General features: G+C 67.0%; 48 protein-coding genes. 13 read left to right on the forward strand and 35 right to left on the reverse strand.

Annotation, left to right across the window (positions count from 1 at the left end; genetic code table 11):
* The 4 genes from NS365_RS19120 to NS365_RS19135 form a co-directional block, all read right to left on the reverse strand.
* The coding region (locus NS365_RS19120) for an efflux RND transporter permease subunit (RefSeq protein ID WP_058601901.1) at positions 1-2,256 on the reverse strand (2,256 nt) is incomplete at its 3' end.
* On the reverse strand, positions 2,253-3,446 hold the full coding sequence (locus NS365_RS19125) for an efflux RND transporter periplasmic adaptor subunit (RefSeq protein ID WP_058601902.1): 1,194 nt from the start codon (positions 3,444-3,446) through the stop codon (positions 2,253-2,255). The genes NS365_RS19120 and NS365_RS19125, both read right to left, overlap by 4 nt.
* A gap of 50 nt (positions 3,447-3,496) precedes the next feature.
* The gene (locus NS365_RS19130) at positions 3,497-4,120 is read right to left on the reverse strand and encodes a TetR/AcrR family transcriptional regulator (RefSeq protein WP_058601903.1); all 624 of its coding nucleotides are present in this window, start codon (positions 4,118-4,120) and stop codon (positions 3,497-3,499) included.
* A 111-nt stretch (positions 4,121-4,231) separates the two neighbouring features.
* Complete coding sequence (locus NS365_RS19135; protein WP_058601904.1) at positions 4,232-4,495, reverse strand: hypothetical protein; 264 nt, start codon at positions 4,493-4,495, stop codon at positions 4,232-4,234.
* A 376-nt stretch (positions 4,496-4,871) separates the two neighbouring features.
* Here NS365_RS19135 and ffh point away from each other — a divergent pair, with 376 nt between their 5' ends.
* The 6 genes from ffh (at position 4,872) to trmD (ending at position 10,400) form a co-directional block, all read left to right on the forward strand.
* Entirely contained in the window at positions 4,872-6,437 is a 1,566-nt protein-coding gene (gene ffh / locus NS365_RS19140; RefSeq protein ID WP_058601905.1) for a signal recognition particle protein, read from the forward strand.
* Positions 6,438-6,537: 100 nt separating this feature from the next.
* On the forward strand, positions 6,538-6,921 hold the full coding sequence (rpsP, locus tag NS365_RS19145; protein WP_058601906.1) for a 30S ribosomal protein S16: 384 nt from the start codon (positions 6,538-6,540) through the stop codon (positions 6,919-6,921).
* Between the two features lie 205 nt (positions 6,922-7,126).
* A complete protein-coding gene (locus NS365_RS19150) occupies positions 7,127-8,563 on the forward strand; it encodes a sensor domain-containing diguanylate cyclase (protein WP_244498502.1) in 1,437 nt (478 codons plus the stop codon).
* 147 nt (positions 8,564-8,710) lie between these two features.
* Positions 8,711-9,298 (forward strand): ribosome maturation factor RimM, encoded by a 588-nt coding sequence (gene rimM / locus NS365_RS19155; protein ID WP_058601959.1) that lies wholly within the window; start codon positions 8,711-8,713, stop codon positions 9,296-9,298.
* A 92-nt stretch (positions 9,299-9,390) separates the two neighbouring features.
* Positions 9,391-9,693, forward strand: coding sequence for a putative quinol monooxygenase (locus tag NS365_RS19160; protein WP_058601908.1), 303 nt, complete (start codon positions 9,391-9,393; stop codon positions 9,691-9,693).
* A gap of 5 nt (positions 9,694-9,698) precedes the next feature.
* The gene (gene trmD / locus NS365_RS19165) at positions 9,699-10,400 is read left to right on the forward strand and encodes a tRNA (guanosine(37)-N1)-methyltransferase TrmD (RefSeq protein WP_058601909.1); all 702 of its coding nucleotides are present in this window, start codon (positions 9,699-9,701) and stop codon (positions 10,398-10,400) included.
* Positions 10,401-10,536: 136 nt separating this feature from the next.
* Here trmD and NS365_RS19170 read toward each other — a convergent pair whose 3' ends face one another.
* Positions 10,537-10,854 carry a hypothetical protein gene (locus NS365_RS19170; RefSeq protein ID WP_153003855.1) on the reverse strand — a complete coding sequence of 106 codons (318 nt, stop codon included), beginning with the start codon at positions 10,852-10,854 and terminating at the stop codon, positions 10,537-10,539.
* 283 nt (positions 10,855-11,137) lie between these two features.
* Between NS365_RS19170 and NS365_RS19175 the strand changes: the two genes are divergently transcribed.
* Positions 11,138-11,986 carry a DUF6030 family protein gene (locus NS365_RS19175; RefSeq protein WP_058601911.1) on the forward strand — a complete coding sequence of 283 codons (849 nt, stop codon included), beginning with the start codon at positions 11,138-11,140 and terminating at the stop codon, positions 11,984-11,986.
* An 8-nt stretch (positions 11,987-11,994) separates the two neighbouring features.
* Here the strand turns inward: NS365_RS19175 and galE are convergent, their stop codons facing one another.
* From galE to NS365_RS19190, 3 genes are all read right to left on the reverse strand, one after another.
* Positions 11,995-12,984: a UDP-glucose 4-epimerase GalE gene (galE, locus tag NS365_RS19180; protein ID WP_058601912.1), complete on the reverse strand. Its 990-nt coding sequence runs from the start codon at positions 12,982-12,984 to the stop codon at positions 11,995-11,997.
* Between the two features lie 185 nt (positions 12,985-13,169).
* Complete coding sequence (locus NS365_RS19185; protein ID WP_058601913.1) at positions 13,170-14,537, reverse strand: HlyD family type I secretion periplasmic adaptor subunit; 1,368 nt, start codon at positions 14,535-14,537, stop codon at positions 13,170-13,172.
* The gene (locus NS365_RS19190) at positions 14,534-16,315 is read right to left on the reverse strand and encodes a type I secretion system permease/ATPase (RefSeq protein ID WP_058601914.1); all 1,782 of its coding nucleotides are present in this window, start codon (positions 16,313-16,315) and stop codon (positions 14,534-14,536) included. Before NS365_RS19190 ends, NS365_RS19185 begins: the two co-directional genes overlap by 4 nt.
* Positions 16,316-16,623: 308 nt before the next feature.
* Between NS365_RS19190 and NS365_RS19195 the strand changes: the two genes are divergently transcribed.
* The gene (locus NS365_RS19195; protein WP_058601915.1) at positions 16,624-18,042 is read left to right on the forward strand and encodes a mannose-1-phosphate guanylyltransferase/mannose-6-phosphate isomerase; all 1,419 of its coding nucleotides are present in this window, start codon (positions 16,624-16,626) and stop codon (positions 18,040-18,042) included.
* Positions 18,043-18,111: 69 nt separating this feature from the next.
* Here NS365_RS19195 and NS365_RS19200 read toward each other — a convergent pair whose 3' ends face one another.
* From NS365_RS19200 to NS365_RS19255, 12 genes are all read right to left on the reverse strand, one after another.
* Positions 18,112-19,518, reverse strand: coding sequence for a phosphomannomutase (locus NS365_RS19200; protein ID WP_058601916.1), 1,407 nt, complete (start codon positions 19,516-19,518; stop codon positions 18,112-18,114).
* 103 nt (positions 19,519-19,621) lie between these two features.
* The gene (locus NS365_RS19205; protein ID WP_058601917.1) at positions 19,622-19,840 is read right to left on the reverse strand and encodes a hypothetical protein; all 219 of its coding nucleotides are present in this window, start codon (positions 19,838-19,840) and stop codon (positions 19,622-19,624) included.
* A 101-nt stretch (positions 19,841-19,941) separates the two neighbouring features.
* On the reverse strand, positions 19,942-21,138 hold the full coding sequence (locus NS365_RS19210; RefSeq protein WP_082684724.1) for an OpgC family protein: 1,197 nt from the start codon (positions 21,136-21,138) through the stop codon (positions 19,942-19,944).
* Between the two features lie 430 nt (positions 21,139-21,568).
* Positions 21,569-23,491, reverse strand: coding sequence for a glucans biosynthesis glucosyltransferase MdoH (gene mdoH / locus NS365_RS19215; protein WP_343286845.1), 1,923 nt, complete (start codon positions 23,489-23,491; stop codon positions 21,569-21,571).
* 65 nt (positions 23,492-23,556) lie between these two features.
* The gene (locus tag NS365_RS19220) at positions 23,557-23,874 is read right to left on the reverse strand and encodes a hypothetical protein (protein WP_193753487.1); all 318 of its coding nucleotides are present in this window, start codon (positions 23,872-23,874) and stop codon (positions 23,557-23,559) included.
* Positions 23,871-25,517: a glucan biosynthesis protein gene (locus NS365_RS19225; protein WP_244496435.1), complete on the reverse strand. Its 1,647-nt coding sequence runs from the start codon at positions 25,515-25,517 to the stop codon at positions 23,871-23,873. The genes NS365_RS19220 and NS365_RS19225 overlap by 4 nt, the downstream gene beginning before the upstream one ends.
* 262 nt (positions 25,518-25,779) lie before the next feature.
* A complete protein-coding gene (locus NS365_RS19230) occupies positions 25,780-26,289 on the reverse strand; it encodes a MarR family winged helix-turn-helix transcriptional regulator (protein WP_244496434.1) in 510 nt (169 codons plus the stop codon).
* A 190-nt stretch (positions 26,290-26,479) separates the two neighbouring features.
* The gene (locus NS365_RS19235; protein ID WP_058601920.1) at positions 26,480-27,064 is read right to left on the reverse strand and encodes an anthranilate synthase component II; all 585 of its coding nucleotides are present in this window, start codon (positions 27,062-27,064) and stop codon (positions 26,480-26,482) included.
* Positions 27,061-28,476, reverse strand: coding sequence for an aminodeoxychorismate synthase component I (pabB, locus tag NS365_RS19240; protein ID WP_058601921.1), 1,416 nt, complete (start codon positions 28,474-28,476; stop codon positions 27,061-27,063). Before pabB ends, NS365_RS19235 begins: the two co-directional genes overlap by 4 nt.
* 120 nt (positions 28,477-28,596) lie before the next feature.
* The gene (locus tag NS365_RS19245; RefSeq protein WP_058601922.1) at positions 28,597-29,241 is read right to left on the reverse strand and encodes a LutC/YkgG family protein; all 645 of its coding nucleotides are present in this window, start codon (positions 29,239-29,241) and stop codon (positions 28,597-28,599) included.
* The gene (locus NS365_RS19250) at positions 29,238-30,680 is read right to left on the reverse strand and encodes a LutB/LldF family L-lactate oxidation iron-sulfur protein (RefSeq protein ID WP_058601923.1); all 1,443 of its coding nucleotides are present in this window, start codon (positions 30,678-30,680) and stop codon (positions 29,238-29,240) included. Before NS365_RS19250 ends, NS365_RS19245 begins: the two co-directional genes overlap by 4 nt.
* Positions 30,677-31,468: a (Fe-S)-binding protein gene (locus NS365_RS19255; RefSeq protein WP_058601924.1), complete on the reverse strand. Its 792-nt coding sequence runs from the start codon at positions 31,466-31,468 to the stop codon at positions 30,677-30,679. The genes NS365_RS19250 and NS365_RS19255 overlap by 4 nt, the downstream gene beginning before the upstream one ends.
* Positions 31,469-31,626: 158 nt before the next feature.
* On the opposite strand from NS365_RS19255, the gene NS365_RS19260 reads away from it, so the two are divergent.
* Positions 31,627-31,893, forward strand: a complete 267-nt coding sequence (locus NS365_RS19260) for a hypothetical protein (RefSeq protein WP_058601925.1) — start codon at positions 31,627-31,629, stop codon at positions 31,891-31,893.
* Between the two features lie 64 nt (positions 31,894-31,957).
* On the opposite strand, the gene cobS is transcribed toward NS365_RS19260, so the two are convergent.
* On the reverse strand, positions 31,958-32,731 hold the full coding sequence (cobS, locus tag NS365_RS19265) for an adenosylcobinamide-GDP ribazoletransferase (protein ID WP_058601926.1): 774 nt from the start codon (positions 32,729-32,731) through the stop codon (positions 31,958-31,960).
* Between the two features lie 500 nt (positions 32,732-33,231).
* Between cobS and cobT the strand changes: the two genes are divergently transcribed.
* Positions 33,232-34,248, forward strand: coding sequence for a nicotinate-nucleotide--dimethylbenzimidazole phosphoribosyltransferase (cobT, locus tag NS365_RS19270; protein WP_058601927.1), 1,017 nt, complete (start codon positions 33,232-33,234; stop codon positions 34,246-34,248).
* A gap of 394 nt (positions 34,249-34,642) precedes the next feature.
* Here cobT and NS365_RS19275 read toward each other — a convergent pair whose 3' ends face one another.
* From NS365_RS19275 to NS365_RS25070, 9 genes are all read right to left on the reverse strand, one after another.
* Positions 34,643-36,160: a sulfatase-like hydrolase/transferase gene (locus NS365_RS19275; RefSeq protein ID WP_058601928.1), complete on the reverse strand. Its 1,518-nt coding sequence runs from the start codon at positions 36,158-36,160 to the stop codon at positions 34,643-34,645.
* Entirely contained in the window at positions 36,144-37,181 is a 1,038-nt protein-coding gene (locus NS365_RS19280) for an ABC transporter ATP-binding protein (RefSeq protein WP_058601929.1), read from the reverse strand. Before NS365_RS19280 ends, NS365_RS19275 begins: the two co-directional genes overlap by 17 nt.
* On the reverse strand, positions 37,178-38,074 hold the full coding sequence (locus NS365_RS19285) for an ABC transporter permease (RefSeq protein WP_058601930.1): 897 nt from the start codon (positions 38,072-38,074) through the stop codon (positions 37,178-37,180). The genes NS365_RS19280 and NS365_RS19285 overlap by 4 nt, the downstream gene beginning before the upstream one ends.
* Complete coding sequence (locus tag NS365_RS24600) at positions 38,062-38,964, reverse strand: hypothetical protein (RefSeq protein WP_058601931.1); 903 nt, start codon at positions 38,962-38,964, stop codon at positions 38,062-38,064. The genes NS365_RS19285 and NS365_RS24600 overlap by 13 nt, the downstream gene beginning before the upstream one ends.
* A 5-nt stretch (positions 38,965-38,969) precedes the next feature.
* Positions 38,970-40,103, reverse strand: coding sequence for an extracellular solute-binding protein (locus NS365_RS19295; protein WP_058601932.1), 1,134 nt, complete (start codon positions 40,101-40,103; stop codon positions 38,970-38,972).
* Between the two features lie 63 nt (positions 40,104-40,166).
* Complete coding sequence (phnX, locus tag NS365_RS19300) at positions 40,167-40,970, reverse strand: phosphonoacetaldehyde hydrolase (RefSeq protein WP_058601933.1); 804 nt, start codon at positions 40,968-40,970, stop codon at positions 40,167-40,169.
* Complete coding sequence (locus tag NS365_RS19305; RefSeq protein WP_058601934.1) at positions 40,967-42,130, reverse strand: TIGR03364 family FAD-dependent oxidoreductase; 1,164 nt, start codon at positions 42,128-42,130, stop codon at positions 40,967-40,969. Before NS365_RS19305 ends, phnX begins: the two co-directional genes overlap by 4 nt.
* Before the next feature lie 136 nt (positions 42,131-42,266).
* On the reverse strand, positions 42,267-43,160 hold the full coding sequence (locus tag NS365_RS19310) for a LysR family transcriptional regulator (RefSeq protein WP_058601935.1): 894 nt from the start codon (positions 43,158-43,160) through the stop codon (positions 42,267-42,269).
* 198 nt (positions 43,161-43,358) lie between these two features.
* Positions 43,359-43,580, reverse strand: a complete 222-nt coding sequence (locus tag NS365_RS25070; protein WP_244498505.1) for a hypothetical protein — start codon at positions 43,578-43,580, stop codon at positions 43,359-43,361.
* Here NS365_RS25070 and NS365_RS19315 point away from each other — a divergent pair.
* Positions 43,482-44,069 carry an HAD family hydrolase gene (locus tag NS365_RS19315; RefSeq protein WP_244498504.1) on the forward strand — a complete coding sequence of 196 codons (588 nt, stop codon included), beginning with the start codon at positions 43,482-43,484 and terminating at the stop codon, positions 44,067-44,069. The genes NS365_RS25070 and NS365_RS19315 overlap by 99 nt on opposite strands.
* A 107-nt stretch (positions 44,070-44,176) precedes the next feature.
* Entirely contained in the window at positions 44,177-45,796 is a 1,620-nt protein-coding gene (locus tag NS365_RS19320; protein WP_430515433.1) for an inorganic phosphate transporter, read from the forward strand.
* Positions 45,797-46,039: 243 nt separating this feature from the next.
* On the opposite strand, the gene NS365_RS19325 is transcribed toward NS365_RS19320, so the two are convergent.
* The 3 genes from NS365_RS19325 to NS365_RS19335 form a co-directional block, all read right to left on the reverse strand.
* Positions 46,040-48,859, reverse strand: a complete 2,820-nt coding sequence (locus tag NS365_RS19325) for a family 16 glycosylhydrolase (protein WP_058601938.1) — start codon at positions 48,857-48,859, stop codon at positions 46,040-46,042.
* Between the two features lie 198 nt (positions 48,860-49,057).
* The gene (locus NS365_RS19330) at positions 49,058-51,067 is read right to left on the reverse strand and encodes an acyltransferase family protein (RefSeq protein WP_058601939.1); all 2,010 of its coding nucleotides are present in this window, start codon (positions 51,065-51,067) and stop codon (positions 49,058-49,060) included.
* A gap of 203 nt (positions 51,068-51,270) precedes the next feature.
* Positions 51,271-52,083 carry a metallophosphoesterase family protein gene (locus NS365_RS19335; protein WP_058601940.1) on the reverse strand — a complete coding sequence of 271 codons (813 nt, stop codon included), beginning with the start codon at positions 52,081-52,083 and terminating at the stop codon, positions 51,271-51,273.
* A 373-nt stretch (positions 52,084-52,456) separates the two neighbouring features.
* Between NS365_RS19335 and NS365_RS19340 the strand changes: the two genes are divergently transcribed.
* Positions 52,457-53,923, forward strand: a complete 1,467-nt coding sequence (locus NS365_RS19340) for an O-antigen ligase family protein (RefSeq protein ID WP_058601941.1) — start codon at positions 52,457-52,459, stop codon at positions 53,921-53,923.
* Here the strand turns inward: NS365_RS19340 and NS365_RS19345 are convergent.
* Together NS365_RS19345 and NS365_RS19350 are read right to left on the reverse strand one after the other, a co-directional pair.
* On the reverse strand, positions 53,896-54,798 hold the full coding sequence (locus NS365_RS19345; protein ID WP_058601942.1) for a hypothetical protein: 903 nt from the start codon (positions 54,796-54,798) through the stop codon (positions 53,896-53,898). The two genes, NS365_RS19340 and NS365_RS19345, sit on opposite strands and share 28 nt — an antisense overlap.
* Before the next feature lie 10 nt (positions 54,799-54,808).
* The gene (locus NS365_RS19350; RefSeq protein ID WP_082684723.1) at positions 54,809-57,112 is read right to left on the reverse strand and encodes a polysaccharide biosynthesis tyrosine autokinase; all 2,304 of its coding nucleotides are present in this window, start codon (positions 57,110-57,112) and stop codon (positions 54,809-54,811) included.
* Positions 57,113-57,139 lie beyond the last annotated feature (27 nt).

The raw sequence follows: 57,139 nt of genomic DNA on the forward strand, positions 1-57,139 counted from the left end.
TCGCGCGGCCGCCTCGCTCACCGCCGCGCCGTCGCTGCCGAGCAGGCCGACGGAGAGTTCGCGCTCGCCCCGGTCGTTGACGAAGAAGGAGCGCAGGTCCGGGATCGCCGCGAGCTTGGCGGCGATGACGGGCTCGAGCTGGGCCTGGCTGCGGTGGCGGTCGAACTTGCGCACGAGATTGACCGTGAGCGCGGCGCGGCGCACCTCCAGCGTGCCGGTGGGTGATGAGCCGCCGATGGCGAGCACGGAGCGCACCTCGGGCAGTTCGCGGATGCTGGCCGCCGCCAGGTCCACCGCGCGGCGGGTCGAGTCCAGCGTCGTGCCCGGCGGCAGCTCGACGGAGACCACGATGCGCGAGGCGTCTTCCTTGGGGATGAAGCCGGTCGGCAGATGTTTCGTGGCGTCCATCGACAGGAAGAAGAGCCCGATGCCGACCGCGAGCGTCAGCCAGCGCCAGCGCACGGTGAAGCCCAGAAAGCCCGTATAGGCCCGCATCAGCGGCCCGTCGCGCTGCTCGGCGGGATGCGGGCGGTTGAGGAAGGCGAGGAGCACGGCGGCCACCGCCGCGCCAATGGCGATGCGCAGCGACAGCGCGCCGGCCTGATCCCAGGTGACGGCGGGGGCATGGAGCTTCAGCCAGTCCACCGCCGCGTTGCCGCCGGCTGTTTCCGGCAGGGCGGCCAGCGCGAAGAGCGCGCCGATGGCGAGACCCGCCAACGGGGCGATGCGCAGGACATAGCGGCGCAGGAGCGGGGCGAAGCCCGGTCCTTCATGTGTTTGCGGGCGGAAGAAATAGGCCGCCAGCATGGGCGTGATGAGGCGCGCGACGAGCAGCGAGAAGAACACCGCCACCGCGACCGTCAGGCCGAACTGCTTGAAATACTGGCCGGCGACGCCGCCCATGAAGGAGACTGGCGCGAACACGGCCATGATGGTGAGCGTGATGGCGATGACGGCGAGGCCGATCTCGTCCGCCGCTTCCATCGCCGCCTGATAGGGCGGCTTGCCCATGCCCATGTGGCGTTCGATGTTTTCGATCTCGACGATCGCATCGTCCACCAGAATGCCGGTCACGAGCGTGATGGCCAGAAGGCTGACGAGGTTCAGCGAGAACCCCATCATGCTCATGGCCCAGAAGGTCGGGATCGCGGCGAGCGGCAGGGTGATGGCGGCCACCAAGGTCGCGCGCCAGTCTCGCAGAAAGAGCAGCACGACCACGACGGCGAGGAACGCGCCCTCGGCGAGCGTTTCCATCGCCGATTCGAAATTGCCGTAGGTATAGGTCACGCTGTCGTCGATGCGCGTGAAGCGCACGTCGGGATGCGCCTTGGCAAGCTCCGCGATGCGCTCGGCGGCGAGACCCGCGACGGTCGTGTCGCTCGCGCCCTTGGAGCGGTAGATCGAGAAGGCGACGACGGGCTGGCCGTCGAGCCGGGCAAACGAGCGCGGCTCCTGCACCGTGTCGGTGACGGTGCCCAGCTCCGACAGGCGCACCTGACGCCCGCCCGACAGCGCGATGCGCGTATCGGCCAAGGCGCGGACGGTGCCGGCGGAGGAGAGGGTGCGGATCGCCTGTTCCTGGCCGCCGAACTGGCCCCGGCCGCCCGACATATCCACATTGGTGGCGCGCAGCTGCGCGTTCACCTCGGCCGCCGTGATGCCGAGCGCGCCGAGCCGGTCCGGGTCGAGCCGCACTTGGATCTCGCGCTTGACGCCGCCCATGCGATCGACCTTGCCGACGCCCTTGATGCCCTGAAGCGCGCGGATCACCGTGTCGTCCACGAACCAGGAGAGCTGCTCGGGCGTCATGCCCGGCGAGGTCGCGGCATAGGTGACGATCGACTGGTTCTCGACCTCGATACGCTGGACGATCGGCTCCTCGATCGTGCGGGGAAGATTGCCCCGGATCTTGGCGAGCGCGTCCTTCACGTCGTTGAGGGCGCGGTCGGTGTTGACCTCCAGCCGGAACTCGGCCGCCGTCACGGACTGGCCGTCCGTCACGGTGGAGGTGATGTGCTTGATGCCGGAAACGCCGGCGACGGCGTCCTCGACGAGCTTGGTCACCTGCGTTTCCAGCTCGGCGGGTGCGGCGCCCGACTGGGTGACGGTGACGGAGATCACCGGCACGTCGATATTGGGAAAGCGCGTGATCGGCAGATTCATGAAGCTGACGATGCCGATGGCCACCAGCACCACGAAGAGAAGGATGGGCGGAACCGGATTGCGGATCGCCCAGGCCGAGATGTTCCAGTTCATCGCTTGGCCTCCGCCGTTTCGAGCGTCTCGGCCGGCACGGGCGTGACCTTGTCGCCATCGCGCACGAAGGTGCCGGCGACCGCGACGACGCTCTCGCCCGCCTGGAGGCCGGAGCGGATTTCCACCGCGCTGCCGGTGGAAACGCCCGTGGTGACGGTGCGCGTCGCCACGACGCCGTTCGACACGACCTGCACGAAATCGCCCGTCGGCCCGGTGTTGACGGCGGTGCGCGGCACGGTGACGCCGGTGCTGCGATCGGTCTCGATCACGGCGCGAGCAAACGCCCCGACGCGCAGGGTGGCCTCCTTGGGCAGGGCGATACGCACGCGCCCGAGGCGCGAGGCCTGCTCGACGCGCGGCGAGACCAGGCGCACTTCGCCATGGGTCTTGATGCCGCCCGCCGCCGTCACTTGAGCCGGCTCACCCTTGCGAATCGTGCCGAGCGCGGTTTCAGACACGTCGGCGTCGAGTTCCACCAGCCCGTCGCGCGCGATCTCGAACAGGCCGCCGCCGGCCGCCGAGACGATCTGCCCGAGCTGGGCGACACGGCGCAGGACGAGCCCGTCCGTCGGCGCGCGGATTTCAGCCTTGGAGCGGCGAAGCTCCAGCTCGGCGCGTTCGGCGCGCGTGGCGGCGAGGTCCGCTTCCGAGAGGGCCACGTTCTGGCGTGCGGAGGCAAGGCGGGCCGCAGCCGTCGCGGCGGCCGAGACGCGCGTGTCCAAGACGTCCTGGCCGACAATGCCCTTGTCGTTCAGCGCCCTCGTGCGCTTCAGCGAGGCGTCCGCCTCCACCGAGGCCGGCTCGGCTTCGGTGATCGCGGCCTTGGCCTGCTGTATCGCGGCTTCGGCACGCGCGACCTGCGAGGCGGAGCGCGCCAGATTGACGTCGATCATGTCGGTTTCGAGCCGGGCCAGAACCTGACCGGCCTTCACTTCGTCGCCCTCGTCCACCAGAAGCTCGCGAACGCGCAGGCCATCGACATCCGCGCCGACCGTCACGGTCTCGCGCGGGGTCAGCGTGCCGGTGACGGTGACGCTCGCCACCAGTTCGCGCGGCTCGGCCGTCAGCACCGAGATGTTGGGCGGCGGGGGCGCGGCGACTGGTGCGGCCGGTTCGGCGGCCCATGTGGGAGCGGTCAGGCCGCTCAGCGCGACCGAAGCGGCAAGGGAGAGGGCCAGGCACCGAAGCATGGGAACACTCCGAAAGAAGCGAGGGAGGGGAGAGAGAGGAGCGCGCGCGATCATGCGGGGTCGGCCCCCAGAAGGCTGGCGATCATACGGTGAAGGTAGGGGCGCAGCGTTTCGGCTGGGCGCTCGGGCTCAAGGCGAAGCCGCATGACGAGGCCGTCGCCCATACCCATGAGAAAGGTCAGCGCGAGGTCGAGATCGAGATCGGCGGCGATCTCGCCACGCGAGCGCGCCTCCTCCAGAACCACCTGAAACCGTTGGCGCACTTCGGCCTCGATCGCCTGGAAGCGCTCGCCGACAGCCGTGTTGCGCAGCGATTCCGAGCAGATCTCCACCATCAGATTGCCGGTCTCCGGGTCGCGGGCCTGCGCGAGATAGGTCAGCGCGACATCGGTGATGCGGCGGGCGATCGGGCCGGGCGCGGCGAGTTGGGCGAGGCAGGCGCTCGCGGCCAGCCGCTCCTCCTCGGCGATCGCCTCGATGATCGCGTCCTTGGAGGGATAATAGCGATAGAGCGCGCCCGGGCTCATCTTCGCTTCGGCGCAGATTTCGCTCATCGACGCGCGATGAAAGCCCGAGCGCGAGAAGCAAAGCCGCGCGGCGCGAAGGATGTGGTCCTTGCGCGAGAGGGGCGCGCTCGCCGCCTCCGGCAATTCGGCAGTATCGGTGAAGGTCATGGAATCAGCAGAATGAGAGCGAACGATCGTTCTCATATCATTCGCAACTTATCAGGTCCAGATACGATCAACTTTCCGTTGGCTTGAAACTGATGTCGGGCTGGCGAAGGTTCAGGGGTCGAGCGGCCGCATCTGGTCGAGAATGTCGCGCGCGGCGTCGTTGCGTGCGAGCAGCAGTTCGATAGAGGAACGCTGGAACATCGTGACCGCCATCAGCAGTCGCAATTCGGGCTGATGCGGACTGGAGAGAATCATCGGCGCGGGCTGGAGCGGCGGGTCCCGGTCGTCGACGTCGGTTTCCGCGCGCACGTCTTCGCCGGAAAGCCGATGGGGCTCTCCCTGCGAGCGGACGTTGGGGAAGCGCAGAATGTTCATGGTTCCAGCGGGCGTCGGAATGGTCTGACCGAAGAGTAACTTCGGACGTTTAAGAAAGTGGCGACAGGAATGCGTAGGACGTGGAATGCAGCGTGTCTTCGCGCCAAAACTCTGAGAAAGCGTGAAGAGGGACCGGTTTTGCACCGGATGAGGCCGTGGCTCTTGACTTTCGAGCCCCGAGCAGCCTTAAAGACCCAAACCTTGCGACCGTTCCGACCGCAATCCGCCGACCATGTCCCTCGTTTGCCGAGCCGCATGGAGGTCCCCATCCGCCAGCGAGATTCGCCCGCGGATGCGATCCGCTTTGGCGCTGCGGCTTGGAAGGGGCGCTTCCGGTTCCCATTCTTCCGCTGGTCGGAAGAACAAGGACGATGCGATGTTTGAATCCCTCCAGGACCGCCTCGGGTCCATCCTGAACGGCCTCACCGGCCGCGGCGCGCTGTCGGACTCCGACGTGTCGGCCGCGCTGCGCGAGGTTCGTCGGGCGCTTCTGGAAGCGGACGTGTCGCTGGAAGTGGTGCGCTCCTTCACCGACCGCGTGCGTTCCAAGGCCGTGGGCGCCGAGATCGTCAAGTCGATCAAGCCCGGCCAGATGGTGGTCAAGCTCGTTCATGACGAGCTGGTCGCGACGCTCGGCTCCGATCAGGTGGCGATCGATCTGAACGCGCCTTCGCCGGTCACGATCATGATGGTCGGCCTGCAGGGCTCGGGCAAGACCACCACCACGGGCAAGATCGCCAAGCGCCTGACGGAGCGCCAGAAGAAGCGCGTCCTCATGGCCTCGCTCGACACGCGCCGCCCGGCTGCGCAGGAGCAGCTGCGCATTCTGGGCGAGCAGACGGGCGTCGCCACCCTGCCGATCATCGCGGGCCAGGACCCTGTCGAGATCGCGGCCCGCGCCGCGCAGGCCGCCCGCCTCGGCGGTTACGACGTTCTCATCCTCGACACCGCCGGCCGCACGCATATCGACGAGCCGCTGATGGTGGAAATGGCCGAGATCAAGGCCAAGTCCGCCCCGCATGAAATCCTGCTCGTCGCCGATTCGCTGACCGGTCAGGACGCGGTGAATCTGGCTCGCTCCTTCGACGAACGCGTCGGCATCTCGGGCATCGTCCTGACCCGCGTCGATGGCGACGGGCGCGGCGGCGCCGCGCTCTCCATGCGCGCCGTTACCGGCAAGCCGATCAAGCTGATCGGCACGGGCGAGAAGATGGACGCGCTGGAGGATTTCCATCCCGCGCGCATCGCCGACCGCATCCTTGGCATGGGCGACATCGTTTCGCTGGTCGAGCGGGCCGCCGAAAACATCGACGCGGAAAAAGCCGCGGCGATGGCCAAGAAGATGCAGTCCGGCAAGTTCGATCTGAACGATCTGGCCGACCAGATCGGCCAGATGCAGAAGCTCGGCGGCATGGGCGGCGTCATGGGCATGATGCCCGGCATGGCCAAGATGAAGGACCAGATCTCGGCCGCCGGTCTCGACGACAAGTTGCTCAAGCGCCAGCTCGCGATCATCTCGTCCATGACGAAGTGGGAGCGCGAGAACCCGGACCTGCTCAAGCACTCGCGCAAGAAGCGCATCGCGGCGGGCTCGGGCACGGATTCGGCCGACATCAACAAGCTTCTCAAGATGCACCGTCAGATGGCGGACATGATGAAGGCGATGGGCGGCAAGGGCGGCAAGGGCGCCGGCATCATGGGCAAGCTCATGGGCGGCCTCGGCTCCAAGATGGGTCTTCCGCCCGGTCTCGGCGGCGGTATGCCGGACCTCTCCAAGATGGACCCCAAGAAGCTCGAAGAGATGGCCAAGTCCCTTCAGAAGGGTGGCCTCGGGGGAATGGGCGGCTTGCCCGGCGGCCTGCCTCCCGGCCTTGGCGGCGGTGGGCTTCCCGGCCTGCCTGGCCTTCCCAAGCTTCCCGGTCTTCCGGGCAAGAAACGATAGAGGCCGGCGCGCCGGCTTCTCCTTCGCAACACCAACTTAACTGTCAGACACCACGGCGCGGCCTCAAAAGGCGCCGGGATCAAGAACAAAGGACAAACCCATGCCTCTCAAGATGCGCCTCGCCCGTGCCGGCTCCAAGAAGCGCCCCTACTACCACATCGTCGTCGCCGACGCCCGTTCGCCGCGCGACGGCCGCTTCGTTGAGGCGGTCGGCGCTTGGAACCCGATGCTGCCGAAGGACGCCGAGCGCGTCACCCTTCAGGAAGACCGCATCAAGCATTGGCTCGGTGAAGGCGCTCAGCCGACCGACCGTGTGCTGCGCTTCCTCGACAAGGCCGGCATCGTGAACCGTCCGTCGCGCGAGAACCTCAAGAAGGGCCTGCCGGGCAAGAAGGCCCAGGAGCGCGAAGCCGAGCGCAAGCAGCGCGAGGAAGACGCCCGCGCCGCCGCCGAGCAGGCCGCTGCCGAAGCTTCGGCCGAGTAAGGTTTCGGAGCGGTCACTTGACCGATCTCTTAACATCTCGACTGTAAAAGTAAGGCGCGCTGGCTTTCCAGCGCGCCTTTTTCGTGGGGCAGCGAGTCGGCTTGGCCATGGCCGGGAGCGGCGCGCATCGGACTTTCGGCGAACACCCTTCGCCCGAAGTATGTCTTTGCCGTTCGATCCGCGCTTCGTTGGGAGACTGATGCCGATGGACCTGTTCGCCCTTGCCCCGATCCCTCTCTGGCTGGAGGACTGGAGCGGCATCCGCCGGCTCGTGGACCAATGGCGGGCGGAAGGGATGGACGATCCCCGCGCTTTTCTCTCAGCCGATCTCACCCGGGTTCGCGCCTCGGCCCAAGCGATCCGCATCATCGACGTGAACCCCGCGACCCTGCGCCTGTTCGAAGCGCGCGACACGGCCGAACTCGTCAACCGGCTGGGCGAAGTGTTCCAGGGCGCGATGCTGGAAAACCATCTGGAGGAGATCGTTCAGATCGCCGGCGGCTCGCCCGAGTTCACCAGTTCCGCCGTGAACCATACGTTGAGCGGCCGCCCGCTCGACATCCAGCTCAAGGGCCGCATCCTGCCCGGCCACGAAGACACTTGGGACCGGGTTCTGGTCGCGACCGAAGACGTGAGCGAGCGCGAGGGCGCGCGGCGGCAACTCGCCGAAAGCGAGGTCTATGCCACGGCGCTTTTCGAGAACTCGCCGGTTTCGCTCTGGGTGGAAGATTTCTCGGCCATCCGTGAACTTCTGGAAGACGTGCGCGCGACCGGCGTGTCCGACTTTCGCACCTTTCTCGAAGTGCATCCCGATTTCGTCACGCGCTGCGCCAGCGAAATCCGCGTTCTTTCGGTCAACCGGCAGACGCTCCAGCTCTTCCGCGCGCCCGATCTCGACACGCTCCTGTCGCGCCTGGGCGACGTGTTCCGCGACCGGATGCTGCATCCCTTTCAGGAGCAGCTCATCGATCTCTGGAACGGCAAGCTCTTCCAGAGCCGCGAGGTCGTGAACTACTCGCTGGAGGGCGAGGAGATGCATTTCGTCCTTCAGTTCGACGTCCTGCCGGGGCATGAGAGGGATTGGTCGCTCGTTCAGATCGCGCTGACCGACATCACCGCGCGCAAGAAGGCGGAGGCCTATCTCGAATATCTCGGCAAGCACGATGTTCTGACCAAGCTCTACAACCGCTCCTTCTTCAACGACGAGATGAACCGCATCGAACGCCGGCGCACGGAAACGGTGAGCGTGCTGGTGGCCGATCTCAACGGGCTGAAGGCGCTGAACGACCAACTCGGCCATGCCGCCGGCGACACGCTTCTGCGCCGGGCAGGAGAGGTCTTTACAGAGGCCGTAAGCCGTCCCTGGACCGCCGCGCGCATCGGCGGGGACGAGTTCGCCGTGCTGATGCCGGGCGCGGGAGCCGCCGAGGCGGAGATGCTGATGGCTTCGATCGAGGAACTCTGCGAGGTCAACAACCAGTTCTATCCCGGCGAAGCCCTGTCGCTGTCCATGGGCATTGCGACCATGCGGGCGGGCGAGCGGCTGGAGGAGGTGGCGCGCCGGGCCGATCTTCTGATGTATCAGGTGAAGCGGCGCTTCTATGAACGGACCCATCAGGATCGGCGTGGGGCGATGTCCTGACGGGTTTTCGGCCGGACGATTCGCGGCCCGTGGTTGACGAAGCTCGCGCGCGCGGTCAAACGATCTCTGGAGTTTTTTGAACTGGCCAGTTCCAATGCCCTCGGGCAGGCTGGCCGCTCTTCCGTTCCTTCGCGAGTTCGCTGCCCCGTGTCCGATCCCCAAGCGCCGTCCGATCCCGTTCTTCTCGGCACCGTGGGAGGCGCGCATGGCATCAAGGGCGAAGTGCGCGTCAAATCCTTCACGCAGGACCCCGAGGATCTGGGCGCCTATGGCCCGCTCTTCGACAGCACCGGACGCCGGTTCACCGTCCAGTCGGCGCGCGTGCAGAAGAACGTCGTGGTGGTTCGCTTTGCCGAGGTGAAGGACCGCAACGCCGCCGAGCGGTTGAACGGTACCGACCTCTTCGTGGATCGCAGCGCCTTGCCGGACGAAGAGGATGACGAGTTCTATCAGGCCGATCTCGTCGGCCTCGTCGCGCGCACGACGGACGGAACCGTGATCGGCGAAGTCGTTGCCTTCCACGATTTCGGTGCAGGCGACATTCTGGAAATCGCTCCCGACGGCGGCGCCAGCGTGATGATCCCCTTCACCGAGACGGCCGTGCCGGAGGTCGATCTCGATCTCGGCTTCATCCTGGTCGAGCCCGTCGCCGCCGGCTTGTCGGGCGCCGTCGAGGCGCGCGAGGGCGAAGGCGACGAGGATGGCGAGACCGAGGACAAGCCCACCGAGGCGTAAGCCCGGCCGCACGGCGCATCCCCTCGCGCGTTGCCATCCCCCGCGTCGCGCATTATCGCTGACCCGCCCAGGAGGGCGAGGGAGGATTCATCATGATCATCGTGTCCGGTACGCTGAAAACCACGGATCAGGCGCTCGACGCGCTCATCGAACCCATGCGCCGCCTGATCGAGGCGACGCGCCAGGAGGCCGGCTGCAAGGTCTATGCCTTCGCGCGGGATGTCTCGGAGCCCGGTCTCGTGCGCATCTACGAGGAATGGGACAGCCGCGAAACACTGACCGCCCATACCAAGGCCGCTCACGTCGGCGCATGGCATGAAGCGCTGGACGCAGCCGGCGGTGCCGCCGTGACACTTCAGATCGTCAACGTCGCCTCCGTCGAAGCGTTCGGCTGAGCGTCATGGTCTTTCGTGCGTCCATCCTCACGCTTTACCCCGAGATGTTTCCCGGGCCGCTCGGCACGTCGCTCGCCGGCCGTGCCTTGCAGCGTGGGGACTGGACGCTGGAGACGACCTTCATCCGCGAATTCGGTGAGGGGCGGCATCGTCTGGTGGACGATACGCCCGCCGGCGGTTCGCCCGGCATGGTGCTGCGGGCCGATGTTCTGGCCCGCGCCATCGATGCGGCGAGCCCCGAGGACGATCCGCGCCCTAGGCTCCTGATGAGCCCGCGCGGCCGGCCGCTGACGCAGGGCTTCGTGCGCGACCTCGCTGGAGGGGAGGGGGCCGTAATCGTCTGCGGACGGTTCGAAGGCGTGGACGAGCGCGTGATCGAAGGGCGTGGCCTGATCGAAGTCTCGATCGGCGATTATATTCTCTCGGGCGGCGAGATGGCGGCGCTCGTGCTGCTCGACGCCGTGGTGCGCCTTCTGCCCGGCGTCATGGGCAACAGTTCCTCCGGCGAAACCGAAAGCTTCGAGAACGGGCTGCTGGAGCATCCCCATTATACGCGCCCGGCCCTATGGGAGGGGCGGACCATTCCTCCCGTCCTTACCTCCGGCGATCATGGCGCGGTGGAGCGCTGGCGGCGCGCCGAGGCCGAGCGCCTGACGCGCGAGCGCCGGCCCGATCTCTGGAGCCGGTTTTCCAACCGGGACGACTGACGGCCAGTTCCTGGCTGCGTCGGGCGCTTCGGGCAGCCAGGAAGGGGCGGTCCCGCCGTCTCTGTTCCCATCCCTTGCCGTGGCGCGTGTCAGCCCAGGCTGATTTGGCATAGCCGGCGAGAAGCCGAACAGGCTCTCAGCAATTTGGAACGAGACCGGAACGCTGACGCGAGCGCACGGCTTGGCTGTCGCAACCCTTGTTTTGCCCCGAACCATAAAGGCCGTTTTCGCGATAGCGGCCGGTTCGCGGCGCGAGCGTGCCGTCGCTCCCTTGGCGCAGCGCGCGCGAGGCCGGGCGCGGCGCGGAAACACCGCCCGAATTCGTCCGGCGCGCGTTCTGCCGGCAGGCGGTATCGCCGGCTTCGCATTGGCGCACGGCTTGGGCGTGAGGCTGGCCGACGGGAAAGATCGTGAGCAGTGCGAGCACTGCAGGCAGGAGTGCGACATACCTCATGATGATCCTTTCGCCGGCTCGGCTCGAAGGTCGGGCCACGTCACGGGAGATAAGAACCGGGGACAGAACCCTTCGGGTCGGCGGACCGTGTCTTGTTCCCGCCGCGCATCGTTGCCGGTGCTCGCTCATGCGCTGCACGGCCTGCGCCCGGCACCTTGCCGGCAGAAACAATCGCTCGCTCGCCCTCCGCCGAATGGTCCTGTCCCCGGTTCTAGCCCGCTGTCGCGGCGCCGCTGGGGTGATATAAAGGTCAGCGAACTCCAAACGAAAGAGCGCATCCCTCTTGTTCGAGACCTTTCGCGCCTTACGGGACTCGGCCGCGGGCGCCATGTTCGTGCGGCTTCTGGTTTTGGTAGCGCTTCTGGGCGGCGCACTCGCCGCGCTCCAGCTTTGGCATCGCAACCGCGAGGCCTCCGGTCCTGTCGTGTCGCATAGCGTTCGCGCGCCGGTGCTGATCCCGGTGGCCACACCGTCTCCGCCGCCCGCGCCTGGGCCTAGCCTGACGCTCGCGGAGCAGCGGCGCTGGTTTCGTCCGCTGGAACTGGCTCGGATGACCTTCACCTTCCAGCCGAGGCAGGGCATCGCGCCCGGCGAAATCTGCGCTCGCTTGAAAGAGCTGGGATGGAAAACGGATCGCGCTGGGGCTGCGCCCCGCAGCGGGCGCGAGGAATGCGCGATGGAGCGAACCTATCCGCGCCCCGGCGACGGGCCGCCGACACGTCTTTTTGCCATGGCCCGCAGCGCGAGGGACGACGATGACAATGCGCTCGACTTCCGTGTGAAGGCCAATCTCCATGACGAAGCGAAAGCCGCAGATGCCGGGCGCGACGTCGCTGTCGTTCTTGCGGATCTGATGTCGCGGGTCGGGCGCGCGCCGGGCGAGGCGCTGCTGGCCAAGGTCGCCGCGTTCGAGACCTTCGAGGCGGAGGTCGCAGGCGCAAAACTCTCGCTCAAACCCGAGCGCGCCGATATCCGTCGCTTCAATCTCAGCGTTCTTCTTCCCCGTCCGTTCGAGGCGGGCGACTCTTCACGCTTCGCGCCCATCCCGCCCGAAGAGAAGCGCTTGATCGGGCGGCAGGGTCTTGTGCCTCAGGGCCTGTCCGCCGACGCCGGGCCGGCGGACAGGCCGTAAGCCAAGCGTCAGCGCGCGTTGCGACGCGACAGATTCTCTTCCCAGGACAGGGCATCGGCGACGATCCGGTCGAGATCGTCGAAGCGCGGCGTCCAGCCGAAGCGCTCGCGCGCGATCGACGCGTCGGCCACGATCGAGGTCGCATCGCCCGGCCGGCGTCCCGCGAAGCGCACGTCGAACTCCTTGCCCACCACGCGGCGCACCGTATCGAGAACCTGAAGCACGGAATAGCCGTGGCCATAGCCGCAATTGGCGATGAGCGACTCGCCTCCGCCGCGCAGATAGCGCAGGGCCTGCGCATGAGCGTCGGCGAGATCGCTCACATGGATATAGTCGCGCACGCAGGTGCCATCCGGCGTATCATAGTCCGTGCCGTAGACATCCATATGGGTCCGCTTGCCGAGCGCGGTCTCGCTCGCGACCTTGATCAGATGGGTCGCGCCCTTGGTGGACTGGCCGGTGCGGCCCTTGGGATCGGCGCCCGCCACGTTGAAATAGCGCAGCGCCGCGAAGGTCAGCGGATGAGCCGCGGCTGTGTCGCGCAGCATCAGCTCCGTCATCCATTTGGACGTGCCATAGGGCGATTCGGGCGCGGGTGGCTGCGTTTCCTGCACCGGCATCTGGCGCGGCGAGCCATAGACGGCGGCAGTCGAAGAGAAGATGAAATGCTTCACGCCGCAGCGCACGGCGCTTTCGATCAACGCACGGCTGGCCACCGTATTGTTGAGATAGTAGCCGAGCGGATCGGAGACGGATTCCGGCACCACGATCGAACCGGCGAAATGAATGATCTCGGTGACGCCGAATTCGGCGATCACGCGCTCCACGAAGGGCTGGTCGTTGATGTCGCCGACCTGCAACCGCGCTTCCGTGGGCACCGCCCATTCGAAGCCGGTGGACAAGCGGTCGATCACCACCACGTCCTCGCCGGCATCGACGAGATTCCAGACCATGTGGCTGCCGATGTAACCGGCGCCGCCCGTTACGAGAACCGTCATGCTTGTCGCCTTTCCCCAGCCACGCTGGCGCCAGAGCTAGAGGCTTTGCCGCAGCGCGGCAAGCAGGGCGTGCATTTTGGGTTAAGAGCCGAGGGCAGAACCCTGCGGCGGATCGACCCGCAGGGTTTTGCCCCCGGCTCTAAGCGAACACCCGCGACGCCGCTGCGAAGCGCGCGGGAGCGTCGTCAGGTTTCGCGGAAGGCGCGGCTGAAACTGTCCTCGAGAGGCTTCAGGAGATATTCGAGGAAGGTGCGCTCGCCGGTCTTGATATAGGTCTCGACCGGCATGCCGGGATAGATCTGCGCGATGGCGACGCCGGGCGGCAAATGGTCCGACAGACGCAGGCGTGCGACGTAGTAGGGCTGCTCTGTGCGTGGATCCACCAGCCGGTCGGGCGAAACGAAGGTGACGGTGGCGTCCACGGTCGGCGTCAGACGGTTCAGCGCGGTGAATCGCAGGTCGGCATGCTGGTTGACATGAACCGCGTCGATGTCCTGCGGGGTCAGCCGCGCTTCCACGATCATGTTTTCGCCGGTCGGCAGAATTTCGGCCATGGGCTGGCCGGGCGAGACCACCGCGCCCTTGGCGTTGTAATTGACCTTGACCACGACGCCCGCGCTCGGCGAGCGCACGGTGACGCGCTCCAAGACGGCCTCGGCGGCCTGCAACTGCTCGTCCACGTCGGCGATGCGCGCGCGCGTCTCGTTCAGCTCGGCGGCAGCGGTTTCCACGCGCTTGCTCTGGAGGCGGGCGATCTGCTCCTTCTTTTCCTCGACCTGGGTCTTGGCCGACAGAACGCTGGAGCCGAACTCGCCGATCTGGCCGGTGAGCTGCGCCTGCGACAGGAGAAAGTCGGTATATTCGCGCCGGTTGGCGAGGCCCTTGTCGAGCAGAGCCTTGCGGCGCTTCAGCTCTTCCTTGACCACGGCCAGTTGTTCCTGTGCGGCGCTTTTCTGCTCGCCAAGGCCCTGGATCTGCTCGCTCAGCGCGGCGATCTGCTGGCCGATGATCGCAACTTCGCGCCGATGGCCTTCGAGCTTGGTGGTGAATTCCTTCATCTGCTCGGACAGGACATTGGCGAGCGGCGCGTCGTCCGGCTGCTGGCGGAGCTTGGCCGGGAACACGAGGTCCGGCGCGCCGTCGCGCTCGGCCGAGAGACGCGCGGCGCGTGCTTCCAGCGACAGAAGCTGATTGCGCAGCCGGTTGCGCTGCGCCCCGGCCGAGGAGGATTCGAAGCGGAAGAGCGGCTGCTCGGCCGCGATCCGATCGCCCTCGCGCACCAGGATTTCGGAGACGATGCCCCCTTCCAGATGCTGGATCTGGAGGTTGCGCCCGGCCGCGACCACGAAGCCGTGGGCGATCGCCGCGCCCGAGAGGGGAGCCGTGGTGGCCCAGACGCCGAAGCCGCAGAGGAACAAGCCCGACAGGGCAAGGCCGGCCAGCGTCAGCTTGCGCGACTGGGTGGGCACCGCATCGGCCCAATGGGCACGCGGCGGACGGGCGCGCTGGGCGCTGGGGCCGGATATCCGGGGCGCCAAACGGTCCTCGCTCATTGCATCCCTCCCTGCGCGCTGGTCGGCGCTTGACCCTGGCCGAACTGACCCTTCACCACCATGGATTCGATGCGGCGGCGCGCTTCGCCCTCGCGCTGGTCGGCCTCCGCCTTTCGGCGGGCAGCCTGCCTTGCATAGACATCGGCCTTGGGGCCGACATCGTCGATCGCTCCGTCGCGCAGGATCATGATGCTGTCGGCCAGTTCCGCGACATTGCGCCGCTGGGTGACGAGCAGAACGGTCACGCCGTCGCTTTGCGCGTTGCGCAGCGCCTGTTCGAGGGCCATGTCGCCCTCGTTGTCGAGATGGGCGTTCGGCTCGTCCAGGATCAGAAGACGCGGGCCGCCGAAAAAGGCGCGGGCCAGCCCGACACGCTGGCGCTGGCCGCCGGACAATTGATGTCCCGCAGGCCCGAGCAGTGTGTCGTAGCCTTTGGGCAAGCGCTGGATCAGGTCGTGGACCTGCGCCTTTTTGGCCGCTTCCACGATCTCCGCATCGGCGGCGTCCGGTTCGAAGCGGGCGATGTTCTGGGCCACGGTGCCCGGCAGCATTTCGACGTCCTGCGCGAGATAGCCGACGCGCCGGCCGAGCTGTTCGGGGTCCCAGTTGCGGATATCGGCGCCGTCCACCCTGACGGAGCCTGCATGGATGGGCATGGCGCCGATCAGCGTGCGTGCGAAGGTCGATTTGCCGGCACCCGACGGGCCGACCACGACCATGCAGGTGCCGGCCGGAATCTGCACCGAGACGCGCTTCAGCAGTGGTTCGGCGACGGGATTATGCGGGGCGAGCACGACAAGCTGTTGGATCGTCACCAGGCCGGTCGGCTCGGGAAGCTCGGTGGCCTTGGGGCGGGGAGTTGCGCTGGACAGCGCCTTTTGCAGACGCTCCCAAGCCTTGCGCGTTTCCACGAACTGCTTCCAGCCGGCGATCACCTGATCGATCGGCTGAAGGCCGCGCCCGGAAATCAGCGAGGAGGCGAAGATCATGCCGCCCGACATTTCGCGCTGGAGTACGAGATAGCCGCCCGTGCCGAGAATGGCGATCTGCAGTCCCAGGCGAAACGCCTTGGAGGCCCCCGCGAACCAGGCATTGGTGCGGTTCATGCGATCCTGAGCGGCGAGCGAGCGCGCTTCGGACGCGCCCCAGGCGTCGATCGTGTTCTCCATCATGCCCATGGCGCGGATGCTTTCGGCATTGCGCACGAAGCTCTGGGCCGACAGCATCGCGGCCATCGAGTTCTCGCTCGCCACGGTCGCGGCACGGGCCGAGGCCTGCTGGTTGCAATAGGCGAGGATGGCCAGAACCACGGCGCCGAACAGGGTCAGGAAGAACAGGGCCGGGTGGAGAAACCACAAAAGCCCGATGAAGAGGGGCGAGAAGGGCAGATCGAGATAGCCGAAGATCGAGCGCCCGCCGACGAAACCGCGCACGGTCTGGAGATCGCGCAGCGGCTGCGTGTCGCCGACGCCCGCGCGCGGCCCGTTCATGGAGGCGATCATCGCCTCGTTGGCGGCCGCCACCTCGATCCGCGCGCCGAGGCGGCTGGCGATAGCGTTGCGCACCGCGTCGAGAACGCCGAGCAGGGCCAGCGCCAAGGCGGCCATGATCGAGATATAGATCAGCGTATCGACCGAGCCGGACGAGAGAACGCGGTCATAGACTTGAAGCATGTAGACGGGCTGGGTCAAAAGCAGGAGGTTCACCACGAAGGTGAAGCCCATCAGTCCCGCCAACCCGGCCCAGACCGTGCTGCGCACGCGCTCGATCGCATTCATGGAAAGCCGCAATCCCGATCGACCCGAGCCCAAGCGCGCCGGGTCGCCCTCATTCTCGCCGTAGGGCTGTTGGGGTAACCTTAAATGGCGTGAAAGGCTAGTATTATAGTTAAAATTTTCCGAACGGAAGCAGCCCTGACGGAAGAGGTCAAGCCTGTTCTTCCTCGGTTGGTCCGATGGCGTTTACCGCAAAAGACTAAGACCGCGCTAATAATGGCTCAGTCTGTTGCGTTGCGGAAGCAGGTCGCGCACAAGAAGCACCACATAACCCTATCGGTAGCCGGTGATCATCACCCGAAAGGAAATTTATGAGCACCCTTGTGCATCCTATCATCATTGCCGGCGGCTCCGGGACGCGCCTCTGGCCCGTGTCGCGCGACACGATGCCCAAGCAGTTCGTTTCCCTCCTGGGCGAAGGGCGCACGACGTTCGAGGAGACGATGCTGCGCGTCGTCGGCCCGCGTTTTGCGAAGCCCATCGTCGTCACTCACTCCGACTTCCGCTTCACGGTCGCCGAGCAACTGGCGCGCAACGGCATTGAGGCTGACATCGTGCTGGAGCCCGAGCGGCGGGACTCTGCGATGGCCATTGCTGTCGCTACCGTTGTTGCCAATCTGCGCGATGGCGATGCCGTCTGCCTCGTTCTGGCCGCCGACCATGTGATCAGCGACGGCGAAGCCTTCACGCGCGACTGCCTGACGGCAGCCGAGGCGGCACGCGGCGGGCGCATCATGATGCTCGGCATTCAGCCGAGCTGGCCCGCGACCGGCTATGGCTATATCGCGCCGGGCGCTCCGCTGGACGACAGCGGCCGCCTGTTCGAGGTGGCGCGCTTTGCCGAAAAGCCCAATGCCGAGACGGCCGAGCACTATATTCGCGAAGGCTACAGCTGGAACAGCGGCAATTTCGTTTTCCCGGCCTCGCTCATGGTCGAAGAACTGACCGCCAACGCACCCGACACGCTGAAGGCGGCGGAAGGGGCGGTGGATGGCGCGCAGCGCGATCTCGACTTCCTGCGCCTCGACGCCGAGCGTTTCGCGAGCGCCCCGCGCATCTCGATCGACTATGCGGTGATGGAAAAGACCGCGCGCGCGGGCGTCCTGAAAGCCTCCTTCGGCTGGTCGGATGTCGGCTCCTGGGACGCGCTCTACGACATCAAGTCGCAGGATGGCGACCGCAACGTGCTGGAAGGCCCGGTCTCGGTGCTCGGCACGACGGGCAGCTTCGTGCGCTCCGACGAGGTGCTGACGACGGTGGTCGGCCTCGACAATGTCGTCGTCGTCTCGACGCCCGACGCCGTGCTCGTCGCCTCCAAGGACAAGGCGGCCGAGGTCAAGACGCTGGTGGCCAAGCTCCATAGCGAAGGCCGGCCGGAAGCCGGACAGCATCACAAGATCCACCGCCCTTGGGGCTGGTATCAGCGCATCGACATCGGCGAGCGCTTCCAGGTCAAGCATATCTGTGTGAAGCCGGGCGGTATCCTCAGCCTCCAGCGCCACTACCACCGCGCCGAGCACTGGGTCGTCGTGCGCGGCACGGCCGAAGTGACGGTGGACGGCACGGTGAAGCTGTTCCACGAGAACGAGGCCGCCTATCTGCCGATCGGCTGCACGCATCGCCTGCACAATCCCGGTAAGATCGACCTGAAGCTCATCGAAGTGCAGGTCGGCTCCTATACGGGCGAAGACGACATCGTGCGCATCGAGGACATCTACGCCCGCAACTGAGCGGCGCGTCCTCTCCCAAAAGAAAGGGCCTCCCGTGGGAGGCCCTTTTTCGTTTGCGAAGGAGAAAGCTCAGAGCGCGCGGGCCGCGCGCTCCAGACCCTCGTTCACCAGCGCCTTGGCGGCGTCGGGCGTCGCGGCCTCGGCATAGCAGCGCAGCTCGGGCGCGTTGCCCGAGGCGCGGAAATGCATGGTCTCGCCGCCCGACAGCGTGACATGAACACCGTCCAGACGGTTGACCGCGCCGGGCTGGCCCAGCCCTTCGAAGAAGCTCGCGCGGAAGCCATCGTCCTCGGCGAGCCGCGCCAGAAACGCGCTGCTCTTCTCGCCCGGCACGTTCTGAAGCCGGTGCGAGGCGGCGGGCTTGGCGCCGACGCGCTCCACCAGAATCGAGAGCGGAACGCCCGCCTTGCGGCTCGCCACCAGCGCGCAGAGGAGCGGAAGCAGCGCGTCGCGCGTCGGCAGGGCGGGGATGGTGCGCCCGTCCACGATCGCGTCCGTGCCCTGAATGAAGCCGCCATTGGCCTCAAACCCGGCGACGCCCTTGCGCCCCTCTGCCAAGGCTTCCTCGATGCCGGCGATCACATAGGGCGAGCCGACGCGGGTGCGCAGAACCTTGTCCACGAGGCCTGAGCTTTCCAACGCCGAGCCCGAGGTGACGGGCGTCACGATCGTGTCGAAGCCGAGAGTGCCGGCGGCGATCAGGCCGAGCACATCGCCCCGGATCACCTCGCCGCGCTCGTCCGCCATAAGAGGCCGGTCGGCATCGCCATCGGTGGAGAGGATCGCGTCGAAACCGCCGGCCGCCGCGTCGCTGAGGATCTGGAGGTCTTCCGGGCGATGGGCCTCGGTGTCCACGGGGATGAAGTGATCGGCGCGCCCGAAGGGCACGGCCTCGCCGCCCAGCGCCTCGACCGCCTCGGCCAGGACATCGCGCGCAACCGAACTGTGCTGATAGATGCCGATGCGCGCGCCCTTGAGCGCTTCCGAGCCGAAGGCATCGACCGCGCGCTGGAGATAGCGCGCGCGCGCGTCCGAACTCGCGATTCCGGCCGGGGGCGTCAGGCTTTCGCTTGCCACGGGGCCGAGCGCTTCGAAGGCGGAGAGAATGTCCGTCTCGTCGGCCTTGGTGATCTCACCCTTGAGCCCATAGAATTTCAGGCCGTTGCGGTCTTCCGGGATATGGCTGCCCGTCACCATGACGGCGGGCAGGCCGAGCCGGGCCGCTTCCAAAGCGAGCGCCGGTGTCGGCACCGCGCCCGCGTCAATCGGCTCGAAGCCCGCGTCCCGCGCGGCCGCGGCGGCAAGCCCCGCGATCTCGGGGCTGCTCGCGCGCAGGTCGCGGCCGATCACGACGCGCTTCGGCGCGCCGCGCTCGCTCATCACCCGCAGAAAGGCGAGCGTATAGCGATAGCTGGGTTCGCCGACGAGATCGGTGACGAGACCGCGCAGGCCGCTGGTTCCGAACTTCAGGCTCATGAAGACCTATCCTGCCGTTGAGTTGGGTGAAGAATGAATGCGGCTCAGCCTTTGCGCCAGAGGGCACGGAGCCGTTTTGTGAGGGCGTCGAGAAGGGGAGGGATCAGTGCTGCGACCGATCGCCCGAGCTGCCCGGCGGCTCGTCCATCGGCTGATAGGTGATGAAGAAGATCCAGATCCCGTAGGCGCCGATCGCCGCCGTGATCAGCGCCCAGGTTTGGCTGCCGGCATAAAGCTCGACCCCCGCCCAGACGAAGCAGACCGCGACGGTGACGACGCGCCGCCATAGCGGGCGAAAGAAGGGGTGGTGCTGGTCCTTCATGCTCGGCCTTTCCCGAAGGTCGGTTTGGCCGCCCTTATAGCCTATCCCCCGCAAAAGACGACCGCGCCGAGCACCTGTCTTTCGCGCATTCGCGTGAGCGCTCAGCCGGCCCGGCCGAGCGAGGCGGGCGGCGCGACGGGGTCCGCCACTGCAGGGCGCGCCGGCGCTGGCGCCTTGGCCTTGCCCGTCTGGCTGACGCCGCGCCACCATTCGAGAAACAGGGCGAGCGCGTAGTGAAGCGCAAGGCCGGTTGCGATCAGCAGCGTGTCGAAGAGAAACGAGGGCTCGCGATGCAGGCGCAGGATCTGCGCAAGCAGCGACAGGATCGTGCCGGTCGCGAAGATCGGCAGAGAATGGCGGCCGATCAGGCAGAGTGGGTTCGCGGCTCCGATGCGCCGGAAGACCGAGCCATAGGGCGCGTGGACGAAGACATAGACCAGAGCGGCCAGATGCATGAGGCGCGGCAGCGTCACGAAGGTCTTGTCGAAGCCCGTCATCAGGAAGGGGCCGGGCACCATGGCCGACCAGTGCCAGAGCTGGAACTCCACGAACAGGAAGGACAGGAAGAGATAGACGAGCGCGACGGCGTAGAGCGTCGGATGATAGGCGACGAGCGCCCGCCCGCCGGCTTTGGCGAGGCCCGCCGCCAGCCCGATGGCGAAGACCATCTGCCAGGCGAAAGGGTTGAACTGCCAGCCGCCGGGATTGGGATGGTTCGGCAGGTTGAAGCCCGTCGTACCGGCCACGGCCCAGAGCGTCGCGGAGACGATCAGAAGGCCATAAACGCCGAAGCGGCGCACCAGCGCCAGCATGAGAGGCAGCATCAGAAGGATGACGCAGTACATCGGCAGGATGTTGAGATAGGCGAGCTGATGCATGAGCGTCGCAACGCCGGCCAGCGTCTCGATCGGCTGGGTGACGAAATAACCGATGCCAAGCTCCATGAGATAGCGCCCGTCGCCGGTGGTCATCGCGGCGATCGCGAAGAGCGCGACGGTGATCATCGTCAGCGTGATATGAACGAGATAGAGCGTGCCGGCGCGGCGCAGCGCCTTGAGGCTCGCCACGAGCGCCGAGCCTTGGAGGAACGATCGCCCGTAGGCGAAGGCCGAGGCGAAGCCGGCCAGGAACACGAAAAGCTCGGCCGAGTCCGAAAAGCCGTAATTGCGCGAGGTCAGGTGCTCCCACATCACGCCCGGCACGTGGTTGATGAAGATCGTCAACAGGGCGAAGCCGCGAAAGAAATCGACGCGATGATCGCGTGCCGTGCCCGATGCTCCAACCCTTGCCGATGTCATGCCCTGCCATTCCATTCTCTGCGTGGCGAAGCCGTCGCCGCGCTTCAAGCCTGGCCAGCGAACGATCCGCCGTCATGCCTGCGGCAGGCTGTTCGCCGGTCGCTTCGCGTGCCGCCTTCGTCCAAGGCCAGACAGCTCTTTCGCTCGGGGAGCTTTCCCGCAGCTTCCGGCTGCACCCGCGAGCGACCCGGCCTTCCAGCTGTTCACTCGCTTCATGCGACGATGCGATGGGTGGGTGAGACCCATCAGTCATATAGACTTAGGATTAAGGTCGGCCAGCTGAACCGTTTCTGAACGTCATCTTCCCGCAGTCAACCAAACAAAGCGGGCAAGACGGCGTGCGGGGGCGCCGTGGGTTTGGCGCAGGCCCAAACGAAAACGCCGGACGGGGAGGGCCCCGCCCGGCGCGCGATCCTCGATAAGGCTTCGATCAGGCCGTGGCGATGGCCGCCGGCGGCAAGGGCGAAGCGCTGGAGTCCTTCGTGATGTTCGGTTCGCGCCCGATGGTCTCGTCGGTCAAGCGGCGGCGCCATTTCTCCGACGAACGGATGACCGGCTCCGGGTCGAGTTCGAAGGGCGTTGCGAAGACACTTGTCTTGCGCACGAAATCACCCAACGCGGGGTCGCCCGAAAGCGAGATGAAGAGCGGCGCGATCAGCAGCGGAATGGCGATCGGGCAGACCCAGAAGAACAGCTCGAACGCGTAGAAGAAGGTGAGGAACAAGAGCACCGCACCGGCGATCACCATCCACCAGGACGCCTGGAAGGCGGTTTTCAGCGGCAGGCCCTCGTCGTCGCGGTCGGTGGACGGCCAGCCGCTGTCGAGGCCGAGCAGGATTTCCGCCACCGCCTTGGACTGGAACATCATCATGATCGGGGCGAGCGCGCTGGTCAGCACAAGCTCGACGCCGCCGCCGAGCAGCACGGTGAACAGGCCGCCGAAGGCCGTCGAGCGGCGCGTGAAGGCCGTGTAGCAGGCGATCAGGGTCTTGGGCAGAAGAAGCAGGAGCACGATGCCGAGCAGCAGGAGCAGCGCCTTGCCGGTTTCAGGCTGCGGGAAGACGGGGAACAGCGAATCGGCCGGGAAATAGTTCGGCGCGGGGCTGAGGATCGGGTCGAGAAGGCTGACGATCAGGAACAGGAGCCAGATCGGCGAGGCCGCATAGGCCATGATGCCGGAGATCATCGACACCCGGCTCCAGAAGCGGATGTTGGGCGCGGGGACAAGACGCCCGTGCTGAAGATTGCCCTGGCACCAGCGCCGGTCGCGCTTGGCATATTCGATCAGATTGGTCGGCGCTTCCTCGAAGGAGCCCTGAAGATCGGGGTCCACGCGGACCTTGAAGCCGGAGCGCGCGAGAAGCGCGGCTTCCACAAAGTCGTGGGAGAGGATGTGCCCGCCGAAAGGCGGCTTGCCCGAGAGATTGGGCAGGCCGCAATGATCGGCGAAGGCGCGGGTGCGGATGATCGCGTTATGACCCCAGAACGGACCTTCGCGCCCCTGCAGCGAGGCGATGCCGCGCGAGAAGACGGGCGAATAGAGCGCTGCCGAAAATTGCAGCGCGCGGCCGAACAGGGTGCGACGGCCGATGATGAGCGGCTGCGTCTGCAAAAGGGCGAGCTCGGGATCGGCGTCCATGCGCGCGACCATTTCGAGCATGGTCTCGGGCCGCATCAGCGAGTCGGCGTCGAGGATCAGCATATAGTCGTAAGCGCCGCCGCAATTGGTGACGAAGTCCGCGATATTGCCGGCCTTGCGGCCGATATTCTTCTTGCGGTTGCGATAATAGAGATGGCTGCCCGCTTCCAGCGCGGCCGCGACGGAGAAGGTCGCGCGGCGCTCGGCCGCCACGGCCTCGGCCTTGGTGGAATCCGAAAGGATATGGACGTCGAAATTGTCGAGCCGGCGGATCGCCTGGAGGCCCTCGATCATGGCCGCGACGCGCGCCAGAACGGCGTCGGCGTCTTCGTTGTAGACCGGCATGAGAATGGCCGTGCGGCTTTGCGAGCGCCGCCCGTCGGGCGCTGCCGTCCAGCGCCGGCCCCGGCGCGAGAAGATGCCGACCACCGCCGTGTTGAAGCCCCAGGCGAGCCAGAGGCAGCAGACGATCAGCAGCAACACCTGCACCACATGGAGCCAGGTCGTGCCATTGGCCGTGATCACCACGGCGAACAGGACGCCGGCCACGACGGCCAGGAGCAGCGCGAACAGCGCGAAGAAGAATCTACCCAATACGATCACGGACGCGCTCGCTGACAAGGATCTCGTGCGGGCGGCGACATCATCACGAGACCTTGACGGAATCATGAGAGGCGCGCCGGCCCGTCTCCGGCGCCAGGACGGATACAACATCCGCCCGTGACGCCATGGTCTGATGAAATGGCTCGGCCGGGAGGTTGGTCCCGGCCGTCATGCGTTCAATGGCCTTCGCCGACCCCGTGGGTCAGGTGCTCGCGCAGGATGGGCCGCACGGGCATGGCGAGCGGCGAGCGGGGCTGCGGCAGCACCAGCTTGCGCAGAAAGGCCAGCGCCTTGCGCTTGCCCAGCCGCGCCGCCTCGATCACCACCTGCGGCTCCGGCCCGGTGCGCCCGTCGAAGGCCAGCCGCTCGGCGATGGCGGCCAGAACCTCCTCCTCCGAAAGGTCCGGCCGGCCGACGAGATAGCCGACGGGGCGGGAGTCGAAGAACCGCTCGGCCTCGCCCGGAGGCGCAAGGGACGGGTTGCGCGAGATCACGGACGGCCCGTCCATTGGTACAACCATGTTTCGGAGATGATGCGCTGGTTAAAGGAGAGCTTGGCGCGCAGCTCCACCGGACTGGCGTTCAGCTTCTCCAGTTCGATCGACAGGCGCCAGCCGCCGCCCGGCAGGCGCGACACGCCGCTATGAACGAGGCGCGCCCCATCGGCCGGCACATCGACGATCGGCACGACCATCGCGTCGAGCGGCAGGTTCTGCGCCGTGCCGGCCTCGAAATTGATTTCGAAGCGCCAGAGATTGGTGTCCGCCGTGTCGGCACCGTTGCCGCCGACGCCCGCATAGGTGCCGCCGACCACGGCGACATGGCTCTGCATCTCGGTCATCGAGCCCCAATGCATCCGGTAGCGGAACTCGAACTGCGAGCCGGCCTTGGGCTTTTCTTCCGGCACCCAGAAGGCGACGATATTGTCGTTCACTTCGGAATTGGTCGGGATCTCCACGAGCTGGATGCTGCCCCGACCCCAGTCGCCGAGCGGCTCGATCAGGAGCGAGGGGCGAAGCTCGTAATGGGCCTCGACATCCTCGTAATGGGAGAAGTCGCGATCGCGCTGCAGCAGGCCGAACATTTTCGGCGAGGCTTCGGTGAAATAGGACAGGGCGAGATCGTCCGGGTTCTTGAGCGGACGCCACAGGCGTTCGCCGTTCGGACGCAGGATGAACAAGCCGTCGCTGTCATGCACCTGCGGGCGGAAATCCTCGCGCTTGCTGTGGTCGTTCTCCCCGAAATAGAACATCGAGGTCAGCGGCGCGACGCCCAGCCGCTCCACCTCGCCGCGGAAGAACAGACGCGCGGTGACGTCGATCACCGTCTGCGGGCCGGGCTTGAGTAGGAAGGCGTAAGCGCCTGTCAGGCTGGGGCCTTCCAACTCGGCGAAGATCTGCACCGTCTCGTCGGTGGGCTGAGGCTTCACGATGAAGAAGGAAGTGAAGCGCGGGAACTCTTCCGCCGTGGTGGTCGCCGTGTTGATGGCGAGACCACGGGCCGACAGACCGTACCGGTTGTTCATGCCGAGCGCGCGGAAATAGGACGCGCCGAGGAACGAGACCAGTTCGTCGAAGAGATCGGGCCGGTCGAGCGGATAGTTCAGGCGGAAACCCGCCACGCCAGGAAGCTGGATGGTCTGAAAGAGCGAGGGATCGAGCGGAGCCAGGAATTCGAAATCGGCGCCCGAGAAGACCTGCGGCTGGAAATGCGTGCCGTCGCCCACATAAATGCGGGTGATCGCCTTGTAGAGGAAGCCCGGGAAATAGGCCTGCATCTGGAAGTTCAGCGGCTCGTTCGCCCAGACGGTCCGGTCCCGCCGGTACAGGATGCGCCGGTAATGGTCGTAGTCGAGATCCTGGATCACCTGGGGCAGTTCGTTGCCGGGATCCTGATAGGGCTGGGCCGCGCGATTGCGCATCGCCGCCGACAGATTGTCGAAGGAGAAGGCGTTCAGATCGACATGAATCGGGGGGGAAGCCGGCGCGGCGGCCGGTTGCGGCTCACCCTGCGGCGCGGGCGCTGCCGGCTGGGCTTGCGGGTCCTGGGCCCGAGCCTGCGTCCAGAGCAGCGTGATCACGCCGCCCAGACCGTATTTCAGAGCCGTGCGTCGGGAAAGATGCGAGGGTCTCGTCACGGGAATGGCGATCTTCTTCTCGTTGAATGCGCACGCCTTTGAGCATATGCGAAAAGCCGTGAATAGCCTAGCTTTCGCGAGAGGCTTCAACAAGTTCGCCGGCTTTCGCTTGGGTTAGGCGTCCACAAGTCCGCGTCGGGCCTGCCGCAACGGGGCCGCAAGCCATGCCAAGGCCCGCTGAACCCCGTTTGGGGCGGAAGTGAGGAAGAGCCTCGACGCCAACCGCGAGCGCCGTGTCGCTTGAGGTCGGCCGCCGCCGCGCTCAGCGCAGGCGGCGCAGTCTCACGCTCAGGAGCTGGTCCACCTGCTGGAGCGAACTCAGGAGCGCCGAGCGTTCGCGCTCCTCCATCGCGTTGCCAAGCTCGGTTTCCAGCCGCATCCACAGGGCGAGCACGCGCTCCTTGGCCGCTTCCCCCGCGCTGGTCAGCGTCACCATGGTGCGGCGCGCATCGCGGCTATTGGATTCGCGCAGCACGAGATTCTTCTCGATCAGGCGATCCAGCATCTTCGAGACGGTGGACGGGCGCACGGCGAGTTGGTCGGCCAGCATGGATACGCTGACGGACTCGCCGGGCGTCAGGCGCACGAGGAGCTGATCCTGGCCAGGATGCAGATCGATCTGCGCCAGAAGCAGCGCCAGAAAGGCGCGGGTTGATTTGGCGATCGAAAGAAGGGTCGCGACCAGCTGCGCGTCTTCGTTCGTCGACTCGGAAGGTGAGGCCGTCATCGTGTCCGGCACGCCTGAGCCTCGCAGACTGATACGCTCGTTCATGCGAAACGATATGCAAGAACGCATTTCGTTTCGCATTTAAGTAATTATAAGCTGGCTTACGAAAGCGAAAGATGGTCGGGCGCGGATTGTCTCGCTTTTCGAAGGACTTGCGCCGGAAGTGGGGCTAACCCGTTGGTCTGCCTTATTATTGACGTGCGTACCTCGCGCTGGCGGGAGGTCGCCTCTCGTTTCAAACTCGTTTCCGGCCAATCAATGTCCTGAAATTGCCCAGAATCAGGAGGCCATCGGGCGTAAGGACTGATTCGGGGTGGAACTGAATCCCGAAGGTCGGATGCTCGCGGTGACGAAGCGCCATGATCTCGTTTTCTTCCGACCAGGCAGTAACGCGCAGATTCGTCTCCATTTCAACCGTAGATCGAACGATCAAGGAATGATAGCGCCCGACCTCCAAAGGGTCGGCAAGACCGGCGAAGAGATCGGATGCTTCGTGGCGCACGGGCGAGGACAGTCCGTGCATGGGGCGCAGTGCGCGCCCGATCTCGCCGCCGAAGGCCGCGCCGATCACCTGATGCCCGAGGCAGACCCCCAGAATCGGAACGCGGCCCGAAAAGGCGCGCACGCAGTCGAGGCTGACGCCCGCTTCCATCGGGCCGCAGGGACCGGGCGAGATGACGATGGCCTCGGGTTGAAGCGTCTCGATCCCAGCGAGCGTGATCCGGTCGCTGCGGATGCTGGTGACGCTGAGATCCAGCCGTTCGAGATAGCGGCCGAGATTGGCCGAGAAACTGTCGTAATTGTCGAGAAGCAGGATCACGTCCGCGCCTTCGCCCCATTCGCATAGGCCTCGAAAGCCGCCAGGATGCGCGCGGCCTTGGTGCAGGTTTCGCGGTATTCGTCGGCACCTTCCGACAGGATGGTGACGCCGCCGCCTGCGCCGAAGCGCGCTTGAGTGCCTTCGAACTCCACCGTGCGAATGGCGATCGACAGATCGGCTGCGCCGTCGAATCCCAGATGCGCGATCGAGCCGCAATAAACGTCCCGCCGCCGCCCTTCCAACTCGGCGATGATGTCGCAGGCCCGGATTTTCGGCGCGCCGGTGATGGAGCCGCCGGGAAAGGTGGCGCGCAGAAGGCCGCCGGGGCCATGCTCCGGCTTCAATCGCGCGCGCACTTGCGAGACGAGATGATGCACGCCGGCAAAGCTCTCCAGCGCGCACAGCGCGGGAACCTCGACACTGTCAGGCTCGGCGACGCGCGAGAGGTCGTTGCGCAGGAGATCGACGATCATGACATTCTCGGCCCGATCCTTGCGTGAGGCGAGAAGCGCGGCGGCGGCGGCGGCATCCTCGGCCGGGTCGCTCGCGCGCCGCGCCGTGCCCTTGATGGGCCGCGTCTCGACCTCGTGGCCATGGAGGCGCAGGAACAGTTCGGGTGAGGCGGAGGCGATGGTGCGGTCCTCGGCTTCCAGATAGGCCGCGAAGGGGGCAGGGTTGATGCGCCGCAACACGCGGTAGAAGCCGAACGGATCGAAGCCGTCGGGCAGCGCGGCTGTGAGACGGCGCGCCACATTGGCCTGATAGATGTCGCCCGCGCGGATGAAGTCGCGCACCCGCTCCACCATGGCGCCGTACGCGGCTTCATCGAAGTCGGAGCGCCAGACGGGCGCGACCGGCGACGGGGGCGGCAGGGCGGGGGCGAGGCGGTTCAGCGCCGCGCGGAAATAGGCGATGCGCGCGCGCGCCTCGGCCTCTCGCGCCGCGTGGGGGGAGGCCGCGTCCAGCGCGGCGGAAAAGCCGGCGGAGACGAGATCGGCGCGGCCGGTCTCATGATCGAAGACCAGCGCCGTGTCGTAGAGTCCGAGCGCGATCAGCGGCCGGTCCGGGGCCAAGTCCGGCACGACGCGCAGGCGCTCCACGAAATGCCCCGCTTCGAAGGCGAGAAAGCCGGCAAGGCCCGGGCCGAGGCGCGCAGCGCCCGTCGCCTCCGCGCGGTAGCGCCCGAGCAGAGCATCCAGCGCCGCAAAGGGCTCTTCCTGGATTCGCGCGCCGGCAAGGCGCGTCTCCTGCAGCGAGGCGGTGAATTCGGCGAAGGGCGCGGCGAGGATGGCCGATCGACGCCCGTTCGGCCCGCCCGGCGCGGCGCTGTCGAGAAAGGCGAGCCGGCCGAGCGGGCGCAGGCGCGCGGCCGCTTCGATCGGATCGCAGCCCTCGAAGGGTTCGGACCACATGGCGGAGCCTTTCCGTTTCAGCCGATACGCCGGCCTCTGCCGCGATACCCGCGTAGCGAGGCCGGAAAGCAGGCGCGCCGTATAAAGACAAAGCTCTGCCTTGTCAGCGCCGACCGGCGATCAATCCTCGATCAGGAAGATGTGCAGCGTCGCCGGGCCGTGAACGCCGATCACGAGACTGCCTTCGATGTCGGTCGTACCGCTCGGGCCGGTGACCACCACGAGATTGCGGCTGCGCGCGAGGTCGAAGCGCGCCACTGCCTCTTCCAGATGCGGCACGATATCGGCGGTGCGCACGGCCACGAGGTGATGCAGCGGCAGAAAAGCGTCGAGAACGGCCATATCGGGGCCGGAGCGAATCAGAAGGCTCGCGGTTTCGGCAACGGCGCATTCGGCGATCGACAGGGCGATCTGGTCGTCCACCTCCTCACGCAAGGCCACGCCGGCCTCAGCGAAGGGCAGAGCCAGAAGCGCGGGCGTCGGCTGGAGTTTCAGCGCCGGCTCTCGGCCGCGCGTGGCGAGATGCGCCGCCACAGCGGCGGGCAGGGCGGCCCAGTTCGCCACGCGTTCCGACGAGGCGCCCGGCGGCAGGCGCGTCATCGCCGCTTCGAACAGGGTCGTGAGATCGCCATCGGGCAGGCGCGGGCGCACCCGCTCGGGCTCCACGAGAAGCGCATCGGCCTCGGCGCGAATGCGGTCCTGCGCGCGGGCGGGACCGATCGCGTGTCGGATGGCGGCGAAGATGCGCTCGCGGGCGTCGCTCATCGCGCGCCCTCCCGCTGGCGCTTGGCCTCGGCCTGAAGGAAGGTCGGCCCGCTCGGCGGCGCGGGCATCTCGCGATGGCGCGTCCAGGCCCCGCCGACGAGCGGCAGGGACGAAATGCGCCCGCGCGCGCCGCCCATGAGATGCAGCGCCTTGGAGCCGAGCCCCATGGCCAGACGGTAAAGCGGGGGATGGGTCGCAAGCCAGCGCCAGAGCCCGATTCCGATCCGCATCGTGCGCGGCTCCAGTCCCTCGCGCCAGCTCGCCGTGCGCCAGCCCTTGAGCAGGGTCGGGAGCGGAATATCGACCGGGCAGACTTCGCGGCAGCGCCCGTTCAGCGTGCAGGCATGGGCAAGGTCGCGCGTCTTCTCGTTCAGCCCGTCGAAGATCGGCGTCAGCACCGCCCCCATCGGGCCGGGATAGGTGCCACCATAGGCGTGGCCGCCGATCTGGTTGAAGACGGGGCAATGGTTCATGCAGGCGCCGCAGCGGATGCAGCGCAGCATCTCGCGCATCTCCTCGCCCGCCAGCATCTTGGTGCGTCCGTTGTCCACCAGTACGATATGGAACTCGTCCGGCCCATCGAGATCGCCGGCCCGTTTCGGCCCGGTGTGAAAGGTCGTGTATTGCGTCAGCGCCGCGCCCGTGGCCGAGCGCACGAGAAGGCGCAGCATCATCGCGGCATGGGCGGCCGAGGGCGCGAGCTTTTCGATGCCGGCCGTCGCGATATGAATGCGCGGCGGCGTGGTGGTCATCTCGGCATTGCCCTCATTGGTCACGGTGCAGACGCTGCCCGTGTCGGCGATGAGGAAGTTCGCGCCCGATATGCCGACATCGGCGTCGAGAAAGCGCTGGCGCAGATGCCGGCGCGCCGACGCCGCCATGGCCTCGGCGGTTTCCTCCCGGTGCGGGTCGGCATGGGAGGCGCGGAACAATTCGGAAATCTGCTCGCGCGTCTTGTGCATGGCGGGCCAGATGATGTGGCTCGGCCGCTCGCCGGCGAGCTGCACGATATGTTCGGCGAGATCCGTCTCGACCCGCTCGATGCCGGCGTCCTCCAGCGCGTGCGGCAGGCCGATCTCCTCGCCGAGCATCGACTTGGAGCGCGTCACGCTCTTGGCGCCGGCCTTGCGACAGATGTCCACGACGATACGGCAGGCCTCGTCGGAGGTCTCGGCATAATGGACCACCGCGCCATTGGCGCGCGCGTTGCGCTCGAACTCGGCGAGGTAATGGCCGAGATTCTCGACCACGTGGTCCTTGATCGCCTTGCCGCGCTCGCGCGCCACCGCGAAGTCCGGCCATTGGCCGACGATCGCCGCGCGCTTGGTGCGCGCCGTGCCCGTGGTGCGGTCGATCGCCGTCTTCAGCCAGCGGTCGGCCAGCGCGCCGTCGGCGCGTTGCAGAAAGTCCGGGGTGGGCGTCGGGGCCGGGGCGCTCATGGCTTCTCTCCGGTGGGCGTTTCGCCGATGGCAGGGGTGCCCAGTCGGCCGGCAATGGCCTCCACCGTGTGGAACACGCGCACCGGGGAGCCGCGCCGTTGCAGCTTGCCGGCCATGTTCATGAGGCAGCCGAGATCGCCGCCGAGCAGAATGTCAGCCCCCGTCGATTCCACGGCCACGGCCTTTTCCTCCACCACGGCATTGGCGATGGCGGGATATTTCACGCAGAACGTGCCGCCAAAGCCGCAGCAGACATTGTTGCCGGGCAGGGGCACGAGATCGAGCCCCTCGACGCTGCCCACGAGGCGGCGGGGCTGGTCGTGAACGCCGAGTTCGCGCAGGCCCGAGCAGGTGTCGTGATAGGTGGCCTTCCCCTCGAAGCGCGTGGGCGCGGGGTGGAAGTCCATGACATCGACCAGGAAGCTGGTGATCTCATGGGTGCGGGCCGCCAGGTCTTCGGCGCGGCGCAGCCAGGCGGGATCGTCGCGAAACGTGTGGGGATAGTCGTGGCGGATCGTCCCGGCGCAGGAGCCCGAGGGCGCGACGACATAGGGGTACGACTCCAGAACCTCGATCTGGTGCCGGGCCATGGCGCGCCCGCTGGCCTCGTCGCCCGAATTGAAGGCCGGCTGGCCGCAGCAGGTCTGATCCAGCGGCACCTCGACATCGCAGCCCGCCGCCACCAGAAGATCGCGCGTCGCCTCGGCGATGCCGGGCCGCATGACATTCACGAGGCAGGTCACGAAGAGGGCGACCCTCGGCCGCTGGGATTCGGATTGGGCTTGCATGAAGGCCTCCGCCGCCTTGCCATTCCCTTTCCTATTGGAACTCCCGGCGCGCCGAAGCAAGGCTTCGAACGCTTCTAAAACATGGGGAGAAAAGACTCGCTTGGCAGAGCGAGGAACTCGTGCTTAACTTTTCAACAATTCGAACGGAGGCCTCAAAAATGTACGTCGTGCGAATTGACTGCGATGATGCCCGCAAGTTCCAGGCCTTTTCGAAGCTGCGCGATGCGCGCATCTTCGCCCGTGAGGCCGGCGATTCCGAAGACCTCGAGGAAATGCCCGTTCTGTTCGAGGTGCCCGATACCAACGATGCCGAGATCGCTGTGATGGCGGTGCGCGATGGCATGGGCGTTCCGGTGATCGAGCCCGAGCCGGACGCGGCCGTGATTCTGGCCTCCATGGGCCTGGGAACGGGCCTTCGTATCTGAGGGCTGCCAAGCGCGCCGTCTCTGCCGCTTCCTGAGCGGACACGGTGGTCCCGTGTCGTGGCGCTCAAGCCGCGAGCGCGAGGCCGAGAAGGAGAAGGCATTCCACGATCTGCTGGGCGGCGCCGAGCGTGTCGCCCGTCGTGCCGCCGAGCCTCTGCGCGATGAAGCGGCGAAACAACCAGAGCCCGCAGAGAGCGAGGGCGGTTGGTGCGAGCGCGCCGGTCCAGCCGCCGATCGCCGCCCCGCCCGCGACCGCGAGGCCGAGAGCTGCAAGCGCGACCTGACGCCCTTCATGCGGGAAGGGCGCTTCCATCCGATTCGACAGGCCCCCAAGCCGCGCCGAGGGCAGGCTGGACCAGAGCCAGGCCATCGCGCCCCGGCTCGCGCCCGCTACGACCAGCATCGCCAGCGCGCCGAGCGCGGGCGCATGGGCCGTGAGATCGGCCAGAAGCGCGGCGCGCAAGCAAAACGCGCCGATCAGCGCCAGCGCGCCATAGGTGCCGATCCGGCTGTCCTTCATGATTTCCAGCGCGCGCTCGCGCGTGGCGTGGCCGAAGAGCCCGTCCGCCGTATCGGCCAGACCGTCCTCGTGCAGCGCGCCGGTCAGTCCGATGAGAAGAAGAAGAGCGATCAAGGCGCAGGCGAAGGGCTGGAGCCCGAGCGCGGCGAGGCCGAGAAGGACAAGGGCCGGAGGCAGCGCCACGGCCAAACCGACGAACGGGAAGGCGAGGGCATCGCGCCCCAGCGGATGCGGGCCGCCCTCGAAGGCGCTCGTGCGCGCGGGGAAGCGCGTCAGAAAGGCGCTCGCGCGAAAGAAGCGATGGGCGGCGCGCTGCATGGATGAAGCCTTTTCCCCTCTGTGTTCCGGCGCTTCTAACAGAGTTTTGCTGCGATGCTGGCCCCTGCGAAAGGTTGCCACCCTGCGGGTCGCCTCGGTGGATGTGGCTCGTCGCTCGCAGAGCCTGTTCGACAACTCGGCTCTACGTATCCCTTTCGCCCCTGCTTGAGCGTCGATCTCAGCCGATGCTGCTGGCATCGGCGGCGGCGGGGGCTTGTTGGGGCCTGCCATCCTGTCACCGCCCTTCCACCTGCGGATTTTCAAACCCGTTCGGAATGCGTTCTCGCTCCGACGAGGGGCACTGGATCTTCGGGCCGGGAAACGCTGGGGCTTTGGCATGCGCAACGGTTTGCGCGCTGGGGGCTTCTTGCCTATGGAGCTTGGCGTCGAACCCAACGCGCTCGCGCGGGCGTCTGCCTGCTGCGAGGCACGTCGGTCCGGCGCCGGACGCGGGCCCAGCTGTTCCGCCCGGTCCGCATTTCTTCGAGGAACCTCATCCCATGTCCGCCACCGGCCGCCCCTTCGATGACATCCGCGCGCTGCTTGCCCAGATGCCGGGACCCGACATTCGCGCCCGCCACGACGCGCGCCACCGGCAGGAGGAGCTGACCAAGCCCTCCGGCAGTCTCGGTCGGCTGGAGGACATCGCCGAATGGATGGCGGCGTGGCAGGGCCGCGCGCCGAGCGTCAATCGGCCGACGGTCGCGATCTTCGCGGGCAATCACGGCGTCGCCGCGCGCGGCGTCTCGGCCTATCCGACGGCGGTGACGCAGGCCATGGTCGAGAATTTCGCGGCCGGGGGCGCGGCGATCAACCAGATCTGCGCGACGTTCGACCTGGGCCTCAAGGTCTTCGACCTCGCGCTCGATTATCCCACGGCCGACATGTCCAAGGAGCCCGCGCTCAGCGAAAAGGACTGCGCGGCGACCATGGCCTTCGGCATGGAGTGTCTGGCGGGCGAGCCCGATCTCCTGTGCATCGGTGAAATGGGCATCGGCAACACGGCGGTCGCCGCCGCGATGTTCGCGGCCCTGTTCGGCGGCGAGGCGGCGGACTGGGTCGGCCCCGGCACGGGGCATGACGCGGCCGGTATGGAGCGCAAGCGCGCCATCGTGCAGGAGGCGATCGACCTGCATCGCCCGCATTTCGGCAATCCGCTCGAAATCCTGCGCCGGCTCGGCGGGCGCGAACTCGCCGCCATGTCGGGCGCGATCCTCGCCGCGCGCCTCCAGCGCGTGCCCGTGATCGTGGACGGCTATGTCGCGACGGCCTCGGCGGCCATTCTCCAGGCGCTGGACCCGACCGCGATCGACCATTGCCTTTTCGGCCATGTCTCGGCCGAGCCGGGCCATCAGGCGGCCTTGGCGCGCATGGGCAAGGTGCCGCTTCTGGCGCTGGGGATGCGCCTTGGCGAAGGCACGGGCGCCGCGCTCGCCGCCGCCATGGTGAAGGCGGCCGTCGCCTGCCACAACGGCATGGCGACCTTCGCACAGGCCGGCGTTCCCGACCGGCAGTAAGCTCTTCCCGCAACACGACGGCATGGCTGGTGCGGCGGCCGCCAGCCACTGCGGCACGCCGGGCTTGCGATCGAAAAGCAGGCGCCACGAGGCAACTCATGGGCCTCTCGCGATGGTGAAGGGCGAAGGGCAATGGCACGCCCTGCGCCCTTCACCATCGCGAGAGGCCTTTTCGGCCGGCCTCTGCCGCTTGTCCGGGAGCCCGGATGTTAGTCCCATCACGAGCCATCATGCCGAGCCGCCGGCTCGCTCTTGGGCCGGCGTCGCGAGCCGTGCCCAGCCGCCGAGCCGTGCCCGGCGGGTGAAGGTCTGTGCCGCCCTCCGCCATGGGCCGAACTCGCCGGGAAGGGATTGTCGCGAAGAGCGCTTACATCCTATCGCAGAGCGCGACTGTTCACCGCACCAGCGTGTCATCCTCGTGGGTCAGACGAAGTTCGAGAAGGCGTTCCATGCCTTCCAGTTTCAGAGCGATTGCGGCCGGGTCGCGAGAGCGCTCGCACCGTTCGAGAGGATCGTCGACGAGATCGAAGAGGACCGGCGGCAGACCGGCGAAATGGACGTATTTGAAGCGCTCCGTGCGAACCACGTGGAGGCTGAGGCGGTTAGCCGGCAGGGCGAAGGCGTTCTGCGTCTGGCCTCGGGCGGGATCGCGGAAGTCGAAGCTCCAATGGGCGGCGTCCCGCCAGTTCTCCGGTCGCTCGCCACGGCAGAAGGGCAGCAGGCTGCGGCCATCGACATTGGGCGAGGGAGCGACACCGACGAGGTCGAGGATCGTCGGCAGGATGTCGATGGACTGGCTGAAATCCCGAATGCGACGCCCCCGCGCCGCATCGGCCTCGGGGCGGGGATCGCGCAGGATCAGCGGGATGTGCGCGGACTGGTCGAAATAGCCGAGCTTGCCGAGAAGCCCGTGGTCGAAGAGCTGCTCGCCATGGTCGCCCGACAGGACGATCAACGTCCGATCCCAGCGCCCGGCCGCCTTCAGCGCGGCGACGATCCGCCCGAGATGATGGTCCACCTCGGCGACCAAGCCCGCATAGGTGGCCCGCAGCCGGCGCGCCAGACGCTCGTCGGCCGCCGCTGCGAGACCGCAGAGGCCGGGTGCGAAGCCGGCGAGATCGACGGTGCGCTGGTGGAAGGCGATCAGCGGATGCTGGGCGGCGTCCCGCTCGAAATCGCCCCAGCCGATCGGAAGGGCGATGTCGGCCGGGTCGAGCCGCGAATGGAACGGCTCGGCGACGGCGAAGGGCGGATGCGGCGCGATGAAGGAGATATGGGCGAAAAAGGGCTCGGGGCCGGTGACGGACAGCCAGTCGAGGAAACGGTCGGTCAGGAAAGCCGTCTCGGAATCCTCCGCCGCGAAGACGGCGGGCGCGCCGAAGGGCCTTTGCGCGAAGATCGCCTCGCGCCCGCGCTCGGGGTTGGGTACGTCGTAGCCGCGCTTCTTCAGGTGTGCGAGCCAAGGCCCGGCGCGCTCGGTGAGCAGCGTGTCGGCCTCGATCCCGGGCGCGAGGCCTTCGTAATCGCCGCATGCGGGGTCGCCGGGTTGGAGCGTGCGAGGGTCGGCCGTGGTGTCGGTATAGCCGAAGAGAACAGGCCGATAGCCGGCCCGTCGCGCCTCGGAAAAGACGGTGGGGTGGCGCGCGTCGAGCGGGGTGCCGTTCTGGATCGAGCGATGCTTGTGGGGATAAAGGCCGGTGTGCAGCCCCGCCCGCGCCGGACCGCAGGGATAGGCCTGCGTGAAATGGCGCTCGAAGGTGACGCCGTCCTGCGCGAGCGCCTCGATATGCGGGAGCGGCAAGGGCGCGCGGCCGGGGCCGTGATCGGCGCGCCATTGGTCGGCGGTGACGAACAGGATGTCGTAGCCTCGGGCGGCTTCCGGGCGTGAGGGGGCCTCAGATGGGGAAGACATGGGCGTCCTTCGGGTCGATCGCGACATGGACGCGGGCGCCGGGCGCAAGGTCCGCGCAGTCGCGGCTCGGCCAGTCGACGCGCAGGCGCAGCGGCCCTTCCTCGCCCTTCAGCTGGAGGTAGAAGCGCGTCGTCTGGCCCTGAAACAATCGCGCCTCGACTTCGGCGGGCTCGCCGACCCCCGAGGCATTCCGGTGGATGTCCTCGGCGCGCAGGAAGATGCCGGCGCGCTCGGGGCTGCCGGCCACCTCGAACTCGATCGCGCCGAGCCGGGCGCGCCCGCCCCGCACGGGCAGTTCGAGCCGGTTGCGACCGCCGATGAAGCCGGCGGTGAAGGCGCTGCCGGGGCGTTCATACAGCGCGTCGGGGCTCGCCACCTCCTCGAGCCGCCCCGCGCGCATGACGGCGATCCGGTCCGCCATGGCGAGCGCCTCGGACTGGTCGTGGGTCACGATGATCGCGGTGGTGCCGACCCGCTGCTGGATGCGGCGGATTTCGTCGCGCAGGTGGTCGCGCACCACGGCGTCGAGCGCCGAGAGCGGCTCGTCGAGAAGCAGGACGTCCGGGTCCGAGGCCAGCGCGCGGGCGAGCGCGGTGCGCTGCTGCTGGCCGCCCGAGAGCTGGTTGGGATAATGGCCGGCGCGCTCGGACAGGCCCACGAGCTCGATAAGTTCGCCCGCGCGGGCGCGGATCTTGGCGGCGTCCGCGCCCCGCACCTTCAGGGGGAAGCCGATATTCTCGGTGACCGTCATGTTGGGAAAGAGCGCATAGGCCTGGAAGACCATGCCGATCGGGCGCTTCTGCGTCGGCATATGCGTGATGTCCCGGCCGCCGAAGAGAATGCGCCCTTCGTCGGGCGAGGCGAGGCCCGCGATGCAGCGCAGGAGCGTGGTCTTGCCGCAGCCCGACGCGCCGAGCAGAGCGATCATCTCGCCCGCCGCGATGCTGAGGTTCACGTCCTGAAGCGCCGGCTTGCCGTGATAGTGCTTGCCCAGCCTCTGAATGTCGATCGTGGCGCTCACGGCTTGGCTCCCTTCCCGGCGCCGGCGGGCGCCGAGGCGCTGCGTCCGGCGTTGAAGTAGACGACGGCGACCGACAGGAGAAGCGTCACCGCGAAGTTGATCATGGTCATGACGGCGAGCACGTTGAAGTCGGCGTCAGCGCTTTTGAGCATGTTGAGGAGATAGAGCTGCACCGTCTCGAAGCGGCTGCCCGTCGTGATCTGGACGATCGCGATCTCGTTGAAGGAGACGGCGAAGGCGAGGATCGCGCCGCTGGCAAGGCCCGGTCCGATGCTGGGCAGGATCACATGGCGCAGGGTCTGCCCGGTCGAGGCGCCGCAGGTGCGCGCGGCTTCCGTCAGGTCCTCGACCTTGGCCGCCGCCATGGCACCGTCGATCGACCAGTAGACGAAGGAGAAGGCGACCGCGACATGGGCTGCCAGAAGCAGGCCGAGCGTGCCCTGAGCCTGCGGCACATAATCGCCCGTCGCGCGCAGGAGCCCGAAGGCGATCACGAGCAGCGGCATGGCGAAGGGGATCGCCGCCAGCGTTTCCAGAACGGGGCGGATCGCCGGGTTGCGCACGCGCTGCCAGTAGACGGCGGGCGCGACGAGCGAGAGGTCGATCACCGCCACCGCCACTGCGAGGCCCAGCGAACGCAACAGGACGGCGCGGAAGCGCTCGTCGGAAAAGGCGTTGATCCAATGGGCCAGCGTGTAGCCGTCCGGCAGGACTTCGCTCGTCCAGCGCGTGGCGAGACTGTAGAGAAGGACGGCCGCGATGGGCAGCAGGATGTAGAGCGCGGCGAGGATCAGGAGCGGCAGGGCGCTCCAGCCCGCGCGCACCGGGCCTTCCCGGTGGCGGCGAAAGGTGCGCGCGCGGCCGGGCGCGGTTTCGAGCGTCACGTCAGCCATTTCAGACCTCGGCGGGTGAAGAGGCGGAACAGGAGAAGGCTGACCATCGCGAAGATCATCAGGATCACCGCCATGACGGGCATACGCTGGCTGCCGAACAGCGAGCCTTGCAGCGTGCGGCTCATGTCGATCGTGATCAGCGGATAGGCGGCGGGCGATCCGCCCATCAGCGCGACGGGCGTTCCGTACATGCCGACCGACCAGGTGAAGATCAGCAGCCAGGAGGCCAGAAGAAAGGGACGCAGCACGGGCCAGCCGACATGGCGCCAGAACTGGAGGAGGGTCGCCGAGCAGCATTGCGCGGCCTCCCACCACTCCTCGCGCAGGAGCGCCATTGAGGGGAGCGAGAAGAGCACGAACATGGGGACGTTGGTGTATTCATAGGCCAGCACCAGCCCCCAGAAGGAGTTGGCGGCGGGCGGCACCATGTCCAGCCCGGCGGCGCGAACCATCAGCGTCACCATGCCATAGGTGCCGAGCGCGGCCACGAAGGCGAAGCCGATGCCGATGCCGCTGAAATTGGCCGCGACGTTGAGGAGGCCGAGATACAGCGAGCGGCTGCCGCGCGCCATGCGCGACAGAACCCAGGCGAGCGGCGCGCCGATGAGAAGCGCGATCGTCGCCACGCTGAAGCCGAGAAGCAGACTGTTGAGAATGGCGGCCCGTGCGGTGCGCGAGCCCAGGACACCGATCCAGTTGCCGAGCGTGAAGCCGGTGCCGGTGGCATCGGCGAAGCTCGCCCGCAGCATGACGAAGCAGGGCGCGAGCAGAAGAGCGCCGGCCACGAGGATCAGCGGAAGCGCCGGCAGCCAGTCGCCGACGAGCCGCGCGGCGCGAGACGGGCGGGCCGCCTCGGGCGGCGGGGGGACGACGGGCGTGCCGGCGCTCATGGCCGTCAGCCTCCCGCGACCTGTTCCTGCCAGACGCCCGCGATCGCGGCGACGTCGAGATCGGCCCAGTTCTTGATGACGTGGACACCTTCATACTGCGCGTCGGGCAGCCAGCCCGCCTTGGCGTCGGCCGGCAGGTCGAGATCGCCGAGCACCCAGCGGATCGGACGCGCGCCGAACTTGGCGAAGGCGATCTGCGCCTCGTCGGACAGAACGAAGTCGAGCAGCAGCTTGCCCGCGTCCATCTTGGCTGTGTTGTAGCGGTTGATCATCAGCGCCGAGGGCGCATAGATCGTGCCCTTCGGGATCACGACCTCGGCGTTGACGCCCTTGGCCTTCACCTGGGCGGCGGCGGCGATGCAGTTGAAGTCGTACTTGATCTGGATCGGCACCTCGCCGCGCTCCAGCGTCTGGGCGTTCTTGGCGGCCGTCGAGAATTGCGGCAGCATCTTCCTGGCGAACTCGGCGCCCGGCGCGAGGTCGGTCTCGCTGCCGCCATGAGCATAGGCCCAGGCAATGAAAACGGCGAGATCGGTGCCGCCCGAGCCACCGGCATCGATCGAGCCGATGAGGCCCTTGTATTCCGGCTTCAGGAGATCGTCCCAAGAGCGCGGCACGTTCTTGACGACGTCGGTGTTGACCACGAAGGCGGGAACGCCCGTATAGGTCGCGACCCAACCGCCTTGCTTGCCCTTGAGACCGGCGGGCAGCTTCGCGGCCAGCGGCGGCATGAAGGGCGGCACCACGCCGCGCGCGTCGGCCACGGGGCCGAAGAGAATGCCGATATCGGCCGAGATGGCGACCGGGTTGTTCTTCTCGGCGTCGAACTTGGTGATCTCTTCCAAGGAGCTCATGTCGGTATCGACATGGTTGATGGTGAAGCCGTACTTGGCCGCCATCTTCTGGAGGACTTCGCCGTAATTGGCCCAGGAGTCCGGCATGCCGTAGCTCACGAACTCGGCGGCCTCGATCTTGGCCTTGCTGATATCGACCGGCGCGGACCAGTCGCTTTCGGCGGCGAAGGCGGCAAGGCTCCGGGGCCGGCCGAGGCCGAAGGCGGCGGCGAGGCCGAGCGCGCCGGTGCCGACCAGGAAGCGGCGACGGTCAACCGCCGCGCGCAGAAGCTTGGATGTCGTCATGGGAGATGTCCTTGGTTTGGGCGATCCGCCCGACGTTTCGGGCCGGAAGGAAGGGGAAAGGGGTCAGGGCCGTTCGCCGCGGGTGATGCGCGCCTCGATCTCGTCGATCACGGGCAGAAGGTCGGCGACGCTGTCGATGACGACATGCGCGCCATGGGCTTGGAGGGCGGCGCGGGCGCGCTGGCGCAAGGCGGCGCGCTCGTCCTGCGACAGCGCGGCCAGCTCGGCGAGGGACAGGCCCGCCTCGTTGCCGCTGAGCGCGACGCCGACCGTCCAGCAGCCGGCATGGACACCTTCCTCGATGCCGACGCCGGTGTCGTCCACCTTGACGGTGCGCCACGCCGGCCAGACGCCGAGTTCGAGAAAGGTGCGATACATGTTCATCGGGCTCGGGCGGCCCTCGGGCAGGTCGCCGGCGCAGACGAGATTGTCCGGCGAAAAGCCTTGAGCGGCCGCCAGCGGCAGGAGCCGCTCCATGATCGAGCGCGTGTAACCGGTGGTGGAGCCGATGCGGCAGCCGCGCTCGCGCAGCGCCGCCACCGCCTCGGCCGCGCCGGGCACGAGCTCGGCATAGTCGGCAACGGCCGCCTCGTTCATTGGCACGAAGATCTCGTAGATCCGGTCCACGGCCGCGCCGTCCGCCGCCGTCCCCTGCGCCGCTTCCCAGGCCTTCGCGACGCGCGGCTCGGCGAGCATGGCAGCGATATGGTCCCATTTCGGCCGGCCCATCGGCCCGCGCGCTTCCGCCACGGAGACGGCGACGCCGAAGCTCGCGAAGGCTTCCACGAAGACGCCCATCGGGGCTCGCGAGCCGAAGTCGATCACGGTGCCGGCCCAGTCGAAGACGACGGCCTTGATCTCGCTCATCGCGCGATCTCCTTGTGTTGGAACAGGTCGGCTCCGAGGCCGAAAAGCTCGCCGACGACCTCCTCGCCGAGCGCGAAGGCGGTGGAAGCGCCCGTGCCGCCGGTGACGATGGCAAGGCGCACGTTGGGCTCGGGCGCCTCCACCAGAACGGTGCGGTCGGTGGCCGAGGCGTAGGTGCCGATCCAGCGCTCGGCGACATGGCGGTTCGGCAGATCGAGCACCGCGTCGAGTTCCGACAGGATCAGCGCGTCGAAGCGCTCGCTGGCGAAGGGCGCGGGGTGGTCGCCATAGACATGGCTGTCGCCGACCACGAGCGAGCCGTCGGCCGACTGAACGGCGATCAGATGAATGCCGGCCGCCCGCTGTTCGGCGGCGTCCCGGTCCAGTCGTCGGCCCAGCGACGCGGCCTCGGGGAGATCGGCAAAGCCCTCGTAGCGGGCAAAGGACAGATCCGACATCACGGCCGCGCCGAGCCGCACGGGATGCGCTGGGGCGACGCGCAGCATCTGGAGCGTGCAGATGCGGATGCCGGCGGAGCGGATGCGCTCGGGATAAAGCGTGGCAAGATCGTCGCCGGGGCAGACGACGACGCGCGCGGCGCGCACGAGACCCGCCGAGGTCGCGAGTCCCTCCGGCACGACCGCCTGAACGGCAGTGCGCCAATGGAAGGTGACGCCGTGCGCTTCCGCCAGCCAGTCGGCCAGTCGGGGCACCGCTTCGCGGGATTCGACGCGCAGCTCGTGCGGGCTGTGCAGCACGGCGCGCGCCTTATCGAGGCGGAGCGCGGGAACGAGAGTGGCGGCCTCGCTCACCCCGATCATCCGACACCCTTCGCCCATGTCGGTGCGCAGGAAGGCGTGGAGAACCTCGGCCGCTTCCTCGCGGTATGCCGGCATGACGAGCCCGTGATGCAGGACGGGAATGCCCGCGAGGGGGGCGATTTCGGCCCAGACGTCGCGGCTGCGGCGCGCCCGCGCCCAATGCGGGCCGGCCTTTTGCCCCGTCACGGTGACGAAGCCGAAATTGCGGATCGAGGCGCCGGTGGCCGCCGCGCCGCGATCGACGACCGCCACGCTGAGGCCTTGCCGCACGGCCGCCAGAGCCATTCCGAGGCCGACAATGCCGGCGCCCACGATGGCAAGATCATAAGAACGGGTCATAGCGATGTCGAAAAGAAGCCAAAGGGCAGCACCATCTGCCGGTGCCGCCCTTCTAATCCTCCGATATGACGCTTCTATGAATGCTAAGTAAGTATAGATTTTATATATATATGGCGATCTTGGTCGATACTCGGTTTCAGAATCGGGCGGGCGCCGATCCCTGCACTTTCTCCCCCGCTATGGCCAGAAAGGCCGCGACGGCGGAGTGGCCGACATATTCGGGAAGGGTCACGAGATAGTGGCCGATATCCGCGCCGGCCCCCTCCAGAATGGCGACATCGATATGCTCGTCGGCCTCGACCTCGCCTTCCACGGCGATGGCCAGCCCGATGCCGACGGCGGCAGCGGCATAGGCGACGTCCAGTGTCGCGACTTCCATGACCGGATCGAGCTGGACGCCTGCGTCGCGGGCGAGCGTATCGAGCAGCGCGCGCGTGCCCGACAGCTTGTTCCACAGGACCATCTTCTGCCTGTCGAGGTCCCGGAGGGAAAGAATTCCCGCTTGCAGAAGCGGATGCCCCTTGCGGCCATAGACGAGGATGCGGCAGCGGACCAGTTCGAAGCAGGCAAAGCGCGGATCGGGCGCGGGGCGGGAGATGGCGGCGACGTCCAGCTCTCCCTTCAGAACCGCCTCCATCAGTTCGGCCGAAGGCCCGCCTCTCGTCACCACGCGAATGTTGCCGTGGCGGCTGACAAAGGCGGAGAGCATCGGCATGATCAACCGATGGGCACTGAAGCCGATCGACAAACGCCGCTCCGCCGACCCGCCCGCCGCCGCCATGTCACGCTCGATCTCGTCGAGACAGGCCAGCGCGATGCGGATCTTGGCGATCAGCGGCTCGGCATCGGCCGCCACACGCACCGAATGCCCCTCACGGTTGAAGATGCGGAACGGCGCGGCCGCTTCGAACGCCTGAACCTGCGTCGAGACGGTCGGCTGGCTGACGCCGATCTCGCGCGCTGCCTTGGAGAATTGCCCAGTGCGGGCCAGGGCATCGACGGCCCGAAGCTGGGCAAGAGTGGGCGCCATGCAGATGTCTCCGAGTTCGGCAGGGGTCCTTCCTTAACATTGGTTCGCGCGCACGCGGAGGCGTTGCCCCCATCCGCCGTCAGGTCCGATCCGCTTGTGGGGCTGAGGCCGTCACGGACCATGGGCAAGGACCGTGATCGGCCTACCCCGTTTGACGGCTTGCTTCGCCTCCCGTCAGCCGCTTGTCATCTCCATCGCCTAGGAATCCATCGTCCCCAACCGATCGGCAAAGGCCCCGGCATGGATTCTGCTTGTCAGCCCGAACTGGTGATCTTCGATTGCGATGGCGTTTTGATCGACAGCGAAGCGATCCAGTGCCGGATCGATGCGCAGGAACTGACGAAACTTGGATTTCCGGCCAGTCCCCATGACTTCGCGCGAGCCTTCGTCGGCCGAACCACAAGAGACATGATCGAGCATGTCGAGCGGTCGCTCGGGCGGGCGCTGCCCGATCGTTTCGAAGCCGACCGGGATCACCTGCTGGAACAGGCCTACCGCACCGAGCTGCGGGCCATCGAGGGCGTCGTGGAGGTGTTGGAGGTCGTCGGTATCCCGACCTGCGTGGCATCGAACGCCGCGATGGGGCACCTACGATATGTCCTGGAGTCGACCCGTCTTTTGCCTCATTTCGAGGGACGATTGTTCGGTGTCGATCTGGTACCCCGTCCCAAGCCCGCGCCGGACCTCTTTCTCCTGGCCGCCAGAACCATGAATGTCGCGCCGGCCAGATGCCTCGTTATCGAAGACAGCGAAACCGGCGTTCGGGCCGCGGTCGCGGCAGGTATGCCGGTCTTCGGCTTTCACGGGGGAGGGCACTGCTACCCCGGCTATGAGGCGCGGCTGATGGATGCCGGGGCGATGCGGGTCTTTTCGGACATGAGAGAACTGCCGGCCCTTTTGCGGCTTTAGGGCACGCGACGTCACGCCGTTCCCCTCGTCGCGCCGAGGGATCCGGCCGCTATCGCGCCTCTGTCATATGGGCGCGCTACGATCTCTCGTTCACAACTTCGAGAGGGATCATGACGATCACCGCTGAACGAACCGCCGCAGACGTCGCAGTAAGACGCCCCGATCTCGATCGCGGTCTGGGAGCCGCCGGACGATGGGGCTTCGTGGTGGCGACAGGGGCCGCCATCGCCTATGTCGCCTATAGCATCTACGCCGACGCCAGCGCCGCCGGAGTCCAGCCGACCACCTATCTGCCCTTCATTCTCCTGTTCGTCTCGCTGCTGATCGCATTGGGCTTCGAGTTCGTGAACGGCTTCCACGACACGGCCAACGCGGTCGCAACCGTGATCTACACCCATTCGCTGCCCGCCCATGTCGCGGTCGTCTGGTCCGGGGTCTTCAACTTCCTGGGCGTGCTCGTGTCGAGCGGTGCGGTGGCCTATTCGATCATCTCGCTCCTGCCGGTCGAACTCATCCTGCGCGTCGGGTCGCAGGCCGGGTTCGCGATGGTCTTCGCGCTCCTGATCGCCGCCATCGTCTGGAATCTCGCCACCTGGTATTTCGGCCTGCCATCGTCCTCGTCGCACACTTTGGTGGGCTCGATCATCGGCGTCGGCGTCGCCAACGCGGTCTTGAGCGGTCACGGCGGCACCGCCGGGGTCGAGTGGGGCGAGGCGGCCAAGGTCGGCTATTCCCTGCTTCTTTCGCCGATTCTTGGTTTTGCCCTGGCCGCCATCCTGTTCAAGGTCATGCGCGTCCTCGTGCGCAACGAGGCGCTCTATCGCGAGCCGAGCGCGAACACGCCGCCTCCGGCCTGGATTCGCGGACTTCTGATCTTCACCTGCACGGGCGTGAGCTTCCTGCACGGCTCCAACGACGGGCAGAAGGGCATGGGTCTCATCATGCTCATCCTCATCGGAACGGTGCCGACCGCCTATGCCCTGAACCGGGCCGTGCCCGAAAGCTACATGCCTGAGTTCCACCAGCGCGCCGAGGCCGTCGTCTCCGCGCTGGCCCCGCGCGGCCCCTACCGCGTCGACGCCGCGGTGACGGCCGAGGCGGCCTTGCAGCGCTATATCTCGCAGAAGACCCTTCAGCCCGACACGCTGCCGGCGCTTGCCTCGCTCGCCACCGATATCGACAACGAGGTCTCGCGCTACGGCTCGCTTCAGGCCGTGCCGGCGGCCGTCACGAAGAACGTGCGCAACGCCATGTATCTCGCGTCGGAAGCGATCAAGCGTCTTCAGGCCGACGAGACGGTTTCCCTGACTCCCGACGAGACCTCGGCCCTGTCGGCCTTCAAGGCCTCGCTGGATGCCGGCACGCGCTTCATCCCGACCTGGGTCAAGGTCGCCGTGGCCTTTGCGCTCGGCCTCGGCACGATGGTTGGCTGGAAGCGCATCGTCGTGACGGTGGGCGAGAAGATCGGCAAGCAGCACCTCACCTATGGACAGGGCGCATCCGCCGAGCTGGTCGCCATGGCGACGATCGGGCTGGCGGACCGGTTCGGCCTGCCGGTTTCGACGACGCATGTGCTGTCGTCGGGCGTCGCAGGCACGATGGTCGCCAACGGCACCGGCCTGCAGATGAGCACGGTGCGCAATCTCGGCGCGGCCTGGCTCCTGACCCTGCCGATCTCGATGCTGCTGTCGGCGGGCCTCTACGCCCTGTTCCTGCAACTGGCCTGATCCCCGCGGGCCCGGCGGGTCGTCAAGGCCGATCGTGCCGCAGCACTGCCGGGCCAGCCCCTGATCGATATCGGCCTTTCACGCCATGCGGGCTTTCTGGCCCAAGAAAGCCGGAGCATTTCCCGCGAAAGCCGGGTCGGTTTTCGCGCCGGGACACTGCGAGAAACGAGCGCCGCGACTCAGAACCGGAAACAGAACACTCGGCCGATCCGAAGTGTTCTGTCCCCGGTCCCCAGACCCGTCTCAGGCAAACACGTGGTGATCCGTCAGATCCTTGATCGTCTCGTTCAGGATCGTCACCTTGTCGCCGCCGTCGAAGAGCAGCACGACCGAGCTGCCGGACTGGATCATGCTTGGCAACTGCGCGCCATGGCCATAGGCGGACCAATCGATCCGGTCTTCGGCGGCGTTGAAGTCGCTGATCGTGTCCTGACCGCCACCGGGGGCAAAGACGAAGAGATCGCGCCCTTCGCCGCCGGTCAGCCAGTCGTTGCCGCCTCCGCCCCGGATCGTGTCGTCGCCGGCCTTGCCGTCGATCACGTCGTTGCCCGCGCCCCCGGTCAGCACATTGCCGAGCCCGTTGCCGATCAGCGTCGCCGCTGTGGAGCCGGCCGTGGCGCGAATGGCCGAGCCGGTGAGGACGAGCTGTTCCACATTGGCGGGCAGCGTATAGTCGATCGAGGCATAGATCGTGTCGCGGCCTTCGCCGGCGTTTTCGATCACGCGGTCGCCGGGATTGTCGACATAATAGGTGTCGTCGCCCGTGCCGCCGATCATCGTGTCGGCCCCGGCCTTGCCGTCGAGAACGTCGTTGCCCGCCCCGCCCGACAGGATGTTGTCGAGGGCGTTGCCATAAAGCGTGTTGTTCAGGGCGTTGCCGGTGCCCCGGATGGCATTGCCTTCCAGAACCAGCATCTCGACATTGTCTGATAGCGTGTAGTCGATCGAGGCGCGCACGATGTCGTAGCCTTCGTTCGGAGCTTCCACCACCCTGTCTCCGGGATTGTCGACGTAATAGCTGTCATTGCCCGTACCGCCGATCATCGTGTCGGCCCCGGCCTTGCCGTCCAGAATATCGTTGCCCGCGCCGCCCGACAGGATATTGTCCATGGCGTTGCCCGTCAGCGCATTGTCCAGCTCGTTGCCGGTGCCCTGGATCGCCTTGCCTTCCAGCGTCAGGTACTCGACATTGTCGGGCAGGGTGTAGTCGACCGAGGAGCCGATGCCGTCGCGCCCTTCGCCGGCCTTCTCGATGACGACATCGCTCACATTGTCCACGGAATAGAAGTCGTTGCCGGTGCCCCCGATCATCGTGTCGGCGCCCGCCCCGCCGATGATCGTGTCGTTGCCGCCGCCGCCGATCAGCGTGTTGGCCTCCGCATTGCCGAACATCTGGTTGGCGAGATCATTGCCCGTGGCCTTCAGCGCGCCCGCCAGAAGCGTGATGTTCTCGACATGGTCGGGCAGCACGTAATCGACGCTGGCGCGCACCATGTCCTTGCCGCCATTGGCCTGCTCGACGATCGTGTCCTTCGAACTGGTGATCGTGTAGGTGTCGTCGCCCTGCGTGCCCACGAAGGCCTGAGCGACCGGCTCCTTGACGACCACGGCCTGCTCGGCGGCGGGGTGGGCGAGGGGGCTCGCGTCGAGACTGTAGGCCCTGATATAATCCACCTTCAGGTCCGCCGCCTTGAAGGTCGAGAGATCGGCCGTCTTATCGATCGCGAGATTCACCAGCATGTACATGGGGCCGTGCATGTCGGCCGGGGTCGCGATGGACTTCACCGCCGCGCCGTCGAGATACCAGGTGACGGTGGAGGCCGTCCACATCACGCCATAGGTGTGAAAGCCGGAGGTGAGGTCGGGCGTGAAGATCGTGCTCGACAGCGGCACGTCCTTGCCGGTGGAATAATCGTGGGTGGTGGCTCCCCAGGCGTCGGTGCCGTGGCTTTCCATCACGTCCAGCTCGGAGCCGTTCTTGCCGGTCGTGTAGAGCCAGAAGGCGGGCCAGACGCCCTGGCCGGCGGGCACTTCCATGCGCGCTTCGAAATAGCCGTAGGTCTGGGTGAAGCTGTTGCGCGTCGTCAGAAGGCCCGACGTATACTGATAGCCGTAGAGCGCGCCGAGCTGCGCATCGGGCGTCTTGTCGGCATGGATGCTGAGAATGCCGTCCTTGACGCTGAACGGGTTGGTCGTGACGGCCTGCCCATTCTTATCGAGCATCGCGGTGTCGACATAGAGCTGCTTCTCGCCATTGCCCGGCAGCGTGCGCGCCATCACGGCGTTTCGATCGCCGCCCCAGCCATAGTCGGTGCGCCAGGTGCCGCTGTCCTTGCCGTTCCACAGATTCAGCGAGTTGAAGTCGTCGTTGAAGGTCTGCTTGAACTGCGAGGTGTCGAGCTTGAGGTGGAAGTTGTCGGCGGTGAAATCCTTCACCTGCGTGTTCAGGATCTTGACCGCGTCCGTCTCGGTCAGTTTCAGGATCACGTCCGACCCGACCTGGGTCATCGCCGCCTTCACCTGCGCGAAGGACTTGAAGTCGTAGCCGCTCAGCCGGATCGTGTCCGGGATGATCGAAGGGCCGGACGTGCCACCGGGATGGAAGTCGGTGATGACATCGTAGCCCGACTTGGCGCTGAAATCGAAAATGTCGCCGCCGCCGCCGCCCGTCAGGACGTCGTTGCCCATGCCGCCATTGATGATCTGGAAGCGGGCATTGCCGACGATATAGTTGGCGAGCGCGTTGCCGAACACGCCATCGGCATAGCCGACCACGGCGTTCTCGACATGATCGGCCATGACATAGCTGCCGACGAGGTTGACCGTGTCGATGCCGCCCGTCGCGGTTTCCACGATCTTGGTTCTTTGATCGACCTGATAATATCGGTCGTCGCCGTCTCCGCCGATCAGCGTGTAACGACCCATGCCGACCGAGAAGGCGTCGTTCTCGGCCGTTCCCGTCGCAACTCCATTGATCAGCTTGGAGCTGTTGTAGGCATTGGCCGTCTTAACGTATCCGCCGCTGAGCTTGACGGGATTTCCGAAGAAGTCCTGAAGCGCCATGATGCATCCCCTTGATTTATCAGGATGCTACGCGGCGAGTTCCTAACTCCCGTAGAGGTTGATCTTTATGATTTTAATGAAGATCGCTTTCGCACGATCTGTCGCAGCTTTGTGATCGGTGAATGGTGAATCATGAGATGCTGCAACAAAGACAGTTCTTTTAGCTGGGCGTTGTTGTGCCGCCCGGCTCGACCGTGTTCAGCCGCCGGGCCGCAGCGCCCGCGCCAGCACATCCGATAGCGCCAGCGCGCCGCTTCGGCTGAGATGGTTGTCGTCGGCATAGAGCACCACGCCCCCACGCTGCATCGGGCAGCCCTGCGCCACCGAGCACAGGCTCGCGCCGACATCCACGAGCTGAAAGGACTGCGTGCGCGCCAGATCGGCGAAAGCCGCGCGCAGCGGGGCCTGGCGGGCTTCGTGCAGGGCCAGCGGCAGGCTGGCCTGCGCGGGATGGCCGTAGAGATCATGCAGCATCAGGGCGCGGGGCACATCGTATCGCTGCTCGGGAATGAAGGCGACGAGGCTCACCTGCATCGGCGCCAACCCGTCCATCAGGCGGGCGAGGCCGCGCCGGAACACCGCGCGGTTTTCCGCAAGGCTCGGCGCCGGCGAGGCTTCGTCCGTGATGAGCCAGTTTTCGCCCTTGCTCTGGCCGAAACGATTGCCGAGGAGCGCGCTGGTCCAGCGGGCGGTGAGAACCGCTTGTTTCAATTCGGAATGGCGCTTGGCAAAAGCCAGCGCCGCGTCCACGAACGGACGGCAGTCCGGGTCGGGCTGATCGACACCGGCCAGCGCGAAGCAGCCGCTATGAACCAGCGCATAGCCCTTGCGCCCCATCCGGCGCGCCGCTTCGCTCATGCCGGGGAGACTGGCGTCGGCGAAACTGTCGCCCATGAAGAGGAAGTCCGCCTCGGCGGCATTGGGATCGCCGATCACGCAGGCCTCGCCGGCCTGAAGGCGGTCGGGCGCGAGGCGGTCGCATGCGGCGCGGCGCGGATTGGTGTCGAGCGCGGCGGCGGCATCGGCGCGGGCGCGTTCCGGCAAGCGTCCGGGAAAGCCCGCCGTGACCTGCCCGAGGCCCGCGAACAGAACCACCAGCGCGCCGAGCGCGGCCGTGCCGAGAAACAGACGCCCGCGCGTTTCGGGCCGCTCATGGCGTAAGGGCCGTTCCACGAAGCGCCAGGAGAGAACTGCGCAGGCGAACATGGCGACGAGCGCCAAACCTGTCTCGATACCCTCCGGCTCGCGCATCAGGACATATCGCAGCGCGACGATGATCGGCCAGTGCCAGAGATAGAGCGAATAGGAGATGAGCCCGACGAAGACCAGCGGACGGAGCGACAGAAGGGCGCTGACCCGATGGCGCTCGCCCCGTCCGCCATAGAGGATCAGGGCCGCGCCGATCACCGGCGGCAAGGCGCTTTCGCCGGGAAACAGCATCCCCTCGTGATACAAGGCGAGCGAGCCTGCCAGCAGCGCAAGACCGAGAAGGCTCGAGGCTTCGGCGCGCGCGCGCGAAGGCGGCGCGCGCGGGGCCAGCGCCACCAAGGCCCCCGCCAGGATTTCCCAGAAGCGCGTGAAGGGCAGGTAGAAGGCGAGCGTCGCATCGACCCGCACCAGCCAGATCGACAGCGCCAGGGACAGGACGAAGCCGATCAGCACGACCGCGCGGCGGCGAGAGGCCCCAGCGCCCCCGATCGCCATCGCGACCAGCGGAAACAGGAGATAATACTGCTCTTCCACCGCCAGCGACCATGTGTGCAGAAGAGGCGCGAGTTCGCTGGACGGGTCGAAATAGCCGGTCTTGGTGAGGAAGTAGATGTTGGAGAGGAAGGCCACGGTCGCGGCCATGCTCTGGCCCAGCGATTTGAAATCCACCGGCGTCAGCACGAAGGCGAAGCCGATCACTGTGGCCAGCATCACCACTGTGAGCGCGGGAACGATGCGCCGGATGCGCCGCTCGTAGAAGCGCGCGATCGAGAACGTGCCCGCGTCCACTTCCGAGAAGATGATGCGCGAGATCAGAAAACCGGAGATGACGAAGAAAATGTCGACCCCGACGAAGCCGCCGGGCAGAAGGCCGAGATGGAAGAAGACGACGGCCAGAACCGCGATCGCGCGCAGTCCGTCGATATCGGCGCGGTAGCTCGGACGAGCGTTCACCTGCGCCTGCGAAGCGCCTGCGCGCCGCGCGATCTGATCAAGCATGGCGAACCGAATGTCGATCGAGGGCGCTGAAACAGGTCTGCATGGCTGTGTCGTCGCCTTTAAAGCAGTGAAACACATGCCGTATAAGGCTTCGACGCCCCCAAACCAAGTGCTTCATACTTTATAGGAATGGACGGTCGGCTGGCAATTCGGAAGCGGCTGCGCGGCTGCGGTGTCGCGCAATCCAAGCAACGGGCCGATTTCTAGACCGACAGAATTCTCACCCCATCGGCCGCGATGCGCGCCACGCTGAGTTTGCCGCCCCGGCAGGCATTGGTGTCGAGGCCGATGCGATAGCGCGAGACGAAAGGCTTCTTGCTCGGCGTGTGCCCGTGGATGATGGTGCGCTCGAAGGGCGCCCCCTTGTGCTCCAGAAAGGGCGCGCGCACCCAGAGGAGATCCTCGTCGCTCTGCTCCTCCAGCGAAACGCCGGGGCGCACGCCGGCATGGCAGAAGAAGTAGCGCGGCGTGGTCAGCGCGGCCGGCAAGCGCTTCAGGAAAGCCAGATGCGTGGGCGGCATCTCGCGCGCGAAGCGGCGGATGATGTCCGACACTGCCCGGCGCCGGTCGCCGGCCAGATGCTGGAGGTCGTAGCCGTAGGAAAACAGCGTTTCCGCGCCGCCGAATTCCAGCCACCATTCGGGATCGACCGTGCCTTCCACGAGGCGCAGGAGCATGTCGTCGTGATTGCCGCGCAGGCACAGCCGCCGGAAGCCGTCGGGCGCGGGCGCGATCAGGTGATCCAGCACGCCCGCGCTGTTCGGACCCCGGTCCACATAATCGCCCAGCATCACGATCAGCTTGAGGCCGGGCGTCAGGCGACCGTCCGCGACGATGCGCTGTTCCAGAAGGCGCAGATGGTCGATGCAGCCATGCACGTCGCCGATCGCGTAGATCAGCGTCGGCTCGCCCGGCAGTGTCAGGCGGGGAAAGGGGGCTTCGTTCGGAGCCAGCCGCGAGGGCTTGCCGCGTGCGCCGGACAAGGGGCCCAGCGCCTTTTCGATCCAACCCGTCATTCCCTGTTTCATGCCGCTCGCCAAAGGCCTGTTCCCTCCGTTCGAGGGTGTTATAGGCAAGAGCGGGGGAGCGTGCGACGAATTTGGGGCGCGATCCTCGACGAAGGACGCGACACATGATCCCTCCTGCCTTCAAGTGCCTGTTTCGAAAGCGCGTCGGCTCGGCTCGGCGGTTCTTGTCCGGCTCCCGAGGGCGAGCCACTTGTCTCGCCCGTCCGCATGGACTTTGGTCCATGTCAGCCGATGCCGCCGGCATCGACGGCGCTTCGCTCCCCGCGTGCGAACGAAAATCTCTCGATCATGCTCCGCGCGGAGGTTTCGTCTCCGGTTTCCAGCCCGCCCGGCGGGCCCTGTCTGCCGACCGGAGCCATTGGTGATCGGCGCGCTGGGGCAGGGGAGCCGCCCGGTTGTCGCCGCCCGTCTCGCGCTGATGGGCGTGCTGGTCTTCGCCTTCGTCTGGAAGGCGGCGACGCCGCCGATTCCCGCGCTTCTGACCGCTCTCGGCTTCGGCCTGATCGGGATCGCCGCCGCCTTTCGCCGCCCGGCCGACCGGCGCGTCGCCCGCTGGTTCGACACGGCGATGGGGCTGGCCGGCGCGCTGGCGCTACTGGCGCTCGCGCAGGCGCTGCGGCTTGGCCATCATCCGCTCGCCAACCCCGCATGGGAGGAGGCTGCCGCGCTGCTCGGACCCTTGCCCGGCGCGATCTCCGTCGCCCCCTTCGACACGCTTCAGGCGCTACCCGCCGTGATCGCGCCGTTTCTGGCCTTTGCCGGCACGCTCGCCTTTTTCGACGAAGATCGCTCGGCCACGGCCTTGATCCGATGCCTCGCGCTGCTCGGCGGTGCTTTCGCGCTGTTCGGGCTGGTACAGGTGACGCTCCTGCCGGGCAGCCTGTTTCTGTTCGAAAAAGCCTATTACATCGACAGTCTCACCGGTTTCTGGGTCAACCGGAACGTGGCCGGTGCGCTTTTGGGCGTCGCAAGCTTCGCCGCTCTGGTCTGGCTTCTGGACGTGGTGAAGGGGATCGACCGGCCGCGCCGGGTCGCGCTTCTCTTGCGTGAGGACGATACGGGGCTTTCCTCGGCGCAGCTTCTGCCCGCCGCGCTTCTGGCGCTCTGTCTTCTGGCGCTGTTCCTTACCAAGTCTCGCGGCGCGCTGGTGGCAACCGGGGCGGCCTATGGCGTGGTGCTGCCGCTTCTGATGCAGGATGCGGCGGGGCGTCTTTGGCGAGGCCGAGGGGCAGGCATGGGCCGCCGCACCGTCTGGCTTCGGATCGCCGCCGTCGTGGCGGGGCTTCTCAGCGTCGGCCTCGTCGTTCTTCTGTTCGGCGGGTTGGCCAGCGCGCGCCTGATGCAGGAGGGCGTGGACGAGGGCCGCCTGTGTTTCTATCGCGCCGCTTGGGCCGCTTTCCGCGCGCAGCCTTGGCTCGGCTGGGGCCTCGGCACGTTCGACAGCGTGTTTCCGCTGTTTCGCGAGCCTGATTGCGGCGCGCTGTCCATATCGGTTTCCCGCGCCCACAATGCGTATCTGCAAGGGCTGGTGGAACTCGGCCTGCCCTTCGCGCTCTTCGTGGTGGCGCTGGTCGGCTCGCTTCTGGTCCTGATCCGCTCGGGCGCGCGCAATCGCATCCGCCGCCGCCATGTGCCGATCGCCGGGCTCGGCGTCGTGATTCTGCTGGCCTGCCACGGGCTGGTGGATTTCTCACCGCAGATTCCGGGAATGGCGATCTATACTGCCATCTTTCTGGGCGCGGTCGCGACCATCGGCCTGCGCCGTCGCAGGGCAGCGCCCCAGCGCCCCCGGCCCGTCGATCAGGATGGAGCCTGGGCGGACGCCTGAAGAAAGCGCACGGGCCGCAGCGGCGGTGGTGTCAGCTCATGGCGCTCGGTGAAGCCGCAATCCTCGACCGGACGCGGCGGCGCGGCGTCGGCGGCCTGCAGAAGCTCGGCGATCGCGGCCGGGCGCTCGGGCGCGGCGGTCGGCTTCCCGCCATTCCGGTTGATCCAGGCGTCGCGCCGATCCTGCGGCACGGCGCGCAACACGTCCTGAAGTGCCCCTCGCGTCTGCGGCCGATCCAGCGCCGCCAGAAGCGTCAGCGCGTCATCGGGCGCGCTCCCGGCCAGAAACCGGCAGAGGTCGATCCGCAGCGCCGGCTCGCCCAGCCGAGCCGGCAGGTCGGGGGTCTGCGACAGCGACACCCAGCGCACCGCCATGGCCGCGCCCTCGAAGGGCGACTGGCGGGCGGAGAGGGCCATCATCGCGCCGTAGCGTGTGGGTTCGAAGGCGGCGAGGCGGTCGAGCGCGGCAAGTCGCGCCCAGACGCCTCCGTCCAGCGGAGCGCAGCGCAGGAGGGCGGTGGCCGCGCCTTGCGCTGCCGCGAAACGATCGAGCCGCTCGGCCAGCGGCGTTCCATCCGCGACGTCGCGATCCAAAAGAAATAGCGCGGCGCTCAGCCGCGCCCGAAGCGGGCGCGTGGCGCAATCCGGCCCGGCCGTCCCGGCCGCCTCCAGCATGGCGCGCGAGGCCGGCGCGATCCGGGGCAGGGCCTTGGCCACCTCCAGCGCCTCGGCCGTGCGCGTCAGCGGCAGAGCGGCGATCTCGGCGCGCAGGAACGCCAGCGAAAGCCCCGCCGCGAAGGCTCCCAGAGCCAGCGCGGGAAAGCTGATACGGCGGCGGGGCCGCGCGGCTGCGGGGCGGGGCGTCGCGCGGCGCATCGTGAGGCGCTCAGTTCTGATAATAGGCTTCGTAGCGCGAGGCGTAGAATTCCGACGATCCGTAGGCGCGATAGAGCTTCATCTTGGACGAATCGGACTTGGTGAGGATGATGCCGAGGCACTTGGCGCGCACGCTCGGATTGTCGCGCAGGATGCTGCGCACGACATGGCGCGCCGTGCGGCCCCATTCCACCACGAAGACAAAGGCATCGACCCGGTGCGCGAAGGCCTTGGCGTCCACGATGGCGCCGAGCGGGGGCAGATCCACCAGCACATAGTGGAAGTGCGGGCGCACGGCGTTCATCAGCGCGCCCATGCTGGCCGAGCTCAGCAACTCGCTCGAATGCGACACGCGCTGGCGCATCACGGCCGGCAGCACCGCGAGTTGACCCGAAGCGTCCCACAGGAGGTGCGGCTTGGCATCGCCATTTCCATCCAGAAGGGCCTCGATCAGCCCGGTTTGCGGGCGCACGGCGAGGCTGCGCGTCAGGCCGGGATTGCGCAGGTCCGCGTCGATCAAGAGCGTGCGCCGCTCGGGCGTGCTGAGCAGCATGGCGAGGTTGGAGGCCGTGGTCGACTTGCCCTCGGAGGGCAGGCAGGAGACCACGCCGATCACCTTGGTGGTCTCATTGGCGAGGCTGACATCGGCCGCGATGCGCGTGTTGCGCAGCGTTTCGGCGAACGACGACATCGGATGGTCGCGCCCATAGGCGGCGATGGCGCCGGGCGCCCAAAGGCCGGTGCCCGCCATGAGCGGCGCGGCGGCCGTCGCCTTGCCGACGTCGCCTTCGCCCGGCCGCACGAGCGGGAGATAGCCCAGGAACTCGAGCCCGGTTTCGCGCCCGATCTGGTCGGCCACGCGGAAGAAGCGGTCGCGGAACTCGCGCCAGGCACCCGCGCCGGCTCCGGCGCCGACACCCAGCATCATGAAGAGGGCGAGCATCAGCGGCTTCTTGGGCGCGCTGGGGGCGGTGGGCGCTTCGGCGCGCGTGATGATGCGCGCCTGCGTCACCGGGAAGGATTGCTGCTGGATGGTTTCCTGATAGCGCTTCAGGAAGCTCTCGTAGAGCGTCTTGAAGGCCTCGGCCTGCCGCTCCAGCTCGCGCAGTCGAACCTGCGTGGTGTTGGCGTCGGCGCTGACCGCCAGTGACTGCGTGAGATTGGCTTCCAGCGACTGCTCGCGGCTGAGCGCCACCTTGTAGGCGTTCTGGTAGCTGTCGGCGATGCGGCCGAGCTCGGCGAAGATCAGCCGTTCGTATTCGGCCATCTGGTCGCGCAGGCGCACGGCTTGAATATGGGTGGAGCCGAGCTTGGCCGAGATTTCGGCTTCGCGGCGTGAGGCGGAGAGATATTGCTCGCGCAGATTGTTGATCGTGGAGCTGACCAGCGCGTCGTTCACCACGGCGTCGGTCCGGCCGCTGTCGATCAGCTGCCGGATCTGATCGTAGCGCGCCTTGGCCTGCGCCGTTTCGGCCTTGGCCGTGACGAGCTGGGCGCTGACGCCCGTCAACTGCTGCTCGCTGACGAGCTGGCCGTTGGTGGCGATCAGATTGTTTTCGGTGCGGAACTTCTCGACGGCGAGATCGGCGTCGAAGGATTGTTTCTGCAACTCGGCGATGCGGTCCTGCAGCCAGCTTCCGGCGCGCTTGGTGGCGTCGTATTTGGCCTCCAGCTGGTCGTCCAGATAGGCTTCGGCATAGCCCTGCGCGATCTGCTGGGCCAGAACCGGCGTGCCGGCCTTATAGGAAATGCTGAGCACATAGGTGCGCCCGACGCGCTCCACCGCGACATTGCGCGCCAGAATGGCGGCGGCGGCCGCGATGCGATCGGTCTCGTTCGTGTCGTCGATCTCGGGCGACCAGAACAGGCTGGGGACGAAGGCTATGAGGCTCTTCACGCCGCCCACCAAGCGCCCCACCAGGGACGGTGAGGCACTCATGAAGGCCTCGTTCTGATCGAGCTTGAGACGACGCGCGACGGCTTCGGCCAGATTGGTGGACTTGAGCACCTCCACCTGGCTCAGCATCTGCACCTCGTCCTGCAAAAGGGCGGTCGGCTCGCTGTATTCGCTCATGACCTGGGGCGCGCCCTTGTCGATGAAGATGTCGGCCGAGGCGGTGTAAACGGGAACCGCCGTCAGGACATAGAGCATCCCCAGAACGAGGCCGCCCAGCGCGCCCGCCAGAACCAGCCGGTACTGGCGGCGGGCGATCGCCAGAATACGCTCGAAATCGATCAACCCGTTGGCCTGATGGGGCTCCCCCGCTTCGGGAACGCGAGAATCGACGGCGCGGGGCTCGGGAAAATGCAGCACGTGGCAATCCTGTTCGAAGCGGCCAGA

Source organism: Aureimonas ureilytica (assembly GCF_001475935.1).
Lineage (GTDB): Bacteria > Pseudomonadota > Alphaproteobacteria > Rhizobiales > Rhizobiaceae > Aureimonas > Aureimonas ureilytica_A.

What these genes read in the sequence shown, in the direction of transcription:
- NS365_RS19125 (WP_058601902.1), bottom strand. Translation starts at nt 3,446, where the DNA reads ATGCTTCGGTGCCTGGCCCTCTCCCTTGCCGCTTCGGTCGCGCTGAGC.
- NS365_RS19130 (WP_058601903.1), bottom strand. Translation starts at nt 4,120, where the DNA reads ATGACCTTCACCGATACTGCCGAATTGCCGGAGGCGGCGAGCGCGCCC.
- NS365_RS19135 (WP_058601904.1), bottom strand. Translation starts at nt 4,495, where the DNA reads ATGAACATTCTGCGCTTCCCCAACGTCCGCTCGCAGGGAGAGCCCCAT.
- ffh (WP_058601905.1), top strand. Translation starts at nt 4,872, where the DNA reads ATGTTTGAATCCCTCCAGGACCGCCTCGGGTCCATCCTGAACGGCCTC.
- rpsP (WP_058601906.1), top strand. Translation starts at nt 6,538, where the DNA reads ATGCCTCTCAAGATGCGCCTCGCCCGTGCCGGCTCCAAGAAGCGCCCC.
- NS365_RS19150 (WP_244498502.1), top strand. Translation starts at nt 7,127, where the DNA reads ATGGACCTGTTCGCCCTTGCCCCGATCCCTCTCTGGCTGGAGGACTGG.
- NS365_RS19160 (WP_058601908.1), top strand. Translation starts at nt 9,391, where the DNA reads ATGATCATCGTGTCCGGTACGCTGAAAACCACGGATCAGGCGCTCGAC.
- trmD (WP_058601909.1), top strand. Translation starts at nt 9,699, where the DNA reads ATGGTCTTTCGTGCGTCCATCCTCACGCTTTACCCCGAGATGTTTCCC.
- NS365_RS19170 (WP_153003855.1), bottom strand. Translation starts at nt 10,854, where the DNA reads ATGAGGTATGTCGCACTCCTGCCTGCAGTGCTCGCACTGCTCACGATC.
- galE (WP_058601912.1), bottom strand. Translation starts at nt 12,984, where the DNA reads ATGACGGTTCTCGTAACGGGCGGCGCCGGTTACATCGGCAGCCACATG.
- NS365_RS19185 (WP_058601913.1), bottom strand. Translation starts at nt 14,537, where the DNA reads ATGAGCGAGGACCGTTTGGCGCCCCGGATATCCGGCCCCAGCGCCCAG.
- NS365_RS19190 (WP_058601914.1), bottom strand. Translation starts at nt 16,315, where the DNA reads ATGAATGCGATCGAGCGCGTGCGCAGCACGGTCTGGGCCGGGTTGGCG.
- NS365_RS19195 (WP_058601915.1), top strand. Translation starts at nt 16,624, where the DNA reads ATGAGCACCCTTGTGCATCCTATCATCATTGCCGGCGGCTCCGGGACG.
- NS365_RS19200 (WP_058601916.1), bottom strand. Translation starts at nt 19,518, where the DNA reads ATGAGCCTGAAGTTCGGAACCAGCGGCCTGCGCGGTCTCGTCACCGAT.
- NS365_RS19205 (WP_058601917.1), bottom strand. Translation starts at nt 19,840, where the DNA reads ATGAAGGACCAGCACCACCCCTTCTTTCGCCCGCTATGGCGGCGCGTC.
- NS365_RS19210 (WP_082684724.1), bottom strand. Translation starts at nt 21,138, where the DNA reads ATGACATCGGCAAGGGTTGGAGCATCGGGCACGGCACGCGATCATCGC.
- mdoH (WP_343286845.1), bottom strand. Translation starts at nt 23,491, where the DNA reads ATGTTGTATCCGTCCTGGCGCCGGAGACGGGCCGGCGCGCCTCTCATG.
- NS365_RS19230 (WP_244496434.1), bottom strand. Translation starts at nt 26,289, where the DNA reads ATGAACGAGCGTATCAGTCTGCGAGGCTCAGGCGTGCCGGACACGATG.
- pabB (WP_058601921.1), bottom strand. Translation starts at nt 28,476, where the DNA reads ATGTGGTCCGAACCCTTCGAGGGCTGCGATCCGATCGAAGCGGCCGCG.
- NS365_RS19245 (WP_058601922.1), bottom strand. Translation starts at nt 29,241, where the DNA reads ATGAGCGACGCCCGCGAGCGCATCTTCGCCGCCATCCGACACGCGATC.
- NS365_RS19250 (WP_058601923.1), bottom strand. Translation starts at nt 30,680, where the DNA reads ATGAGCGCCCCGGCCCCGACGCCCACCCCGGACTTTCTGCAACGCGCC.
- NS365_RS19255 (WP_058601924.1), bottom strand. Translation starts at nt 31,468, where the DNA reads ATGCAAGCCCAATCCGAATCCCAGCGGCCGAGGGTCGCCCTCTTCGTG.
- NS365_RS19260 (WP_058601925.1), top strand. Translation starts at nt 31,627, where the DNA reads ATGTACGTCGTGCGAATTGACTGCGATGATGCCCGCAAGTTCCAGGCC.
- cobS (WP_058601926.1), bottom strand. Translation starts at nt 32,731, where the DNA reads ATGCAGCGCGCCGCCCATCGCTTCTTTCGCGCGAGCGCCTTTCTGACG.
- cobT (WP_058601927.1), top strand. Translation starts at nt 33,232, where the DNA reads ATGTCCGCCACCGGCCGCCCCTTCGATGACATCCGCGCGCTGCTTGCC.
- NS365_RS19275 (WP_058601928.1), bottom strand. Translation starts at nt 36,160, where the DNA reads ATGTCTTCCCCATCTGAGGCCCCCTCACGCCCGGAAGCCGCCCGAGGC.
- NS365_RS19285 (WP_058601930.1), bottom strand. Translation starts at nt 38,074, where the DNA reads ATGGCTGACGTGACGCTCGAAACCGCGCCCGGCCGCGCGCGCACCTTT.
- NS365_RS24600 (WP_058601931.1), bottom strand. Translation starts at nt 38,964, where the DNA reads ATGAGCGCCGGCACGCCCGTCGTCCCCCCGCCGCCCGAGGCGGCCCGC.
- NS365_RS19295 (WP_058601932.1), bottom strand. Translation starts at nt 40,103, where the DNA reads ATGACGACATCCAAGCTTCTGCGCGCGGCGGTTGACCGTCGCCGCTTC.
- phnX (WP_058601933.1), bottom strand. Translation starts at nt 40,970, where the DNA reads ATGAGCGAGATCAAGGCCGTCGTCTTCGACTGGGCCGGCACCGTGATC.
- NS365_RS19305 (WP_058601934.1), bottom strand. Translation starts at nt 42,130, where the DNA reads ATGACCCGTTCTTATGATCTTGCCATCGTGGGCGCCGGCATTGTCGGC.
- NS365_RS19310 (WP_058601935.1), bottom strand. Translation starts at nt 43,160, where the DNA reads ATGGCGCCCACTCTTGCCCAGCTTCGGGCCGTCGATGCCCTGGCCCGC.
- NS365_RS25070 (WP_244498505.1), bottom strand. Translation starts at nt 43,580, where the DNA reads ATGCTCGATCATGTCTCTTGTGGTTCGGCCGACGAAGGCTCGCGCGAA.
- NS365_RS19325 (WP_058601938.1), bottom strand. Translation starts at nt 48,859, where the DNA reads ATGGCGCTTCAGGACTTCTTCGGAAATCCCGTCAAGCTCAGCGGCGGA.
- NS365_RS19330 (WP_058601939.1), bottom strand. Translation starts at nt 51,067, where the DNA reads ATGCTTGATCAGATCGCGCGGCGCGCAGGCGCTTCGCAGGCGCAGGTG.
- NS365_RS19335 (WP_058601940.1), bottom strand. Translation starts at nt 52,083, where the DNA reads ATGACGGGTTGGATCGAAAAGGCGCTGGGCCCCTTGTCCGGCGCACGC.
- NS365_RS19345 (WP_058601942.1), bottom strand. Translation starts at nt 54,798, where the DNA reads ATGCGCCGCGCGACGCCCCGCCCCGCAGCCGCGCGGCCCCGCCGCCGT.